53 protein-coding genes, 2 tRNA genes and 2 pseudogenes (1 of these 57 running past the window's edge) are annotated in these 57671 nt (G+C 54.7%); 32 read left to right on the forward strand and 25 right to left on the reverse strand.

Annotation, left to right across the window (positions count from 1 at the left end):
* Positions 1-318: pseudogene (locus L5220_RS00005) on the reverse strand (hypothetical protein); the annotation flags it as partial.
* Between the two features lie 149 nt (positions 319-467).
* On the opposite strand from L5220_RS00005, the gene tnpA reads away from it, so the two are divergent.
* Entirely contained in the window at positions 468-740 is a 273-nt protein-coding gene (gene tnpA, locus L5220_RS00010; protein ID WP_499571433.1) for an IS200/IS605 family transposase, read from the forward strand.
* Between the two features lie 324 nt (positions 741-1064).
* Complete coding sequence (locus L5220_RS00015) at positions 1065-2252, forward strand: hypothetical protein (RefSeq protein ID WP_499570841.1); 1188 nt, start codon at positions 1065-1067, stop codon at positions 2250-2252.
* On the opposite strand, the gene L5220_RS00020 is transcribed toward L5220_RS00015, so the two are convergent.
* The 3 genes from L5220_RS00020 to glgP all read right to left on the reverse strand — a co-directional run bounded on the left by L5220_RS00020 (position 2249) and on the right by glgP (position 6084).
* Positions 2249-2815 (reverse strand): hypothetical protein, encoded by a 567-nt coding sequence (locus tag L5220_RS00020; protein ID WP_099798414.1) that lies wholly within the window; start codon positions 2813-2815, stop codon positions 2249-2251. The genes L5220_RS00015 and L5220_RS00020 overlap by 4 nt on opposite strands.
* 12 nt (positions 2816-2827) lie before the next feature.
* Positions 2828-3427: a DJ-1/PfpI family protein gene (locus L5220_RS00025; RefSeq protein WP_099798413.1), complete on the reverse strand. Its 600-nt coding sequence runs from the start codon at positions 3425-3427 to the stop codon at positions 2828-2830.
* Positions 3428-3495: 68 nt separating this feature from the next.
* Positions 3496-6084 (reverse strand): alpha-glucan family phosphorylase, encoded by a 2589-nt coding sequence (glgP, locus tag L5220_RS00030; protein WP_499570843.1) that lies wholly within the window; start codon positions 6082-6084, stop codon positions 3496-3498.
* Between the two features lie 191 nt (positions 6085-6275).
* On the opposite strand from glgP, the gene L5220_RS00035 reads away from it, so the two are divergent.
* Positions 6276-6473: a ssl0294 family protein gene (locus tag L5220_RS00035; RefSeq protein ID WP_099798411.1), complete on the forward strand. Its 198-nt coding sequence runs from the start codon at positions 6276-6278 to the stop codon at positions 6471-6473.
* A gap of 14 nt (positions 6474-6487) precedes the next feature.
* Positions 6488-7132: an exopolysaccharide biosynthesis protein gene (locus L5220_RS00040; RefSeq protein ID WP_499570845.1), complete on the forward strand. Its 645-nt coding sequence runs from the start codon at positions 6488-6490 to the stop codon at positions 7130-7132.
* On the opposite strand, the gene L5220_RS00045 is transcribed toward L5220_RS00040, so the two are convergent.
* Both L5220_RS00045 and pruA read right to left on the reverse strand, forming a co-directional pair.
* Complete coding sequence (locus tag L5220_RS00045) at positions 7116-8279, reverse strand: class I SAM-dependent methyltransferase (RefSeq protein ID WP_499570847.1); 1164 nt, start codon at positions 8277-8279, stop codon at positions 7116-7118. The genes L5220_RS00040 and L5220_RS00045 overlap by 17 nt on opposite strands.
* Complete coding sequence (gene pruA / locus L5220_RS00050) at positions 8279-11341, reverse strand: L-glutamate gamma-semialdehyde dehydrogenase (protein ID WP_499570849.1); 3063 nt, start codon at positions 11339-11341, stop codon at positions 8279-8281. The genes L5220_RS00045 and pruA overlap by 1 nt, the downstream gene beginning before the upstream one ends.
* Between pruA and cobJ the strand changes: the two genes are divergently transcribed.
* Complete coding sequence (gene cobJ, locus L5220_RS00055; protein WP_499570851.1) at positions 11326-13206, forward strand: precorrin-3B C(17)-methyltransferase; 1881 nt, start codon at positions 11326-11328, stop codon at positions 13204-13206. The two genes, pruA and cobJ, sit on opposite strands and share 16 nt — an antisense overlap.
* Here cobJ and L5220_RS00060 read toward each other — a convergent pair.
* The 5 genes and pseudogenes from L5220_RS00060 to L5220_RS00080 all read right to left on the reverse strand — a co-directional run bounded on the left by L5220_RS00060 (position 13132) and on the right by L5220_RS00080 (position 16345).
* On the reverse strand, positions 13132-13494 hold the full coding sequence (locus L5220_RS00060) for a phage holin family protein (RefSeq protein WP_448524890.1): 363 nt from the start codon (positions 13492-13494) through the stop codon (positions 13132-13134). The genes cobJ and L5220_RS00060 overlap by 75 nt on opposite strands.
* Before the next feature lie 48 nt (positions 13495-13542).
* Complete coding sequence (locus L5220_RS00065) at positions 13543-13755, reverse strand: hypothetical protein (RefSeq protein WP_099798406.1); 213 nt, start codon at positions 13753-13755, stop codon at positions 13543-13545.
* Between the two features lie 83 nt (positions 13756-13838).
* Complete coding sequence (locus tag L5220_RS00070) at positions 13839-16010, reverse strand: CHASE2 domain-containing protein (RefSeq protein WP_499570853.1); 2172 nt, start codon at positions 16008-16010, stop codon at positions 13839-13841.
* Positions 16011-16033: 23 nt separating this feature from the next.
* Positions 16034-16198 (reverse strand): annotated as a pseudogene (locus L5220_RS00075) (hypothetical protein); the annotation flags it as partial.
* Between the two features lie 74 nt (positions 16199-16272).
* A tRNA-Phe gene (locus tag L5220_RS00080) sits at positions 16273-16345 on the reverse strand.
* A 337-nt stretch (positions 16346-16682) separates the two neighbouring features.
* Between L5220_RS00080 and L5220_RS00085 the strand changes: the two genes are divergently transcribed.
* On the forward strand, positions 16683-17852 hold the full coding sequence (locus L5220_RS00085; RefSeq protein ID WP_499570855.1) for an adenylate/guanylate cyclase domain-containing protein: 1170 nt from the start codon (positions 16683-16685) through the stop codon (positions 17850-17852).
* Between the two features lie 30 nt (positions 17853-17882).
* Here the strand turns inward: L5220_RS00085 and L5220_RS00090 are convergent, their stop codons facing one another.
* The gene (locus L5220_RS00090; RefSeq protein ID WP_448526848.1) at positions 17883-18701 is read right to left on the reverse strand and encodes a M48 family metallopeptidase; all 819 of its coding nucleotides are present in this window, start codon (positions 18699-18701) and stop codon (positions 17883-17885) included.
* An 85-nt stretch (positions 18702-18786) separates the two neighbouring features.
* Between L5220_RS00090 and L5220_RS00095 the strand changes: the two genes are divergently transcribed.
* From L5220_RS00095 to L5220_RS00110, 4 genes are all read left to right on the forward strand, one after another.
* Positions 18787-19146 carry a hypothetical protein gene (locus L5220_RS00095; protein ID WP_099798403.1) on the forward strand — a complete coding sequence of 120 codons (360 nt, stop codon included), beginning with the start codon at positions 18787-18789 and terminating at the stop codon, positions 19144-19146.
* A gap of 118 nt (positions 19147-19264) precedes the next feature.
* Positions 19265-20131, forward strand: a complete 867-nt coding sequence (locus tag L5220_RS00100) for a branched-chain amino acid ABC transporter permease (RefSeq protein ID WP_499570857.1) — start codon at positions 19265-19267, stop codon at positions 20129-20131.
* Between the two features lie 66 nt (positions 20132-20197).
* Positions 20198-20662: a D-glycero-beta-D-manno-heptose 1-phosphate adenylyltransferase gene (gene rfaE2, locus L5220_RS00105; protein WP_227517563.1), complete on the forward strand. Its 465-nt coding sequence runs from the start codon at positions 20198-20200 to the stop codon at positions 20660-20662.
* Positions 20656-21369: a GUN4 N-terminal ARM-like repeat domain-containing protein gene (locus tag L5220_RS00110; protein WP_499570859.1), complete on the forward strand. Its 714-nt coding sequence runs from the start codon at positions 20656-20658 to the stop codon at positions 21367-21369. Before rfaE2 ends, L5220_RS00110 begins: the two co-directional genes overlap by 7 nt.
* A 51-nt stretch (positions 21370-21420) precedes the next feature.
* Here the strand turns inward: L5220_RS00110 and L5220_RS00115 are convergent, their stop codons facing one another.
* The gene (locus L5220_RS00115) at positions 21421-22278 is read right to left on the reverse strand and encodes a hypothetical protein (protein ID WP_499570861.1); all 858 of its coding nucleotides are present in this window, start codon (positions 22276-22278) and stop codon (positions 21421-21423) included.
* A gap of 47 nt (positions 22279-22325) precedes the next feature.
* Here L5220_RS00115 and L5220_RS00120 point away from each other — a divergent pair, with 47 nt between their 5' ends.
* Together L5220_RS00120 and L5220_RS00125 are read left to right on the forward strand one after the other, a co-directional pair.
* Positions 22326-23363, forward strand: coding sequence for a YheT family hydrolase (locus tag L5220_RS00120; protein ID WP_499570862.1), 1038 nt, complete (start codon positions 22326-22328; stop codon positions 23361-23363).
* Positions 23364-23590: 227 nt separating this feature from the next.
* Positions 23591-23917 (forward strand): zinc ribbon domain-containing protein, encoded by a 327-nt coding sequence (locus tag L5220_RS00125; protein WP_499571435.1) that lies wholly within the window; start codon positions 23591-23593, stop codon positions 23915-23917.
* A gap of 103 nt (positions 23918-24020) precedes the next feature.
* Here the strand turns inward: L5220_RS00125 and pyrF are convergent, their stop codons facing one another.
* The 3 genes from pyrF to L5220_RS00140 form a co-directional block, all read right to left on the reverse strand.
* Complete coding sequence (pyrF, locus tag L5220_RS00130; protein WP_448515149.1) at positions 24021-24755, reverse strand: orotidine-5'-phosphate decarboxylase; 735 nt, start codon at positions 24753-24755, stop codon at positions 24021-24023.
* A 15-nt stretch (positions 24756-24770) separates the two neighbouring features.
* Positions 24771-25352 carry a DUF3611 family protein gene (locus L5220_RS00135; RefSeq protein WP_099798933.1) on the reverse strand — a complete coding sequence of 194 codons (582 nt, stop codon included), beginning with the start codon at positions 25350-25352 and terminating at the stop codon, positions 24771-24773.
* Between the two features lie 69 nt (positions 25353-25421).
* Positions 25422-26234 (reverse strand): sulfurtransferase, encoded by an 813-nt coding sequence (locus L5220_RS00140; RefSeq protein WP_499570864.1) that lies wholly within the window; start codon positions 26232-26234, stop codon positions 25422-25424.
* Positions 26235-26341: 107 nt separating this feature from the next.
* Between L5220_RS00140 and L5220_RS00145 the strand changes: the two genes are divergently transcribed.
* The 4 genes from L5220_RS00145 to larE all read left to right on the forward strand — a co-directional run bounded on the left by L5220_RS00145 (position 26342) and on the right by larE (position 29778).
* Positions 26342-26413 (forward strand) — tRNA-Thr (locus L5220_RS00145).
* 15 nt (positions 26414-26428) lie between these two features.
* The gene (locus L5220_RS00150) at positions 26429-26881 is read left to right on the forward strand and encodes a RuvC family protein (protein ID WP_448515151.1); all 453 of its coding nucleotides are present in this window, start codon (positions 26429-26431) and stop codon (positions 26879-26881) included.
* 26 nt (positions 26882-26907) lie between these two features.
* Positions 26908-28935, forward strand: a complete 2028-nt coding sequence (locus tag L5220_RS00155) for a ribonuclease catalytic domain-containing protein (RefSeq protein ID WP_499570867.1) — start codon at positions 26908-26910, stop codon at positions 28933-28935.
* A 24-nt stretch (positions 28936-28959) separates the two neighbouring features.
* Positions 28960-29778, forward strand: a complete 819-nt coding sequence (larE, locus tag L5220_RS00160) for an ATP-dependent sacrificial sulfur transferase LarE (protein WP_448515153.1) — start codon at positions 28960-28962, stop codon at positions 29776-29778.
* Here the strand turns inward: larE and L5220_RS00165 are convergent.
* Positions 29744-31267, reverse strand: coding sequence for an ATP-dependent DNA helicase (locus tag L5220_RS00165; protein ID WP_499570869.1), 1524 nt, complete (start codon positions 31265-31267; stop codon positions 29744-29746). The genes larE and L5220_RS00165 overlap by 35 nt on opposite strands.
* A gap of 41 nt (positions 31268-31308) precedes the next feature.
* Positions 31309-32790, reverse strand: a complete 1482-nt coding sequence (locus L5220_RS00170) for a UDP-N-acetylmuramoyl-L-alanyl-D-glutamate--2,6-diaminopimelate ligase (RefSeq protein ID WP_499570871.1) — start codon at positions 32788-32790, stop codon at positions 31309-31311.
* 243 nt (positions 32791-33033) lie between these two features.
* On the opposite strand from L5220_RS00170, the gene L5220_RS00175 reads away from it, so the two are divergent.
* The 13 genes from L5220_RS00175 (at position 33034) to L5220_RS00235 (ending at position 47760) form a co-directional block, all read left to right on the forward strand.
* Positions 33034-34158 carry a class I SAM-dependent methyltransferase gene (locus L5220_RS00175; protein ID WP_499570873.1) on the forward strand — a complete coding sequence of 375 codons (1125 nt, stop codon included), beginning with the start codon at positions 33034-33036 and terminating at the stop codon, positions 34156-34158.
* A gap of 64 nt (positions 34159-34222) precedes the next feature.
* The gene (locus L5220_RS00180) at positions 34223-35719 is read left to right on the forward strand and encodes a leucyl aminopeptidase (RefSeq protein WP_499570874.1); all 1497 of its coding nucleotides are present in this window, start codon (positions 34223-34225) and stop codon (positions 35717-35719) included.
* A 6-nt stretch (positions 35720-35725) separates the two neighbouring features.
* Positions 35726-36451: an RsmE family RNA methyltransferase gene (locus tag L5220_RS00185; RefSeq protein ID WP_099798391.1), complete on the forward strand. Its 726-nt coding sequence runs from the start codon at positions 35726-35728 to the stop codon at positions 36449-36451.
* Positions 36452-36580: 129 nt separating this feature from the next.
* Entirely contained in the window at positions 36581-36985 is a 405-nt protein-coding gene (gene rpsL / locus L5220_RS00190) for a 30S ribosomal protein S12 (RefSeq protein WP_099798390.1), read from the forward strand.
* Between the two features lie 78 nt (positions 36986-37063).
* On the forward strand, positions 37064-37534 hold the full coding sequence (rpsG, locus tag L5220_RS00195) for a 30S ribosomal protein S7 (protein ID WP_099798389.1): 471 nt from the start codon (positions 37064-37066) through the stop codon (positions 37532-37534).
* Between the two features lie 85 nt (positions 37535-37619).
* Positions 37620-39695: an elongation factor G gene (fusA, locus tag L5220_RS00200; protein ID WP_448525451.1), complete on the forward strand. Its 2076-nt coding sequence runs from the start codon at positions 37620-37622 to the stop codon at positions 39693-39695.
* A 17-nt stretch (positions 39696-39712) separates the two neighbouring features.
* Positions 39713-40942, forward strand: a complete 1230-nt coding sequence (tuf, locus tag L5220_RS00205) for an elongation factor Tu (protein ID WP_099798387.1) — start codon at positions 39713-39715, stop codon at positions 40940-40942.
* An 86-nt stretch (positions 40943-41028) separates the two neighbouring features.
* Complete coding sequence (gene rpsJ / locus L5220_RS00210; RefSeq protein ID WP_099798386.1) at positions 41029-41346, forward strand: 30S ribosomal protein S10; 318 nt, start codon at positions 41029-41031, stop codon at positions 41344-41346.
* Between the two features lie 43 nt (positions 41347-41389).
* The gene (locus L5220_RS00215) at positions 41390-43165 is read left to right on the forward strand and encodes a M61 family metallopeptidase (RefSeq protein ID WP_499570877.1); all 1776 of its coding nucleotides are present in this window, start codon (positions 41390-41392) and stop codon (positions 43163-43165) included.
* An 11-nt stretch (positions 43166-43176) separates the two neighbouring features.
* Entirely contained in the window at positions 43177-45039 is a 1863-nt protein-coding gene (gene uvrC, locus L5220_RS00220; protein WP_499570879.1) for an excinuclease ABC subunit UvrC, read from the forward strand.
* A gap of 79 nt (positions 45040-45118) precedes the next feature.
* Positions 45119-45790, forward strand: a complete 672-nt coding sequence (gene psb29 / locus L5220_RS00225; RefSeq protein ID WP_499570881.1) for a photosystem II biogenesis protein Psp29 — start codon at positions 45119-45121, stop codon at positions 45788-45790.
* Positions 45791-45793: 3 nt separating this feature from the next.
* Positions 45794-46549, forward strand: a complete 756-nt coding sequence (locus L5220_RS00230; protein WP_499570883.1) for an HAD-IA family hydrolase — start codon at positions 45794-45796, stop codon at positions 46547-46549.
* Positions 46550-46560: 11 nt separating this feature from the next.
* Positions 46561-47760 carry an NAD(P)/FAD-dependent oxidoreductase gene (locus tag L5220_RS00235; protein ID WP_448513791.1) on the forward strand — a complete coding sequence of 400 codons (1200 nt, stop codon included), beginning with the start codon at positions 46561-46563 and terminating at the stop codon, positions 47758-47760.
* Here the strand turns inward: L5220_RS00235 and L5220_RS00240 are convergent.
* Together L5220_RS00240 and cax are read right to left on the reverse strand one after the other, a co-directional pair.
* Positions 47731-47991: a calcium:cation antiporter family protein gene (locus tag L5220_RS00240; RefSeq protein WP_499571437.1), complete on the reverse strand. Its 261-nt coding sequence runs from the start codon at positions 47989-47991 to the stop codon at positions 47731-47733. The two genes, L5220_RS00235 and L5220_RS00240, sit on opposite strands and share 30 nt — an antisense overlap.
* A 46-nt stretch (positions 47992-48037) precedes the next feature.
* Positions 48038-48802, reverse strand: a complete 765-nt coding sequence (cax, locus tag L5220_RS00245) for a calcium/proton exchanger (RefSeq protein ID WP_499570885.1) — start codon at positions 48800-48802, stop codon at positions 48038-48040.
* A gap of 7 nt (positions 48803-48809) precedes the next feature.
* Between cax and folB the strand changes: the two genes are divergently transcribed.
* From folB to gcvT, 3 genes are read left to right on the forward strand one after another with little or no spacing between them, the layout of a single operon-like run.
* Positions 48810-49196 carry a dihydroneopterin aldolase gene (folB, locus tag L5220_RS00250; RefSeq protein WP_499570887.1) on the forward strand — a complete coding sequence of 129 codons (387 nt, stop codon included), beginning with the start codon at positions 48810-48812 and terminating at the stop codon, positions 49194-49196.
* Positions 49193-51250 carry a thioredoxin domain-containing protein gene (locus L5220_RS00255; RefSeq protein ID WP_499570889.1) on the forward strand — a complete coding sequence of 686 codons (2058 nt, stop codon included), beginning with the start codon at positions 49193-49195 and terminating at the stop codon, positions 51248-51250. Before folB ends, L5220_RS00255 begins: the two co-directional genes overlap by 4 nt.
* 20 nt (positions 51251-51270) lie before the next feature.
* Positions 51271-52353 (forward strand): glycine cleavage system aminomethyltransferase GcvT, encoded by a 1083-nt coding sequence (gene gcvT, locus L5220_RS00260; RefSeq protein ID WP_499570891.1) that lies wholly within the window; start codon positions 51271-51273, stop codon positions 52351-52353.
* On the opposite strand, the gene L5220_RS00265 is transcribed toward gcvT, so the two are convergent.
* The 5 genes from L5220_RS00265 to L5220_RS00285 all read right to left on the reverse strand — a co-directional run.
* Positions 52350-53897 carry a YcjF family protein gene (locus tag L5220_RS00265; protein ID WP_499570893.1) on the reverse strand — a complete coding sequence of 516 codons (1548 nt, stop codon included), beginning with the start codon at positions 53895-53897 and terminating at the stop codon, positions 52350-52352. The two genes, gcvT and L5220_RS00265, sit on opposite strands and share 4 nt — an antisense overlap.
* 10 nt (positions 53898-53907) lie before the next feature.
* Positions 53908-54297, reverse strand: a complete 390-nt coding sequence (locus L5220_RS00270; protein WP_099798378.1) for a hypothetical protein — start codon at positions 54295-54297, stop codon at positions 53908-53910.
* Positions 54298-54500: 203 nt separating this feature from the next.
* Positions 54501-56252, reverse strand: coding sequence for a ribonuclease J (locus L5220_RS00275; protein WP_448515464.1), 1752 nt, complete (start codon positions 56250-56252; stop codon positions 54501-54503).
* 75 nt (positions 56253-56327) lie between these two features.
* On the reverse strand, positions 56328-57215 hold the full coding sequence (gene dapA / locus L5220_RS00280; protein WP_448526821.1) for a 4-hydroxy-tetrahydrodipicolinate synthase: 888 nt from the start codon (positions 57213-57215) through the stop codon (positions 56328-56330).
* Positions 57215-57671, reverse strand: partial view of a hypothetical protein gene (locus L5220_RS00285; protein WP_499497612.1) — the 3' portion only. Its footprint extends 20 nt past the window's final position; the window shows 457 of its 477 coding nt (coding positions 21-477); the start codon falls outside the window, past its right edge; it ends in the stop codon at positions 57215-57217. The genes dapA and L5220_RS00285 overlap by 1 nt, the downstream gene beginning before the upstream one ends.

The following is a 57671-nucleotide window of genomic DNA, read 5'->3' on the forward strand; positions in this document are numbered from 1 at the left end:
GCTATTCCGATCTTGCCCCAGTTTGAACAGTTTTGAGAGTGATTTGAAGCTTTTGAACGCCTCATTCACAGATTTCAACACTTGCTGTGCAGCCTGAGAATGTAACAGCTTCCCGTTTTCACTCTCCTTCAGTTTTGCGTAGAGGTTGACATACTTCAGAACCTTGAACGGGTTCCGTCCTTGCTCAAAGAAGTATTGCCGAGACTCATACACGCCTTGGTTGTAGAGATTGTTGGCAAGACGCGCTAACTCAGTAAGCAACTGAGCAAGCTGCTTGTCAGGTTGAAAACTATCTTTTTGGACGGCTAAAAACATCATTGGGTTAAGATGGTATGCAGTTATTATAGATGCCGATTTACGGGAATAGCAACCGTATGAGAGAAGATGGTACACAGCTAAAATCGACTCGTCATTGCACGTATCAGTCAGGACATCACTTTGTCTGAATTCCGTTCAAGCGCCGCAAAATATTTACCAACGAAGCAATCATTGAAGCAACCAAAAGGTATGTGACTGAAGCGATTGAAAACAAAAACAACGATATGGGACTAATCGCCATTGAGGTAGACCGAACCTTGATGGATCATGTTCATGTGTTTGTGTCGTTTCCTCCTAGAATGTTAGCTTCTCAGGCGGTGACCATCATGAAAGGGTACAGTTCAAGACGGCTCAGAATGGAATTTCCACATCTCAAAAACCTGCATGAAAAATCCCAACTCTGGGCACACAGTTATTATTAGGGTACTACCGGGAACGTTTCAGCCCAGACAGTGAAACGGTATATCGAAGAATGTCAAGGCTGACTCTCCCTACTGCCGTAGGCGCGGGAACCGTTCTGTATCCCCATCGTGAACGAGCGAGGTTTTATCCGGTTCCCGAACCCTCCGGTTTCTATAAGCTCCTTAGTGTACTGTAGCCTAGCCATAGTTGCATGATGGTACTCAGCTCCCGGTACTTCAGATATTCACAGATATTGTTGTCTCCCCGTTGTCTACGGGTGCTAATCACTACTGCGGCAAATCTCAGTTAGGCTAGGAGTAGCCGGAAACATTCCCCAGTGGTTTATGAGTGAAACTCGTTTGCTGGAGGTGGCGCGCCAAGGTGATCCCCGTGCCATTAGCACTTTGTTAAACGCTGTGCTCTTACCTAAGCGGGTCAAGGCAGATGTCACCCGTCAAGGCTGCACACTAGCCGTTACGCTACATTCCGAGAAAATGCTCAATCAGGGTGCTGCGGTAACCTTGATCCGCACAGCCTTGGAAAAGCTGCACTTGCCGGATACTGATCAGGTGGTGATTGAGTCTAGGGTGCTGGGCGCACCGCTGTGGGATGCTGAGGTTATCCTGCGATCGCCAGCAGTGGCAACTGCCCAAAGCTCAGAACTACCATCCCAGACAATTGAGTTACCCGCTGCTAGCTCGTCTCCCCTGCCCCCTGTTGCCGATCCTTGGCAAAGTACACCGGACACACCCCCGCCCGCTACATCTGAAGCTGCTGATGGATCAGCTTTAGAGATGGCACCATCTCCTCAAGACACTCCTGAGCCGGACGCGCCGACACTGATGGACTTGATTGCCGCCTTTGTTGAGTCCACAGCCCCAGATGAGCCGATCGCCCCCGTTAACGAACCTGAACCCCTACCCGAGCAAGCATCTAATGCTACCACAGCCCCCCTTGAACAGACCGCGACGATTGCTGGCGATCATGCTCTTATCGCTGAAGTCGCTGAACCAGAGAGTGTAGATACCGTTGCCGTAGCGCCTGAAGTCACCGAGCCACAGGCGTCTGCCAGCGCCTATCCGCCCCTTGGGGATCCATGGTTGGAGGCTGACCCCAATCCCCTCCCTGAAGCTGCCAGCTCACCCGCGATCGCCCCTGAGACGCCCCCAGAACCAGATACCGGAGCGTCTGCAACCAATGACACTGCAAACTATACCATCCCCACCATTGAAAAGGTGCCTCGGGATGGTCAATCAAAAGTGGCAGGAATTGCTGGGATGGTCATGGGTTTGGGATTTTGTGCCACTGGTTTGGGCACAGTGATTGGCTTACCCATGGTTGTGGGGGGGATGTGGATGCTAGGCGATGAAGACGTATGGCGTGGCGAGTGTCCCCATTGTCAGCAAGCCTTGAAGGTGCCTGTGGGTAAGCTGTGGCGATTTAGTTGTCCCAATTGCCAAGGTCTCATTGAAATTAAGCATGGCCGCTTCTATGCCCGCGAGACTCCTACCCATCCCACGCATGAAAGCTAGGAATAGGAACTTTGCCCCCGTTGACGGCGAGCATCAAGGGCTTGGGCAATGAGGTCAAGGAGACCGGGGGCTTCTTCCTGAATTGTGAGCAGCAGTCGCTCCCCCATGGCTAAGTCTGTGTCAGACTCAGGGCTGGTTTCACTGTCTTGGACGATCTGCCGTAGGCGGGGCACGGTTGTATCCACAATTTCCACAAGGGCACCAAAGCAGCGGAAAAATTGCCGCTCTGTTAGGGTGCTGTCCTCAAGGGGAAATTCAATGATGGCACGAACTTCCCCATCACTGGGATCGTACTCCCACTGCAACATTTTTGTTTGCCACGAAATGCAGAGTAAGGTTTGCAAAATCGCGTCTTTGAAGCGGTGGTATTTAATTCCGGGTAATAAGTTAGGCGCATAGAGCTTAAAAAACTCGCCCTCTTCATCAAGTTCAATGATCACAATGAACCGCTCGAGATGATCGCCATTCACGCCAGTAATAATTTGATGATTTTTAGCATTTAGCTTGAAATTTAACTGGTGCCGACTTAGGTACTCGGCAAGTTGGCTGAGGGCGATCGCCATCGCTCTATGTACCTAAACCCTAGTCAAGGCACGGTGGTTAATCGTTGTGCCCAAGAGCGCTAGGAAGGCTGCCAGCCATTGAGGGTGGGCAGGCCATGCTGGAGCCGTCACTAAATTGCCATCCACCACCACCGCATCCACGGCAACTTCGGTATAGGTGCCCCCTGCCTTGGTAACCTCAGGGCCGCAGGCAGGATAGGCGGTACAGGTTTTGCCCTCAAGCACCCCAGCGGTGGCCAACAGTTGCAGCCCATGGCAAATAGCGGCAATGGGTTTTTGCGTGTGGCCAAAATGCTGAGTGATCTCAATCACCCGTGAATTGAGCCGCAGATATTCCGGGGCACGCCCCCCCGGAACCACTAACGCATCGTAGGTACTGGGGTCAACATCTGCAAACGTGGCATTGAGGGTAAAATTATGCCCCCGCTTTTCACTATAGGTTTGATCCCCTTCAAAATCGTGAACAGCTGTCCGGACGCTGTCCCCCGCAACTTTATTGGGACAGACAGCATGAACGGTATGGCCAACCATCTGTAGTGCTTGGAAAGGCACCATCACCTCATAGTCTTCGACATAATCACCCACAAGCATGAGAATCCGTTTGCCATCCATAGGAGCACTCCATTATGAATCTAGTTTGATCTTGGCATACTGCTAGAACACTTGCACTCGCGCGAGGCTCAAGCCCAGAGCACCAGACCCATCTCGTAGGGGTGACTGAGGTAGGCATGGCGAGGCAGTAATTGCAGTGCAATCCCCTGATAGCCACTACTCTCATAGCTCACTTGCGCTGTATAGATGCTACGACCGTCACTGGTGGTTCTCACCAAGGTCATCAAGGTTGGGCACGCCTCCTCCAGTAGCCCCGCTTCATTGACCCGTCCTTGAAAGAGCGTTACTTGCACATCCCTTGGTTCCAGCGCGCCAAGGGCAATCGCAGCTTTGACCTCAAGCACTTCGCCGACGGTGAGGGTGTGCTCCCGCGAGGTTTCTACCCCAAGAATTTGAATGGTGTACCAGTGCTCAAGCACTCGCTCCTTCCATTGCGCCAGTTCCTTAGCAGCCCCATAGTTGTTTTCCCGCAAGACAAAATGGCGATCGCTAGCTGCAAAGTATCCCCGATGGGCGTAGTCGCGCACCATCCGTGCCGTATTAAATTGCGGTGTATTTAATGAGAGGGCAGCCTTCATTTTTTGTACCCAGCGGCGGGGAATATCGTTTTCGTCGCGTTCGTAAAACAGGGGAATGACATCCCGCTCAAGGCGCTCGTAGAGGGCATTGGCTTCTACCTGATCTTGATAGTGGCGATCGCCATAGTTTTCGCCGTGACCAATCGCCCATCCCGTCTGCACGTAATCGGCTTCATCCCACCAGCCATCCAAAATACTGAGGTTCGGCAAGCCATTCATCGCCGCCTTCATCCCACTGGTACCCGATGCCTCTTGAGGCCGCAGGGGGGTATTCAGCCACACATCACACCCAGCCACCATCATCTTGGCAACGTGCATATCGTAGTCTGGGACAAAGGCAATGTGGTGGTGCATCCCTTCTTGGCGGGTAAAGTGAATAATTTCTTGGATGAGTTCTTTGCCGGGGTTATCGTTGGGATGTGCTTTGCCGGCAATAACAAACTGAACAATCGGGCGGTGTTGCTTGCCACTACTTTTGATAGGCACTGACCCCAGTAAAATGCGCCGTAACCGCTCTATATCCCGCAGAAACAGGGTCGCCCGCTTGTAGGTCGCAAAGCGACGGGCAAAGCCAATGGTCAAAGCCGTGGGATCCAGTGCCTCTGCTGCTTGCGCTAGCTCTGCTGCTGTGGCACTGCGAGACTGAAGCATCCGTTGCAGGCGCGATCGCACAAACATCACCAGTTGATAGCGGCAAATTTCATGAATCCGCCACAGTTCTTCATCGGGAATGCTATCCACCCGCTGCCAAAGGGCATCGGTGATGGCAGCTTCAGACCACTGTGGCCCGAGGTAAATATCGAGGAGGTACTGCAACGGTTCAGACACCCAACTGCGGGCATGAACCCCATTGGTAATGGAGGTAATTGGTACTTCTGTGGGGGGTAAATTGGGCCATAGCCCTTGAAACATTTGCCGCGATACCTCGCCGTGCAAGGCACTCACCCCATTGACAAAGCTGGCGGTATGAATGGCCAAATTCGCCATACTAAATGGCTCCTGAAACGCGCCCGGATTCATGCGCCCAAGGGACAGAAACTCTTGCTGAGAGAGGTTAAAGGCTTCGATGTAGTGCCCAACGTAGTAGGTAATTTTATCGGCGGGAAACAGGTCAATGCCGGCGGGCACAGGGGTATGGGTCGTAAACACCTGACTCGCCTGCACCACCTGTAGTGCTTCATCGTAACTCAGGTGCGCTTCACTCATGAGTTGGCGAATGCGTTCAAGGGAGAGAAACGCCGAGTGCCCTTCATTCATGTGATAGACAGTGGGTCGCAGGTCTAAGGCCTGCAATAGCTTCACCCCCCCAATCCCCAGTAACATTTCTTGGTGAATTCGCAGATCCACATCGCCGCCGTAGAGGTAGTCGGTAATGTCTTGGTCGTAGGCACTATTAACGGGAATATTCGTATCCAGCAAATAGAGGGGCACTCGCCCTACCTGAAGCCTCCAGACTCGGGCGTGGACATCCCGATTGGGGTAGGGCACAACAATACGGATTTCAGCCCCGCTGGGATGGGTAACGAGGGTTAAAGGCAGGTTGTAAAAGTCGTTGATGGGGTAACGCTCTTGTTGCCACCCCTCTGCACTCAGGTACTGCGAAAAATACCCTTTTTGGTACAGTAGCCCCACCCCCACAAGGGGTAAGCCTAAGTCACTGGCAGACTTGAGGTGATCTCCCGCCAGCACCCCCAAGCCACCGGAGTAGATGGGCAGGCATTCACTCAGGCCAAATTCAAGGGAAAAATAGGCAATACACTCTTTGGTTGTTGTGCCGCGCACCCGTTGATACCACGTTTGTTCAGGATGGCAGTACTCCTGAAATTGCGCCAAGGCGCGTTCCATTTGGGCTAAAAACCCGTTATCTGCCGCTGCTTCTAGTAAGCGGTCTTGGCGAATCTGGCCTAGTAACCGCACCGGATTATGGTTGGTCTGCTCCCATAGCTGAGGGTCGAGGCGACGAAACAGGGCGATCGCCTCGGTATTCCACGTCCAGTAGAGGTTATAGGCTAGGCTGCGCAGTTGTTCCAGCCGTTCGGGTAAGCAGGGGCTGACATTAAACGTGCGGATGGGCTTCATGGCCATTGCTAAATCAGTTGACCTTTGACCTTATTGTCCGAACTGCTGGGGGTGCGCCTTGGGTTCCTTAACAAATTTCGCGGAATTGCCATAAGCAAAGAACCGCTAACGTTTTGTGGTTCTCTAGGCTAAAATCAGGTTACATTCTGTGAAGAATTTGGCAAATCGTGCCCTAAGGTTGATCTAAGTCTATGTTTTTAACTGAGTTAACCCCCCTTGTCAAAGAATTAAGCCAGAGACCCGTTGCCTTTATGGGTGGCTTTGTTTCGGGGTTGTTGGGGCTAAGTCTTGATCAGCAGCCGGTGAGTGACTGGCTCAAGCAGTACGGCGACTATCAGCCCCCCAGCCCGCCCCCACCGCCGGACTTCAAAAATATCCGCATCGATTAGGTGCGTTATCCTTTATGGCCAGACTCTCTGCGGATTTAGAGCAAGCCTTTTTAATGGGTGCTGATCCACCTGTCACCGGTGCTGTTCTCACCCAGCAGCAGGTAACCCTTGCCGATATTTTGCAGCTCGCGGGAGAGCGCACCTTTGGTTTTTTACTGGTGGTGTTATCGTTACCGTCGGCATTGCCCATTCCTGCTCCCGGTTATTCCACCCCTTTTGGTATTGTCCTGCTCATCTTGGGGGTGCAGCTCATGCTGGGGGCGTCCTTCCCATGGCTGCCACCAACGCTGTTAGCGCGAGCAATGCCCCGTACCCATGTCCAAAACATCCTTCGCCGTGCGCTGCCGTGGTTGCGGCGAATTGAGTTGATCTCGCGACCGCGCCTGCGCCTCATCTGCACAAGCCGTGGCGGTCGGCTGCTCTTGGGGGCTGCTGTTTCCCTGATGGCCATCTCGATGATTTTACCGATTCCAGGCACCAACACGTTGCCAGCGATGGGTATCTTCATTACTGGGTTTGGTTTACTGGATGACGATGGCCTGATTAGCTTGGCAGGGCTGGTGGTGTGCCTGATGGGTCTGGCGGTAACAACCTCTATTCTGGTGGCACTGATGTGGGGCGGCAGCAGCTTATTGGATCTCCTTAAAGGGACAATCTAGAGCCTACGGCATCCAGTTCCGGCAACCGCAGGCTGGCCTGCTTACTCTGCAATACCACGTAAAAGCCCCCTAACCCCAACGGATCAATGAGATGGTGCAAGGATTGATGGCGGCTGAGCGCTTGACGGAGGTTACCGTTGGTGTGCTGCTGTGCCATGAGACGGTTCCCCAGCCCCAATGCCATTAAAAACAGGCTTTGGCGGGTTATGTACAGGGGGTGCAGGCCAAACTGCTCACCATAGCGCTCTAGCGCGGTGATATCCACATGGGCGGTGATGTCCTGCGTGCCGACAAAGCGGTAGGGGTTATCGTGGTAACGGTGCTGGTAGTAACACTGCAAGGTACCCTCACAGCGGGCGGGATGGTAGTACTGGTGGGCAGGATAGCCGTAGTCAATGGTGAGGACAAACCCTCGCTGAAGGCACTGGCTCACCTGCTTCAGCCATGGAATGATCTGCAGATTGACCTCGGTTCGATAACCGTCGCTATAGTGCTGCTGCTGCGGGTCAATCCCCACGGTGGCGAAGTACTGGTGAATCTGGTCATCCTTGAGGGGGTGCAGCACATCCTGAAACTGCCCCTGGGTGTTTAGGGTGACATACAGTTCCTGCCACTGAGTTCCTTGCCATTGCAGGCGGTGGACGGGGAAGGCATCCACCAGTTCGTTGCTGAATATACAGCCGATGAAGGGAGCTGGCACGGTATCAGGGCTGAGCCAGCGGAGGCGATCGCCCCAGGGCTGCAACCATTGCCGTTGCCGCTGTTGCAGGGTTGGTGACTGCTCCTGAATGGCGTAGTCAAGGGCAGCAAAAAAATCAGGATGCATCTGTTGGCTGTAGGTCAAAACAGCGGCGGCAAACTGCCCGTCCCCTGCGCCCATTTCTAGGAGAGTAAAAGGGGTAGGCTGCCCCAAGGCCTGCCACATGAGCACAAAGGCGTCGGTCAGTAGTTCGCCAAAGTCAACGGTGATCGTGCTAGCTGTAGTAAAGTCGCCGCGCCGACCAATGGTGATCTGGGGGCGGTTATAGTAGCCCCACTGGGGGTCGTACAGTGCCAAGGCCATAAACTCGGCAAAGGGGATGGCACCGACTGCGTCAATGCGTGCGGCGATTCGCTCTAGCAGTTGTGGACAGCCGCGATCGCTCATCAATCATCCACTCCGGCAATGGGGGCAAACCCTTGGCGTTGGACGTTCTCTGTGATCACCCGTGGCTCGAGAAACTGCAACAGGTAATCACGTCCACCGGCTTTTGAGCCGATGCCCGACAGCTTAAAGCCGCCAAAGGGATGGCGATCGACAATTGCGCCGGTGATACCGCGATTGATGTAGAGGTTTCCCACCGCAAACTGGTCTTTTGCCGCTTGGATGTGGGAGGGGGTGCGCGAATACAGCCCCCCTGTCAGGGCATAGGCGGTCGTGTTGGCAATCTCTAGGGCTTGCTCAAAGGTTTCGGCACGCAGTACCGCTAAAACGGGGCCAAAAATTTCCTCCTGGGCGATCGTGGCGGTAGGGGGAACGTTGGTAAAGATCGTGGGAGGCACAAAATACCCCTCCTCTGGTACGGTGCCACTGAAGGCAAGGTCTGCCTCCTGTTGACCTTTGGCAATATACTCCTGAATGCGATCGCGAGCCGCAGCAGTAATGACTGGCCCCACACGGGTACTAGGCCAATGGGCTGACCCCACATTCAAGGATTTGGTGGCTTCAATCAGGCGTTGCACAAAGGGCTGGTAAATGGCTTCAAGGACAATCACCCGCGAGCAGGCGGAGCATTTCTGGCCGCTATAGCCAAAGGCGGAGTGCACGACCCCCGCTACGGCTTGATCTAGGTCAGCACTTTCGTCAACAATAATGGCGTTTTTGCCCCCCATTTCGGCAATGACGCGCTTAATATGGGTTTGCCCCCGCTGCAACCGCGCCGCCTCCGCAATAATGCGGCAGCCCACCTCCTGAGACCCCGTAAAGGCAATCAGATGCACGTCAGGGTGCTGAGTGAGGTAGGGGCCAACAACAGCACCGCGACCGGGTAAAAACTGAAACACGCCCGCAGGGAATCCAGCAGCAATAAGGATCTCCGCTAATTTAGCCGCAACAACGGCTGCGGGATCTGCGGGTTTGAGGATCGTACAGTTGCCTGTCACCAGCGCGGCCACTGTCATCCCAGTGGGGATGGCTAAGGGAAAATTCCACGGTGAAATCACTACGGCAATCCCCCGCCCTTGATAGTGGTAATGATTGGTTTCTCCCGGAAAGTTACGATCGTAGCCACCGCTGAGGCGCTCCATCTCATCGGCATAGTAGCGACAAAAATCCACGGCTTCCGAGACTTCGGCATCGCCTTCTGCGACGACTTTACCCACTTCGTAGCACATCCAAGCCACCAACTCATGGCGTTGGGCTTCCAGTAAGTCTGCTGCGCGCCGTAAGATGGCGGCTCGCTCGCTCACGGGTGTGTGCTGCCACTGCTTTTGAGCCGCTTTGGCGGCACGGATGGCGTGTTCAGCATCTTCAATGGTGGCTACGCCCACACGACCAACAATTTCCTGCGGGTGGGAGGGATTGCGGGAGTCGCTGTACTCTAGGGTATTCACCCGCTCACCCCCAATGATGGGGGAATAGGTTTGGCCAAGTTGGCGGTGGACATTGTCTAGGGCTGCTTCAATGCGATGGCGCAAGGCAGCTACGGCATAGTCAGTATTAGCAGCATTGACAAAGGTTGAGGTCTTGCCGGTGTGCACATAGACGTTGGTGGCGCTGAAGTCGGCGGTGGGAAGCGGGGGTGCTAATAGATCCTCGATCTCGGTGGTTGCCAACTGCTGCCGCAGGAAGGAGCTGTTGGCGGTGTTTTCTAGCAGGCGGCGGATTAGGTAGGCCATGCCAGGAATGAGATCGCCGTAGGGACAATACACCCGCACGGTTTGTCCGGCCTCCACCAAGGCTCTGGCGAGTTTATCGGCCATCCCGTAGAGGACTTGGCACTCCATGGCACTGGCGGGTAGGTGATGGTGCTGGGCAATGGCGATCGCCCGCGCTTGGGAGCGCACATTGTGACTGGCCACGGCAGTTCGCACCACGGTGTAGTGGCTGAGCAAGTACTCTAGCACGCGCTCGTAGTTGGCATCGGTATCAACCTTGTGCTGATAGACGGGTAGCGGCCACTGGTGTTGTACCGCCTTAATCAGTTCCTGATCCCAGTAGGCTCCCTTGACCAGCCGCACAGTGACGGGGGTGCCGCGCTGTTGTGCCCAGCGAACGAGGTCTTGAGCATCGTTGTAACTATCCCGCAGGTAGGCTTGTAGCGTGATCCCCACATCGGCGCGATCGCGAAACTCTGGCTCCAGCAAAATATCTTTGAGAATGGCCAAGGTAATGTCTTTGTAGGCATACTGCTCCATGTCAAAATGAACCCCCACCCCCAATTCCTTGGCGCGGTGGAGCAGTCGGCGGATAGGTTCCCCCACCTTGGCGCGGCAGCCTTGGACATCTAGGGGATCAAACTGGGAGTAAAAGGCGGTCAGCTTCACGGAGACCTGTACCGGATTGGTGCCTTCCTTGCTCCCTAACGGACTCAACTGGGTCATTAGGTCTAGGTAGCGATCGCAGTAGGCGGCGGCCTCCGATTCGGTAATCACGGCTTCCCCCAGAATATCCATGGTGACGGCCATTCCCTGTTTGCGGAGGCGGCCAATGGTCTTGAGAACCTGTTCCGTGTTTTCACCGGCAATGTACTTGTGGGCAAGGGCTTGCACGGCGGTGGTGAAGGTTGTGGCTGCCGCTTGGGCGGGCAGGGAGTCCGGTTGAGCAAAGTTCAACAGTTTTTTCAGCCCTTCTGGCAGTTCGACACTGGGATCACTGAGGTATTCTTGTAAATGCCGCGCCACCTCGGCTTTGCTCTTGAGGCTAGGGAGGCAGTCAATAAGGCGAAAGAGTTGTACCCGCAATCCGGGATGCTCCATGGCCCAGCCTAGGAGCTTGTCTTCGATGCGCATCTGATCGCGCAGTTGGCTAAAAAAGTTGCGGGACTCGTGGCTGGCGCTGAGGAGTTGGCGAGCGATCGCGCTCGTGGATGCTTCGTAAATACTCAAGGGTGCAATACCGTCGTAGTAGTGAGGAAAGGTACTTCTATTTTCCCATGGAGATAGGGGTGGCAAACGACTTCCAAACACTTGCTGTGAATCAATAGGGGCTAGGGGTGAATCAGTTTTCAAGCGTTGCGCCACTTGCAGCGATCGCCACAACCGCCCAAGGGGTTGCTCAGCTAGAGCGCCTGCGGCATGCGGGTGTTGCCTTAGACCTGTGGCTACCCGTCCACCTGCCGATTGAGGTTGCTACAGCCCAGCGGTATCAGGGATCGCTGGCAAGCCATCTGGCAGCAGTGTGGTCACAGTATCGCGGCTGGGTTTTTGCCTTGGCCTGTGGGGCGGTGGTGCGCTTGATTGCGCCCCTGTTAACAGATAAGTACACGGATCCTGCGGTCTGGGTGCTTTCAGAAAATGGCCAGTGGCTCATTAGTTTAGTGGGTGGCCATGCTGCCGCGGGCGATCGCCTCTGTCAGATGCTAGCGGCTCAAATAGGTGCCACCCCCATCCTGACGGGGGCAAGCCACTGCCAACACTACTTTGCGGTGGACTGTTGGGGGCAAGCCTTCGGCTGGCAGCGAGGCTCGGGAGATTGGCATGGGGTTGCTGCTCGCCAAGCCCGGCAGGAGGTTCTCAGGGTGTTCCAAACCTGCGGTAGTGACCTGTGGCGCACCGGAGTGCCCCCCCAGCAACCCATCGAGTGGCTGAGTGCCCCACCCACCGATGAGGGGGTTTGGATCACCGAAAAGGCAGTATGTCCCACCGCTGGCGTGGTCTGGCATCCACGGGTACTGTGGCTAGGAATTGGCTGTGAGCGCGGTACACCTGAAAGCGTCATTGCAGCAGCCATTGAACATACCCTCAGTGAAGCGGGGTTAGCCTTAGGGGCGATCGCCGGCATCGCCAGTATCGATCGCAAAGCGGACGAAGTGGGCTTGTGCGCCCTCGCCCAACGCCAAAATTGGCCGACCCGCTGGTTTAGGGCAGAGCAATTAGAGCAGGTGGCGGTTCCGACTCCCTCCGCCATTGTGGCCGCCGAGATGGGCACCCCTAGTGTGGCGGAGGCAGCAGCGCTGTTGGCAAGTCAGGGGGGGGCGTTAATTGTCCCGAAGCACATCTATCGCCAGCCCTCCCAAAGGGGGGCAGTGACCGTGGCGGTAGCGCAGAGCCAACGGGAATATATTCCCCGTAGGGGGGCGATCGCCCTAATTGGTACCGGCCCCGGAGCACTCGAGCAACTCACCACCGCAGCACGCGCAGCACTTTTAGCCGCAGAGGTGTGGATTGGCTATGAGTTGTACTTGCAACTACTGGCACCATTGCGGCAACCCGGCCAGATGGTACTGCCTTACCCGATTACCCAAGAGCGCGATCGCGCCCAACACGCCATTGAACTTGCGGCATGGGGGTTGCGCGTGGCCGTGGTCTCATCGGGAGACTGCGGCATTTATGGCATGGCGGGCTTGGTGCTGGAGTTAATGGCCGATGCAAATATCGCCGATATTGCTGTGGAGGTGTTGCCGGGGGTGAGTGCGGTGAATGCGGCAGCGGCACGGCTAGGCGCTCCCCTAATGCACGATTTTTGTACCATTAGCCTCAGCGATCGCCTCACCCCATGGCCAGTGATTGAACAACGCCTAGAAGCCGCAGCCAACGCTGACTTTGTAACCGCTCTGTATAATCCTCGCTCTCGCGATCGCCAAGAGCAACTGATCATCGCTCAGCAAATTTTTCAGCGTTATCGCTCCCCCAACACCCCAGTGGCCATTGTCCGTGGGGCTTACCGTGCCGATGAACAGATTACCCTAACCACCCTAGGCACATTCCAACCCGAGCAGGTGGATATGTTCAGCCTAGTCTTAATTGGCAATGCCAGCACTCGTCGTTACCACGACTGGCTCATTACCCCCCGAGGGTACCTAGAGAACTCCCAATTGGCTCAACAGCCCAAAGCAGAGGCCATTGACAATACTCAGGGCAATCGATCCCAATAGAGCGCTCCAAAATCCGTTGCGCAGGGTAAAGCCATCCACAAAGGCAGCGGCAAGGGCAAAAATAGCGGCATTAATAATCAGGGCAAACAAACCAAGGGACAAAAAGATAAACGGGAAGGAGAGGAACTTCAGCACGGCCCCCAATGTGGCATTGAGAACCCCAAAAACAATGGCAGACCACAGCGCGGTACTAAACTTATCAATTTCTACGCCTAGGAACGAGAGGCGCGAGACAATAAATAAACTAATACTGGTTACAACCCACGTAATAATCAGACCCCAGATCATAACTCCTCCAATTCGCTTATTTTGTTTTAATCCATGCCGCTGGCTGCCCTAAATGACAACAAACAAAAATGGCATGAGAGGAATACCAAACGTACTGCTAAACCAATAGCTCAGCAAACTTAGGGCAATTGTCAGCAGCAGCGATAAACACAAAGAGACAAGCAAGTGGGAGGCCAACTGCTGTAAATTTTGCCAAAACGGATCAAGGGTAATATCTAGGGAATGTCCATTAGGCGTAACAAGCACTGGCGACTGATACATCAAACTTACCTCCCATTACAGTTGCCTCTATTTTAAGTCCTAGGGCGATCGCCCCCCACCGCAATTTTGGGACAGCGGGTCTGCTACACTGCCATAGCACTACTGAGCCGTTGTACCTCCTGTAGTGCGTCCTTCGCAGACTCATAGCGATCGCTGAAGTTAAATTTCACCATTTTGTTGAGTATCGCCGCAAACGCATCGCTCACCGTCACACAGGACTGCCAATCCACCTCACCTGTTCGGGGATCTCGAGGTAGATCTCGGGGTTTAATGCCGGTCAGCGCTTGCAACACAATCATCCCCACGGCATAAATATCACTGCTGAGGGTGGGTTGTCCTGAGAGTTGCTCTGGGGGTGCGTAGCCCATCGTACCAATGACGACGGTGCTTCCTTGGGTTTTCTGAATTTCTTGAGGCTGCATTTGCTTCACTGCGCCAAAGTCAATTAGCACCAAACGGCCATCGGCAGCACGACGAATTATATTGTCGGGTTTAATATCGCGGTGAATCACATAATGGCTATGGACAAAACTCAACACCTCTAGCATTTCTCGCAGCAGTTTAAGCGCCTCAGCTTCGCTGTGCTTTTGTTTGACTTCCTCACTGAGGGAGCGACCCTCAATAAATTCTTGGACGAGATAAAATTCTTGATTTTCTTCGACGTAGGCCAACAGCAAAGGAATTTGGTCATGGCGACCCAACTTTTCGAGGATTTCCGCTTCCGTATTAAATAATCGCCGTGCCACCTGCATAAAACGTTCATCATTGCGGCCAGGGCGCAGGTGCTTGACAACGCAAATGGGGTTGCCGGGACGCTGGGTATCCTGAGCCAAATAGGTACGGCCAAACCCACCAGCCCCCAAGACTTTTTGGATTTTGTAGCGTCCTCCTAAGAGTGAGCGGGGCTTGCCCGTAATTTCCGTGGGTTGTTGCAGGGCTTGATTCAGGGCAGCCGTGTTTTCCGCCATCAAGGAGCGCATCAGCGCCAGCGCCTTTTCCTGCTCTTTAACTTTTTCCTGAAACGATTTTTGCTCCTGCTGGGCGTGATACCCTACGTAGCCCACCATCCCCACACTGCTGAGCATCAGGGCAATGAGTGGCGGCACCACCGGAATCCAGCCATTACCAACAACAAAAATCGCAAAACTCCCCCCCACCAAAGCGAGACCACCGCCTGCCACCGCCGCTGCTAGCCACAGCGGTTGACGCAACCACCACCCCAACACACTGCCAACCCCCGCCCACAGAATAATCCAACCCAACACAAGGGGCAAAGGCCAGTACCAGATGGGTGCGTCGTCATCCAGAGCCGCGCTGAGAAACTGACTCACCATCTGCGCATGAACCACGACCCCGGGCATTTGCTGGGTGACGGCATCGCTGCCGCTGTAGGGGGTCAGGAATATATCCTTGATACTGGGGGCAGACACCCCAATTAAAACAACGCGATCCCGAATCAAGTCATCGCTCACCCGGCCGGTCAGCACATCCATTAATGAGACGGTGCGACTGACATTACTGCCGGAGCGATACTTTAGCAGGGTTTGCATACCCCGATCATCCACCCCAACATACCCCCCCGCATCCCGGGTGAGGGGTGCAAAGTGGATATTGTTCAGGGTGAGGCCGTCATTGTTTAGATCAATTTTTTGATCCGGTTCTTGCTCGATGTAGCGCAGTGCCAGCATCAGGGCAAAGGAGAAGGGGGTTGTACACCGCTGGGCATTTTCATTATTGATGACAAACAGGTTGCGCCGGATCACGCCATCATTGTCGAGGGGAATATCGGCAAACCCTACCCGCTCAGGCACCTGATCTGTGGGAATACTGGGGGGTGGGGGAACTTCTGGTTGATCGGCGGTTTCGCCAGCGGATTTGCAGACGGGGATAATGCGTGGGTTGAGGCTGAGAATCTTGCGAATTTGGTCGTGACCGGGTGGTTGGGGAATATCCCGAAAAATATCCAAGCCAATAGCTCGCGGGCTAGCGGCATTCAGGCGGGTTAATAGATCGGTAATGGTGGCATCCGGTAGCGGCCATGTTTTTTGGGCTTGGATATCCTGCTCTGTGATTAGCACCGTGAGAATGCGCGGATCCGGATCTGGGGCTGGGCGCGATCGCACGTAGAGATCGTAGAAATTCAGTTCTGTTTGTTGCAGCAGTCCCAACTGTCGCACCCCAATCACAAGGGCAGCAACACCGAATGTTGTGACAAGGGCTGGCAGGGGCAGCCACTTGGGCCATGAACGGGTCACACCAACTATCCCAACGCGATGGATTAGACTGATTCTAGCGAAGTGCTGGTGGCGGCGGTGTCTGTGGTTGCAGCAACGTAACAATTGCAGCCCTGTTGTTTGGCTGCGTAAAGATGGCGATCGGCAAGGTTGACCAAGGTGTCTGGCTTGGTCGTCGTGCTGGGAATTAACGTGGCGAGGCCTAAGCTGGCAGTGACAGTGGCTTAGATGGCCGATCGCTGGTGGGGAATAGCCAAGGTTTGCATCAACGCTTGAGGTCAGATGCCAGGAGCCAGAATTGAACTGGCGACACGAGGATTTTCAGTCCTCTGCTCTACCAACTGAGCTATCCCGGCTGAAAAGTGCTTTATGATTCTAGCAACCATGACTAGGCTATGACAAGCCTGAATAGTAATAATTTTCCGAAAAGAACTAGCTAAGGTGCTCTTGCTAAAATTGACATCCTCCTTTTGCTCAAAGGATGGTCTGAATTTGATACGCATAGATGCAGTCTATTGAGTACCCCAAACCCCTTTGCTAGACTGGGGGTGTAATCGCCCTCCTAAACGTGGGTTGAATGTGTGTTGTCGGCTCACGGGCACGCTTTCTCTTCTTTTATTGTTTTGATCGCTCGGCTTTCAGCCCCTTACTGAGCCACCGTCTTGATTTTTCTTGGTTTCCTCCTAGTGCCCCATGGATGCTGACCTTGCGTTTAACTTACCGGATCAGAAACTTCTGGAGACCTTGACCCCCCAGCAACTGGTGGCCATTATTTTTCGACAACAGCAGATCATTGCCCATCTCCGTCACGCGGTATCTCAACTGCCCCACGGGCCAGAGCTGATCCATCCTGAAATACCCCCCCCCACAGAACCCCACTTGGCTCTGGTGACGGATGAAACAATGTGCTATTTTCCGTTGACTGGTGGGACGTGCTGGACGATTGGCCGTAGTGAAGAGAATGCCATTGTTCTTGCCGATCGCTGGATGTCGCGTACCCACGCCATGATTCAACGGATGGGGCAGGGGGAGTTTTATTTAATTGACCTAGGCAGCCGTAACGGCACATTTGTCAATGGCCGCCGGGTGAGTATTCCAATGCCGCTGCATAATGGCGATCGCATCACCTTTGGCCAAACAGAACTGGATTTTTTTAATGAGCCGCTGCCGCCGCTGTTTAGCAATAGTGCCACCCTGAACTTACCGCAGCCAGAAGGCTCGGCTACCGCACTATTGCACGTCCGGCGACTGTTGACCGTGTTGGTGGTCGATATTCGCGATTTTACCCAATTAACGCGGCAGCTCAATGAAGAACTGCTCTCAGAAGTCATTGGCACATGGTTTCACCGAGCAGGGGAAATCATTCGTCAGTACGGTAGTTGGGTCGATAAATACATTGGTGATGCGGTGATGGCTGTTTGGATTCATGAAAGTGAGGAAATTGGCTATCGCGAAATTTGCTATACCCTGTCTGCCCTTGAAGACCTGCGATCAATGACAGGGGAGTTGCATCAGCAGTATCCCCTACCTGCCTCCCTACGGATAGGGGCGGGGCTGAATACAGGCTATGCCATGGTGGGCAATACTGGCAGTGGCGATCGCCCCGACTACACCGCCTTAGGCGATACCGTAAACGCTGCCTTTCGGCTTGAGAGTGCCACCAAAACCATCCAAGCCGATATTGCCATGGGAGCCACCACCTACCATTACCTCGTGGGAGGATGCCCTGCGGCTGTACCCTTCCGTCCCCAAGTTCTGAGCCTCAAAGGCTATGAAACACCAGTGCCTGCCTACATTGGCACCTTTGCTGATTTACACAGCTTCTTAGAAAAAGCTCTAAAAAGTAGTGACACTCTTCACTAGCGCGGACATCCTCAGCGTGAATAGCTGATGCTACTGGAAGGCTTGCCGTAATTGATAATATTGTTGACTCTCTGCCCAGTCCAAGATTTCGCGGGCGCGTAACACCGGTAAGGGGTGCGTGAGTTGGCTGGCTTGTAACTCCTTGAACAGGGTGTGCCAGCCTTGATCGGCGCTATCGTACTGCTGCGCTTGGGCAATAAAGGCATCCAAGTTGAGGCGATCGCTCCACTGGGGAGAGCCGCCACACAATTTCATCAGCACAGAGGCCACAACACGCGCATCTTGAGTGACCAGCAAAGCCGCGCGATCGCAGCTGAGTTCTGCACAGCGCAGCCATTGAAACAGTTGGCTTTGGAGTCCCTGCGCCAAGAGTAGTCCCCAGGGTGAGAGTTGACTAGTCGCTAAAAGTAAAAGGTTGGCAATGGTTAGGTAAACTCCATGCTCACACTTTAAGTGCCCCAGTTCGTGGGCGAGCACAGCTTGTAGCTCTGCTGGTGTCAAGAGTTCGACTAACGCAGTATGGAGCACCACAAACGGTTGTTTGCCGCGCATGGCAAAGGTGTAGGCATTGGGGATGCTGTGCTGCTTTAGGTATAGATGCGGCGGGTCAATATCTAAACAGCGGCAGGCCTCGGTGTGCAATGCATAGAGGTCTGGAAGCTGCTGCTCGCTGATGCGGAGGCTGCTACCAATGTTTTCGAGGTAAAATGCTTGCTCGGCAAGGGAGCCAAGGATCGTGCGCACCAGCACATCTAGGCCCGGAAGGTGCTTGAGGGCAGCGGTGGCTTGGCGATCGCGAGGGTGGCGAAACTGATCGGCGGTTAGCCCCCGGTAAGCTGCAACAGGCATAAAATGGTAACGTTAGCTATGGTTTGCCCTAGGCTTCTATTGTAAACTGAGTAGCGGTTTCTTCATAAAAGGTAACACCTCAGCTATGGGACTTTTTGACGGTCTATTTCGCGGTGGCAAAAAGGCACCCGCCGACCCCAAGCCCACCAAGGAATTTTTCTTGGATCCCGATGAAGCAAAGACCTACGGCAACATTGAGTACATGCGTACAGCCAAGCCAGTCAAAAAAACCTTTCCCGCAACGGGGGGCAGCACCGAAGAGGTGGAAGTTGTTGAATTGGTATCATCCTTAGAAAAGGTGGACGTAGCTGCCCAGAACAAGGGCACCCCAGAGCCGAGCGTTACCGATGTATCTGCTCCGGCAGCAGAGGAACAAGAACGCCGTCGCACTGATCCTAGCCTTGATCTGTTCCGCGCCATGGCGAAGGATTTACGTCGCGGCTAACGCTACATTCAAATCATCCTGTTCTAGGTGGGGGAAGGCAGCGGCTTGACCCCCCTTTTTTGACTCGTTTTGCGCCTCTATAGCCTATATAGAATGTAGTGCACCTACAACACATTTCATGGATATTCAACTCATTCAACTACTGGTTAATGGTTTGGCGGGGGGGAGTATTATTGCCCTCGCAGCGGTGGGACTCACCCTCACCTTTGGGATTTTACGGCTGCCGAACTTTGCCCACGGCGATTTTATGACAGCAGGTGCCTACCTAACCTTGGTTGCCAATTTTATGGGGTTAGACATTTGGCTATCGATGCTGGTTGGTGCGTTGGGCACAGCAGGGCTGATGCTGATGAGTGAAAAACTGCTCTGGTCGCCGATGCGCGATCGCCGCACCACTTCAACCACGCTGATCATTATGTCCATTGGTCTGTCGTTTTTCCTGCGCAATGCAGTGATCCTCATCTGGGGGAGCGAAAACCAAACCTATCGCTTACCCGTGATGCCTGCTCTTGATATTTTTGGCATCAAAATTATTTACTCGAAAATTATTGTTATGATCTTGGCGGTTGTGGCCATGGCTGGGGKGCATTTTTTACTGCAGCGCACGAAAGTCGGGAAGGCTATGCGGGCAGTGGCGGATGATCTCGACTTAGCCCGGGTCTCTGGGATTGATGTGGAGTGGGTGGTGCTGTGCACATGGCTGTTGGCAGGAACGCTGACGGGGGTTGCCGGGGGGCTGTACGGCTTAATTACGGCGGTACGTCCGACGATGGGCTGGTTTTTGATTTTGCCCCTGTTTGCCAGCGTGATTTTGGGGGGGATTGGCAACCCCTACGGGGCGATCGCCGGTGCCCTGATCATTGGGGTGGCGCAGGAGATGAGTACCCTCGTTATTCCGGCAGAGTATAAATTAGCAGTGGCGATGGTGATGATGATGGCTGTCCTATTAGTGCGCCCCCAAGGACTCTTTCGCGGCACGCTCTGATAGGCTAGGGGTGACCCTCTAGGGAGATGAGTTCTGATTACTGGCCTTTACAATCTTGCAGATCTGGTGCGGGAGATTGAGGCAGCGCCGGAGGACTGGCGACCCCTCGTTTTTACCAATGGCTGTTTTGATTTACTCCATGCCGGTCATGTCCGTTACCTCAAGGCAGCGCGAGCACTGGGACGGCGGTTAGTGGTTGGCCTCAACAGCGATCGCTCGGTGGCTGCCTTAAAACCAAACCGACCAATTATTGCCGAACAACAGCGGGCAGAGGTACTGGCTGGTTTACGATCAGTAGATGCAGTGGTCGTGTTTGGCGATCGCACCGCCATTCCTCTGATTGAAGTGCTCCAGCCGGAGATCTACGTCAAGGGGGGAGACTATGAACTGGAGACCCTACCGGAAGCTGAAACGGTGCTCCGCTATGGCGGCCGCATTGAGTTAATCATGGTGGAAGTACCCAGTTCAACAACGGCGATTGTACAGCGCATTCTACAGTTGCAAGGGGAGGACTCAAGGGGGGCATGGTAGCCACGAATACAGCCTTAGCCAATTTACGCACACAGTTGTACAGCGGCAACGAGAAGCAACAGCTCGCCGCTTTGAACACTTTAAGTACCGTTGGTGTTGAGGGCTACCCATTGCTGCAAGAATTTTTACAAGCCAGCACAACCCTAGACCCCGTCCCTCCGCTTTGGATTCGTGGTCAAACCTATCGCCTGCTGGTGCAGGCAGAGGATGCAGGTGTCAAAGCGTTTTTAAGTCAGCACTATCCTGCGGGAGTGCTGCCCCTCCTGTCAGAGCGGCAGATAGATTATCGTCCGCTAGCCGAGCGACTGGTGCACCTAGAGTTTGAAGCCGCCGATCGCCTCACTAGCCAAACCCTATGCGTACTCGCGGGGGCAGCAGCACAAAAGCGTGGTTGGCTGTACTTTACAGAAGTAGAGCAACTGCCCGTCACCGACTTGCAAACTATTGATCAGTTATGGCTGACCTTTTCCTTGGGGCGGTTTGGCTATTCCGTGCAGCGGCAACTCTGGCTGGGCTGTGGTCAAAACTGGGATCGGCTTTGGGAAAAAATTGGCTGGCGTAATGGCAAAAAGTGGCCGCGCTACCCCAGCGAATTTATCTGGGACTTGAGTGCCCCCCGCGGACACTTACCCCTGACGAATCAACTGCGAGGGGTACAGCTTATTAATGCTCTCCTGAATCACCCCGCATGGCAGTACTCCCCTTGAGGTTTGGGGGGGAGCTTGGTGGCCTGCGTTTTACCCCCTAGCAGGAGGATGTCACAGGCTTTGACCAACGGCTAAGGAGCGAACCTCTCCCTGTCGCCGAAACACCGCCCGCTGATTTTGAATTTGTACCAATTGCCAACCGTCGTTCCCAACGCTATCGCCCACACTCAGGCGCAGGGTTTCGCCATTGGTTTGAATCAGAGCCACGGAGCGCTCCCCAAGCTCGAGAACGCCAACCAAGGTATGCTGAGGAGCCGGTGGAGCGATCGGGGCAGTGGCAACTGTATCAGTCGGCATCGGTGATGGCGCAGTTACGGTGGGGAGTTGGGGCACCGAGACTGCCGGAGCATTAGGGGGCTGATAAATAGGGACGTAAATACGTTCAACTGTCGGTGACGGGGCAGATGGGGGAACCGTTGCGGACGCAATGGTTGTAGCGGGTGTTGGGGAGGGCTGCTGACTCAAAAGCTGAAGAGAGGTTTGCAGATATTCCGCAAAGGCAATATCGGCAGCCGGTGTTGTGGCCACCTCAGGTGCAACCACTGCCGTAGGTTGGCGAGCGCCACTAATCCATAACCCCACGCTAAGGACAAAGGAGGCAATGCCAACCCCCATTAAAAAGCGATCGCGCCATGAAAAGTCGGTATTCAGGTGTAGCTTATGGGAACGCTCTGGAGCGAGAACCGCTGTTGAGTGGGGGGCTGCCAACGGTTCATAGGGGACTAAAACCGTCGTTGCAGAGGCGTCATGCGGGTCTAAAACCGCCGCAAACTCGATGGGTGTCTCTGCCTCAACCTCAGCAAACACTTCATCAATTAGACGATTCGCCTGAACATCTGTTAAGCAGGTTTCTACGGCATAGCGATCTGCCTCGTTGCTACGCCAAGAGGGATCATCGCTCTGCGTCATAGCCTATGCCTCACAATGATGACCAAGTGTAATACGGAAACTACGCCTTGCCTAACCTATCTATGCAATCCAATGCCTACTGGCCACCCCTAGGGTTGCGATCGCCCATTGCCCACACCATTTTTACCGCCTATGGTCAGCGCTATGGCTGTCCCTATCGCTGGCACCCCCAGCAGGAGCATCTCTTTGCAGGAGCGCAAGGGGTGCCCCTTTACGGCCAAGGGTGTCGGGTTCCCCACGCCCGAGGCACCCTTATTGCCACCTACGGTATTACCGGAGATCTGACGAATCAGTGGTATTTGCATACCCTTGCCCACTGGGGGCAGCAACGGCAGTTCGATGTGGTTCTGTTTGACTGGCGCGCCCATGGTCGCAGCGGCCACCTCTCGCCCACCCTCACCAGCGATGGTCTATACGAAGGCAAGGATTTATGCTTGATTGCCCAGCAGTGTAATGAACTGGGATACACCGCTCCCTACTGGTTGGTCGGCTATTCCCTTGGGGGGCAATTGGCCTTGTGGGGCGCGTGGTTCGCCCAAGGCACGAACAATGATCTCATTGCTGGGGCAGCGGTGATGTGTCCTAACTTAGACTCGAACCGCTCCTTAGCTCACCTTGGCCAGACGTTTTGGGGGCGGCAATTTGAACGCGCCATTAGTCGTGAACTCCAACGCTTGGCTCAGCAACTCCACGCCGCGCATCCCACCAGCATTGATTTGGCAGCAATTGCAGGCATCAACACCATTGCGGGTTTTGATCGGACACTGGTGATTGAACGCCTTGGCTTTCCATCGGTTGAGGCCTACTACCATGCCAGCAGCCCGCTCCATTTTTTGCCGCAGTTGCGCTTGCCGACTTGGATACTTTACGCTGCCGATGATCCACTGTTTGATCCTGCCTTGGTGCCAGAACTGGTGGCGATCGCCGATCGTAACCCTGCTCTTGAAGTGGTTCTGTGTGAGTATGGTGGGCATGTGGGGTTTGTGAGTGCCCCGACATGTCAAAGGCTCTGGGGGGATCCCGACTACTGTTGGGGAATTCATCGCCTGCTGGATTGGTTAGCAGCCAAAACCATGCAGGTCTAGGTTTGTCATTAGAGGTCTGGTTGGCGGAAGCAGTTCAATGGTGAACAGTTCAAGGAATTGCTACGGGATGAATGAATTCCCAAGCTCTGATCCGGCGCCGTGTTAGTCATGGATCATCTGAGGGCACACAGAGTGTCTGGCATGCAGGCAATGCAATGTTAGCAGCTGTTAGCAGCGGCGAGGGCAACCTTGTTTGTCTGCCTCCCTATTCACCCGAGTTTAACGACATGTCGCAAGAAGTCCCCGATGCTACCGCAGGTGAATCGTGGATCGAAGTCAATCGTTTCTTTCCTTCTTCAAAAACCTGCCATGTTTGCCTGAATCAAGTGAGTAGCCTATCGCTTGAGGTTCGCAATTGGAGGTGTGAGGTTTGCACTACAGAGCATGACCGAGACGTGAACGCTGCGATCAACATCAGAAATGAAGCCTTGCGGATGTCGGAGTTAGGAACTCGCTCTACTGCCTTTGGGAGGGAACGTAAGTCATCTGGTAAAACGTCGGTTTTGTTAGATGCTGTCCCCGTTGAACAAGGAAGCCGCTTATCTATTGCGTAGCAATGATGAGCGGTAGTTCACGCCTAGTATCTACTCCATTTATACTGCATTGAGCCATATAATGGTGGCTAAAGCCACTATCGATTTATCTCGATAGCTAAAGCTAGGGGTTTGCGTCTCGTTTTTCGGTCAGGCAACGCTGGCAAATGTCCGCAAAGGCTTGGGCAGGATCTGGAGCCGTGAGAATCGGGCGACCTATCACCAAGTAGGAGGCGCCAGCAGCAAAGGCTGCCTCTGGCGTTAGCGATCGCGCCTGATCAGCGGTTGCCGTTCCCGTTGGCCGAATCCCCGGACACACCCGTAAAAAGGATTCCCCCCACAGGGTTTTAATCTGAGCAGCTTCCTGGGCAGAGCAGACAATTCCCCCTAGGCCTGCTTCGTAGGCAAGGCTGGCCATACGCTTGACGTAGGTGGGCACCTCTAGGTCACACTGCAATTGGGTTCGCAAGGTAACTGCATCAATGCTGGTGAGGAGGGTAACCCCAAGGAGTTGGGTGGGGGTATGCGCCAGCGCCGCCTGAGCCGCCTGTAACCCCGCCAGCCCCGTAGCGGTGTGAATAGTTAGGAAGTCAACCCCAAAGGGGGCGATCGCCCGGGCTGCCGCAGCAACGGTATTGGGAATGTCGTGGAGTTTGAGATCTAGGAAAATACGTTTTTCCTCGGCTTTGAGCACCTCAAGAATGGCTGGGCCAGTAGCACAAAAGAGCTCCAGCCCAACTTTCCAGAATTGCACTTGAGGTAGCGCCTTCAGGGTGGCGATCGCCTCGGAGAGGGTGGGCACATCCAGAGCAACAATAATTTTTGCAGCAACAGCAGTAGGGGACTCAAACACAGACATTTAGAGAAAACAGGTTTAGAGAGGACGGCGCACACAACGTAAGAGCCACAGAGCCACAATAATACCCGTCAGTTGCGCCGCAATGGTATTCACCTTGGCCTGAATAATGAAAATTTCCAAGGGTTCAATGAGCACATTCGTTGCATAGACCGCAGCCCCTTGGGGAATCGACAACACCTTCAGCAGCAACATCCCCACATTCCATTCAGCCGCTGCCACCGTAAAGATCATCCCCGCCACATTCACCCACAACCCAATATTTAAGCTGCGAATAACGTGCTCCTTGGTGGGTCGGTTTTCTGGGCGATCTAAGCGGCGCCCCAGTTGCGGATAGCGATAGCAGCAGTAAATACTCACCCCCAAAAAGACTAAGCCAATAATGGCCAGTACCAAGCCTAAGGTGGGACTGCCCTGGGATCGATTGAGGTTGAAACTGCGGCTAAAGATGACAATAATCACAATCAGCAGTGAGACAAACCCCAAGACCACCTGAGTCCAAAAGCCAATCCAGCCAAACCGCTGCAGTTCTTGGCCAAGGCGGTGCAGTGGTTGCGTTGTACTGCGATGAGAGGGGGCGTTACCGGGGAGGCGTTCCATGGGATCTTGTGAGGAATGGCTCAGGCTTGATCATAGCGAATTATCGATGCGGGTCTTTTTATCAGTAGGCTATAGGTAGGCGCACCAGTCACTCCAACTGCCAGCGTAGAGCTTGGTTTGATGGAGACCGGCGATCGCCATCCCCAGAATATCTACACAGGCCGTGACTCCGGATCCGCAATAGACAATAATTTCCGGTGTGTTTGCCAAGGGTTGCCAGTGCCGTTGTAACTCAGCCGTTGGTTTGAGCAACCCATTGGCGTGGGTCATCTCCAACCACGGGTAATTGAGTGCCCCTGGAATATGCCCAGCCACCGGATCAATGGGTTCATGCTCACCCCGGTAGCGGTGCGGCTCCCGTGCATCGACAATGGCGGTTTGTGGCTGTCCTTGAGCCGCAATAACCCCTTGGCGATCCACCACCCATTCTGCTCTGGGGACAGCAACGATGTGCCCCTGACGCACTTCCGGGATCACCGTTGTGGTGGGATAACCTGCGGCAGCGTAATGGCTGTAGCCCCCATCTAACACAGCGACGCGATCGTGCCCCAGCCACCGCAATAACCACCAACACCGAGCCGCATAGGCCAACCGCGAATCATCGTAGGCCACCACCAGGGTTTGTTCCCTCACCCCCATCGACTGTAGGGTTGCGGCTAATCGTTCGGGGTCTGGCAAGGGATGCCGCCCCCCGTACTGCTGCCGCGGACTGGATAAATCCTGCTCCAAGTCTAAGTAGTAGGCACCGAGAATATGGCCCGCGCGGTACTGCTGTTGCCCTCGCTCCGGTGCCATCAAATCAAAGCGACAGTCAATCACTACGACGTTAGGGTCGTCTAGGTGGTTAGCCAGCCAAGCGGCAGTTACGGTATAGGCGCTCATCGACAAACAACAAAGGGTTACTGGCGATCGTACCTTGGAACAGCCAAGCAAAAATTGGGGTTCAAAGTGTTGCCTGCATCGGTTATGATGAAATCTTGATGATTTTTGCCCGTGTAGCTCAGTGGTAGAGCACACCCTTGGTAAGGGTGAGGTCACGAGTTCAATCCTCGTCACGGGCTTGCTGTAGGGAGGGAGTGAGTCAGTCTCAGTTGCTAAGACAGGAGCCAACACCGACCTATGTGGGGTTTGACCCTGGGCGCGACAAATGCGGCCTCGCCCTAGCAACACCGACGGAAATCTGGGCGCATGAGGTGGTTGCCAGCGATCGCGCCCTTGCCCTTGTGCAGCACTGGCAGCGTACCTACGGCATTCGCCAAGTCATTATGGGAAACCAAACCACATCCCAGCATTGGCTGCAAACCTTGCAGGCACACCTGCCAGCCGATGTTGGCATTCACCAAGTGGATGAACGCAACAGTACCCTAGTTGCGCGCGATCGCTATTGGCAGTTATTTCCGCCCCGGGGCGTGCAGAAATTCATTCCTCAGGGGCTGCGGCTCCCTCCCCGTCCCATTGATGACATTGTGGCCATCGTCCTCTTAGAACGTCACTGTGGCCATCAACTGTGCCTCAAGTCCTATAATTAACGGGTTATCGTTGCGGCGCAGCATCTGTGGAGAAAGGCACCCTCATTGAGTTTCGGGTACAGAATCAGCGGCGGTTAGCGACCATCGATCGCCCTGAAGGTAAAAAGCTGTGGATTGCTATGGATCAACACCTGCAATCCCATACCCTACATCCTCGCCACATTACCTTTACCGTTCCCCATGAACGGTTTCGTCCCCAAGATATTCCTGCATTTTGGCAGCAGGTGCAGTCCCTCCTTGATCCTGAGAGCCTTGAAGTCGCATGGGAAATTATCCGCGAAGAGCAGCGTACCATTACCCCGCAGGGGTTAGCGGAACTCTTGTTTGGCGAAACCACTGCCGCCACCTGCTACGCGGCCTATTATTTACTGAGTGAAGACCGTTTTTATTTCAAACTCAAAGGCGAGGTGTACGAGCCTCGCTCTGTGGCTCAAGTGGCAGAGCTAAAGCACCAACATGAGAAGGAAGCCCAACGCTTGGCAGAGGAGGCCACCTTCACGGAACATTTAGCCCAGGCCTTGGCGGGAGAGGCGGTGCAGTGGTCCGCAGGAGATCGCAAGCGCCTTGAACAATTAGAGCGTTATGCTATAGCCATTGAAACCAGTGCCCAGCATCAAGGTGCGGTGGAGTTACTCCGTCAACTAAAGCGACCCACTCAACCCCTTGGTGCCTTTCAACTACTGGTGGATTTGGGGCTGTGGTCAACGCACGAAAATCTTTTTCTGCGCCGTAGCCAGATTCAAGTTGAATTTTCTGCCAAGGTACTTGATGTGGCTCATAACTGCCTAAACTCACCACCAACGGATATAGATGCTGACCTACGCCGGGATCTGACGCATCTGAAGGTCTATACCATTGACGATGAAAGTACCCAAGAAATTGACGATGGTTTGAGTGTTGAAGTCGTGGGCGATCGCCAAAAGCTGTGGATTCATATTGCGGATCCAAGCCGCTGGGTGATGGCCGATGATGTGCTAGACCATGAAGCCCGCCGCCGCGCCACGACCGTGTATTTACCCACGGGCATCATTCCCATGTTTCCCTCGGAGTTGGCCACAGGCCCGATGAGCTTGGTGGAAGGGCGTCTCTGCTGTGCCTTGAGTTTTGGCATCCTCTTGGCCGAGAGCGGCGAAGTCCTCGAATACGAAATTTGCCCAAGCTGGATTCGCCCCACCTACCGCCTAAGCTACGATGATGTGGATATGATCTTAGAGCAGGCGGTGCCCGCCGAAGCCGATCTGCTGGCGATCGCCCACTGGGGCAACCGCCGTAGCCAATGGCGGCAACAGCGCGGCGCCATCCGTATTGATATTCCTGAGCCGAGTATTAAGGTCGCCGGTGAGGAGGTGGAGATCTCCCCGCTGCGGGACTCGCCAGCGCGACAACTGGTTGCGGAAATGATGATTTTAGCTGGCGAAGTAGCAGCGGATTACGGTTTGCGCGAAGGGATTCCCTTGCCCTTTCGCTGTCAATCTCCACCAGAGTTGCCCCCCGACGACGAATTACGCCAACTTCCCGCTGGCGTCGTGCGCGACTGTGCCATTCGTCGCTGTATGCCCCGCAGTGAAATGAGCACCCAGCCTAACCCCCACGCCAGTTTAGGCTTAGATGCCTACTGCCAAGTAACCTCCCCAATCCGTCGCTATACCGATTTGCTGGCGCACCGCCAAATTAAAGCCCATCTGCGCGGCGAAACACCCCCCCTTACCCCAGATCAACTGAACGAACTACTGCTGCGACTCGTTTCCTCCATTCAAGAGTCATCCTTAGTGGAGCGACAAACCAATCGCTACTGGTGCCTTGAGTACCTGCGCCGCCACCGCGATGAAGTGTGGCGGGGAATCTTACTGCGCTGGTTGCGACCAGAGGAGAACCTGGGTTTAGTGCTCTTAGAAGATTTGGGGGTAGAGTTGGCCATGCGTTTGCAGCGCCAAGCAAACTTGGGTGAATCGCTGCTAGTGCGCGCCAGTCGGGTTGATCCCCGCAGTGATCAAATTTGGCTGGAGGAAGTCTCAGAGGTTCCGTCTTCGCCGGCGGCGACGGTTACGCCATAATTCCTTTAGTGAAGGAGATTTGCTATGGGAGTTGAAAAACTTGCTGCCCTACGGCACCTAATTGGGGAACTGGAGCAAGCGCTGATTGCCTATTCCGGTGGTATTGACAGTACCCTTGTGGCAAAGGTGGCCAAGGATGTCTTAGGCGATCGCGCCGTGGCGGTTACCGCAGTGTCTCCCTCGCTCTTTCCTGCGGATCTAGAAGATGCCCGCATTCAAGCAGCGGCCATTGGCATTCGCCATGAACTCATTGAAACCCACGAACTTGAGAATCCCAACTATGCGACCAATCCGGTGAATCGCTGCTACTTTTGCAAAAGTGAGTTGCACGATCGCCTGCGAGGGCTTGCCCAAGAGTGGGGCTACGACTACATTGTGGATGGGGTGAATGCCGATGACCTCCAAGACTATCGTCCGGGCATTGCCGCTGCCAAGGAGCGGGGGGTGCGATCGCCCCTTGCGGAAGTGGGGATCAGTAAGCTAGAGGTGCGCGAAATTGCCAAATCCTTGGGGTTGCCGTGGTGGAATAAGCCTGCCCAACCCTGCCTCAGTTCGCGGTTTCCCTACGGGGAGGCAATTACCCTTGCAAAACTACAGCGAGTGGGGCAGGCCGAGTATTATCTGCGACAGCAGGGCTGGGAACCCTGTCGCGTGCGTAGCCATGGTGACACAGCGCGCATTGAAATCCCCCAAGCGCAAATCCCTGAATTTATTCACCAAACCGATTTAGAAAAACTGGTGCACTATTTTCAATCCTTGGGCTTTACCTACGTAACCCTTGATCTAGAAGGGTTTCGCAGTGGCAACCTCAATGGGGTGATAGCAGCAGGGCGCGATCGCTAACTCGGTTGTAGGGACTCAAACTCTGGAGAATATCGCGGCCATAGGTGCGTTCGGTCAGCCGCCGATCTAAAATAGCCACCCAAGGCTCATCTTGACGCAGGGGCGCAATGATCCGATCCAGCAGGGTCAGGCATTCCGGCAGTAAATAATGGCGAAACCAATCTTGCTGTTGTTGCTTATGCCAGTCAATGCAAGCGCTGACTAGCGCCTTTTCTGGTGAAGGCAACGGCAAGGTAGTCAGCACTAATAGGGTGGGGCAGGGAAACTGCGGCGCAGCCTGCAACCAAAACGTGGGGCTGCTAACCAGAATGGGGTGGGGCTGATCACTCAGGGTATCTAACTGAACGCGCGAGCCATAGAGCGCCGCCAACTGGGTAGCTAACTGCTCCCGCAGCGGCACATCGGGCACGATCACCACCACCGACTGATGCCCAACGCGGCCAATCAGATCGTAGAGCCGTCTGAGGGTGGCTGCTGCAAAGGCTGGCGTATTGGGCAAGGGTAAATCTTCGGCAATGTAGAGGGTGATGGCTTCGCTATGGCGATCGCTACTGAACTTAACGGTGGTTTGCGGTGGAATCGCTAACTGGTGTTGCAAATAGGCTAAGGGTGGCTCAGCATCGGGGCCGCTGCCAATGAGCACAAAGGGCGCAGAAAGCCAAACGGGTTGCCAATAGGGGCGTAGGTTGAGGGGGTGGCTATGGAGGCTAAAGTAGCCAGCAGTGGGATGGCGACGGCTCCACAGCACCGTATCTGGCTGGCCTAAATAGGCCTGTAGCTGCTGCCAACAGGGGGGCAACGTCGCCGAGCAATGATCCAAGAGGGTTTGCAGAAGCTGCCGCTCCAGAGGTGCCAGTAAATAATCGCCGTAGGGGTTGCTGGGGCGTTGGAAAAGCTGGTGTGCCAACTGGGCATAGGTATGGCGAATCTGCTCTAGGGCAGCAGGAGCCGCTAATTTCAGATGCTCCCAATCCGCTGCCCCAATCTCGCAGGTCAAGTACTGTTGGCTGAGTCTGGGTAGTTCTTCAACACCATCAATGAGGGTGACAACCGCCTCAGGCAGTAACTGGGAAGCCGTGCCAAGCTGTGCTGCCACCCACTCCTCGAGGCTCATCACCAGCACCCCGGTGAAGCCGACTGGCCAGCGATCGCCGCGCTGTACCGATTTCGTCACCGCTAGGAAGGAAAGTAACTCTGGAATTTCTTGGTGCAGGAGGGTCGCCAATCGTTGCTCGGGCACGACGACGAGAACGGGTTCGGGATAGAGCAGGGCAGGCAGTAAATAGCTCAGGCCATAACAATGCTGCCAAGCTGCCCGTGCAGTGACCTGAAGCACACACCCCCGCCGTAGCCGCAAGGCACGCGCCACTAATCGCGCCAAGGTGAGATGGTGCGGCCACAGGCGATCGCCCAGATGGGCGCGCCGTAGGCGATCGCCACTGTGGCGTAAAAACGCCCGTAACTGGCGGTGAACCTCGGCCTCAATCACAGTCTGCTCACTGAGCCACAACAATCCCTCATTGTGGCATGTTAGCCGCGCTCCCGTCGCTGTTGCAGTGCTGCTCGCGCTTCTTCGCGATCGTCAAAGTGCACTTTTTCCGTCCCTAAAATTTGATAGTCTTCGTGACCTTTACCGGCAATCACCACCCCATCCCCTGGCTTGGCGTCTAGAATAGCAGAGATGATAGCGGTACGGCGATCGGCTTCAACCATCATCGGGGTTTGGGGCGGAATTCCTGCGATAATATCATCCAAAATCCGGTGTGGGTCTTCGGTGCGCGGGTTGTCGGAGGTCACCACCACCTGATCCGCTAAGCGAGCAGCAATCGCGCCCATTTGTGGTCGTTTGGTGCGATCGCGATCGCCCCCACAGCCAAACACACAAATAAGGCGACCGGGAATAAAAGGACGCGCTGCCCGCAATAAGTTATCGAGGCTATCCGGCGTATGGGCATAGTCCACCAACACCGTAATATCTTGGTCAGGGGCAATACGCACCTGCTCCATGCGACCGGGTACACCGCCAAAATCTTGCAGCGCCTTTAGCATTGACTCTAAGGGCAGTCCCACCGCTGCCCCCATGGCGATCGCCCCCAGGACATTGGCCACATTAAACTGCCCTACTAACGGCGAGTTTAGCGTTCCCGTGCCGATGGGGGTGTGCAGCGTTCCGGTGACACCATTCACCCGATAGGTGAGATCCAGGGCGGTAAAGTCAGCACCCTCCCCAAGGCCATAGGTCCAGACCTGCTCTGGAGCTAATTGCTGCGCCAGCCGCTGCCCAAAGGGATCATCTCGATTAATGATGGCTTTCCCCTTCAGGTACTCTGGCGTAAATAGCTTGGCCTTGGCCGCAAAATAATCCTCTAAATCGCGGTGATAGTCCAGATGATCTTGGGTCAAATTCGTAAACACCGCCGCCTCAAACTGACACCCCCAGACCCGATCCTGCGCCAGCGCATGGGAGCTTACCTCCATCACCCCAAAACGACACCCCGCTGCTACTGCCGCCGCCAACTGCTCTTGCAGCGTCACCGCAAAGGGGGTGGTGTGGCTGGCCACTTCATAATGCCCCGGCCAGCGACTGTAGAGGGTACCCAAGAGTGCCGTGGGATACCCCACCGTGCTCAACAGATGTTCAATCAAATGGGTTGTGGTGGTTTTACCATTGGTGCCCGTTACCCCCAGCAGGCTCAGACGTTGGGCAGGCGTGTTGTAAAATGCCGCAGCCAAGGCACCACAGGCACGCTCAACATTCTCCACCACAATGACACAGGCACTGCCGTCATTGGCCTTTGCTTGGGGAGACACCACCGCAGCGATCGCCCCTGCCGCTAAGGCACTAGGCCAAAAATTGCCGCCATCAACGCGGGTACCGGGCATACCAATGAATAACGTCCCATCTTGGCAGTCCCAAGAGTTAGTGCTGAGGTGCTGCACCTCTTGCTCCAGCGCAGGATGCTCAATTGTCGTAGCAATCTGGGCAGCATTAAGAAGTTCCCGTAGCTTCATCGATGCATGTCCTCAAATTTACGGGGGGTTTCCCCCTATTGCGAGCGATTCTAAACCATCATGCCCTGATTACAGGCAATTTCACGAACATCATCACTGCGCAGCGGCGGATTCCAGATACCCTGTCAAGTGATGGGTAACGTTAGCTGAAGCACTATCCGCTGCATGGGTGGCCAAGGAGTCGCTTGAAAAATAAGCGGTATAGTAAGAAACAGCAAGAATTATGAAGTTTAGTGAAGTGTCATGCACGTTGCGCCCTTTGCCTCTGATCTGCCGCTGATCAACGAAGCCTTGCGGTCGAGCTACCAAGCTGTCCAGTGGGGAAAGAATATCCTAGCGATCGCCCACAAAACCCTGAGTGCACGCCTGTTTAACAGCCTTTTTCCCACAGAAGAGCGCACACAGCCCCTCAGCCCCGAATTGCAGACTTGGTTAAAGGAGCGCTACGAAGCCCTGCTCAATAGTGACTGGCAGGATGCCGCCGCTGGATTTTATCCGGCAAGCCTTTTATTTGATGGGCTTTGGCAGGAATTTTGGCAGTTTTATCCGGTTCTGTGGCTGGATTTACCCCAAATGTGGCAGCGGGCGCGATCGCGGCGGTTTCAGGATTTTGCAGACACGATTTCCCTAGATGCCTATCCGCAGTACTACCGCCAAAACTTCCACTACCAAACCGATGGCTATCTCAGCGAAACCTCGGCCAATCTGTACGATCTACAGGTCGAAATCCTCTTTGGCGGCACAGCGGACGCGATGCGGCGGCGGGTTATTGCCCCCATTGCTCGGCACCTGCAGATCCTTCCCCCCACCCCACCAGTGCGGGTTCTAGATGTTGCCTGCGGCACAGGACGCACCCTCAAACAATTGCGCTACGGATTTCCAGAGGCAGCCCTGTTTGGCATTGATTTGTCCCCCACCTACCTGCGCAAAGCCAACAGCTTACTGGCCGAGCAAGTGGGAGACCTCCCTCAACTCATTCAAGGTAGCGCCGAGGCATTGCCCTACATTGACAACTACTTCAATGCCATTACCTGCGTGTTCCTCTTCCATGAACTGCCAGCTCCCGTGCGACAACAGGTGATTGACGAATGCGCACGGGTGCTCCAGCCCGGCGGCATATTTGTCATCTGCGATTCAATTCAGGCCATTGATTCACCAGCGCAGCGGCCTATGATGGAGAACTTTGCCAACCTATTCCATGAACCCTTTTACCGCAACTATATTGAAGATGATCTCAACCATCGTCTAGAAAAAGCTGGTCTGGTGGTGCAGGAGGTGCAGCACCACTTCATGAGCAAGTACTGGATTGCAGTTAAACCCCAAGAGCGTGCCGATTCATCGCTAGCGGGAGCCATCCCCCCGCTCTAGACGGCAGGGTATGCCGTGAGGCAAGATAAATTGAGCCATTCAACGTAAAAGACCTAAAAACGTAATGCAACTGCAAACGGTTTCTACACCTATCCCCGACTGGTCCGGTGATTTGTTGGCGATCGCCCTTTTTCAAAGCGAAGGTACCCTGACCCTCACCGATCCCTACATCCAGCTTGACCAACGCCTCAATGGTCTGCTGCAGGAGATGATTAACGACGGTGAGTTTGAGGGCAAAGCCGGTACATCGTTGCTCATCCGGTTGCTACCGAACGTTCCCATTAAAAAGCTGTTTCTGATTGGGTTGGGCAGTCGCGATGAATTTACGCTGGATACCCTGCGCCGCACCGCCGCCACCATTGCCCGAACCGCCCGTCGCGAACGGGCAAAAACCCTAGCCATTACTGCCCCTGCCGAGAGCATGGATTGGGGGGAAATGAGCCAAGCCTTAGCCGAGGGAGTGCTCCTAGCCCTGCACAGTGATCTGCGCTTTAAGTCTGATCCAGAAGCACGCAAACTCCTGCCCTACCCAGACAGCGTTAGCCTTTTAGGGCTAGGGGAGCAGACGGCAGCCATCGCCCGTGCCCAACAGATCTGCGATGGCGTCATTCTGGCGCGGGAACTGGTGAATGCCCCAGCCAACGAGGTTACTCCAGTCACTTTGGCGGAAACAGCTCAAACCATTGCCGATCGCCATGGCCTCACCGCCAAAATTCTCGAGCGGGACGACTGTGCTGCCTTGGGGATGGGTGCTTTTTTAGGGGTTGCCCAAGCCTCAGAGATGCCACCCAAGTTCATCCACCTCACCTACACTGGCGCCGAGCCAATTCAGAAAAAAATTGCCCTCATCGGTAAAGGGCTAACCTTTGATTCCGGTGGCCTCAATCTCAAAACCCAAGGCGGCATTGAAACCATGAAGATGGACATGGGGGGAGCCGCCGCAGTGCTGGGGGCAGCGCAAGTCATTGGCCAATTGAAACCCGCAGGTATTGAGGTTCACTTTATTGTTGCTGCCACCGAAAACATGATTAGTGGCCGGGCGATGCATCCGGGGGATATTCTGACGGCATCTAACGGCAAGACCATTGAAGTGAATAATACCGACGCTGAAGGCCGCCTCACCCTTGCCGATGCCCTAGTGTATGCCGAAAAGCTAGGAGTGGATGCCATTGTGGATTTGGCGACCTTGACGGGGGCTTGCATTGTTGCCCTTGGGGACACGATTGCCGGACTCTGGAGTAACGATGCTGACTTAGCCAAAGCCCTGCAACAGGCCAGCGATCGCAGCGGCGAAAAGCTGTGGCAAATGCCCTTAGAAAGCAAGTATTTTGAAGGGATGAAATCCCAAGTGGCCGACATGAAAAACACAGGCCCACGCGCCGCTGGCTCCATTACAGCCGCCCTGTTTTTACAGCAATTTGTCAACAACACCCCTTGGGCACACTTGGATATTGCTGGGCCAGTTTGGACTGAAAAAGAAGATGGCTACAATAACCCCTGTGGCACTGGCTATCCTGTGCGCACCTTAGTAGAGTGGTTAACTAGCTACGCCACTCCTTAGCCTCCCATGCGATCGCCCCAACGCTTGGTGGTTGACCCAAGCCAAATTCAGGAGCAGGTTGTTACCCTAACCCCTGCCCAAGCCCACTACCTCCACCATGTGCTGCGCCTAAAACCCACTGATCCCCTGTGGATTCTGGATGGCCACGGTCACCGCTGGCAGGCGCAATTGGGGGGCGATCGCACCACGGTTCAGTTACTAGACGCCCACTGCGGCCACAGTGAACTAGCCACGGAGATTATCCTCTGCCTAGCTCTATTGAAAACGGCAACCTTTGAACAGGTGCTCCAGCAGGCCACCGAACTAGGGGTCAGGCAAATTATCCCCATCCGCACAGCGCGATCGCTCCTCCAGCCCAGTGCCAATAAATATCAACGCTGGCGGCGCATCCTCCAAGAAGCTGCCGAACAATCCGAGCGCCTCTACGTACCCACAATTACCGATCCGTTAACGGTGCCCGCCATGGTTGAGGTTGCCCCCCAGGGCTATATTGGCAGCCTGCGCGCTACCACCCTATTCGCCGACTACCTAGCAGGGATGAACTTTAACGCCCCAATTGCCGTGGCGATCGGGCCTGAAGGCGGTTGGACAACCCCAGAACTGGATTTAGTCCTCAGTGCTGGTTGGCAAGAATTCTCCTTAGGACGGCGCACTCTCCGAGCCGTAACCGCGGCGATCGCCACCCTCAGCCTGCTGAGCCACTACAGCGAACAGCACCACCCCACAATGTAAGCCAGCCCTCCATCACCTACCCCGCCCCATAGGCAGATAGGACGTTCCGCCCCCTCAGTGAACGTGGCATTGACAACGTCACTTTAACCTCGATACACTAGAAGTTCGGTGAAATTAACGTAAGCAGCAATGCCCACCATCCAGCAACTTATCCGCCAAGAGCGGGAACTGTTGAAAAAGAAAACAAAATCACCAGCCCTCAAAAGCTGTCCGCAGCGGCGCGGTGTCTGTACCCGGGTCTATACCACCACGCCCAAAAAGCCCAACTCGGCACTGCGCAAAGTCGCACGGGTACGCCTTACTTCTGGCTTTGAAGTTACCGCCTATATCCCCGGTATTGGCCATAACCTACAAGAGCACTCCGTTGTTATGATTCGTGGTGGCCGGGTCAAAGACCTGCCCGGTGTTCGCTACCATATTATTCGCGGTACCCTCGACACTGCTGGGGTCAAAGATCGCAAGCAAGGTCGCTCCAAATACGGTGCCAAGCGCCCAAAACCCGGTGAAGCCACTGCCACCGGCAAGAAGAAATAGTTCTATCCTCCTAGTTTTAACTCAGTCCACCCTAGATTGGCCCCATTCATCATCCACTAGAGCAAACGCAAAACTCCTATGTCTCGTCGCACTCGCGCTCAAAAACGCCCCACCTCCCCTGATCCGGTGTACAACAACATTTTGGTGAACATGCTGATCCAGCGGATCATGCTGAACGGCAAAAAATCCCTAGCCAGCCGTATCGTCTATAGCGCGATGAAAACAGTAGAAGAGCGAACCGGAGAAGATGCCCTGCAACTTTTTGAGCGCGCCATCAAAAATGCCACCCCCCTTGTAGAAGTCAAAGCCCGGCGGGTTGGCGGCGCTACCTATCAAGTTCCTATGGAAGTACGCCCCGATCGCGGCATTGCCCTAGCATTGCGCTGGTTAGTGCAGTTTTCCCGCAAGCGAGCAGGTCGTTCCATGGCTGCCAAACTAGCCAACGAACTGATGGATGCAGCGAATGAAACCGGTAGCACCATCCGTAAACGGGAAGAAACCCACAAAATGGCCGAAGCGAATAAAGCGTTTGCCCACTATCGCTATTAAACGCCGCAAAATGCAACAACCCGTCAAAGAGTTGGATACAATTAGTTAAGAATTCTAACGCAATGCAACAAATAAGGAGGTAGCTGTGGCACGGACGACCCCGCTGGAGCGAGTGCGAAATATTGGGATTGCCGCTCACATTGATGCGGGTAAAACAACCACAACCGAGCGGATTCTATACTATTCCGGTGTGGTGCACAAAATTGGCGAAGTGCACGAGGGAAACACCGTGACCGACTGGATGGAACAAGAGCGGGAGCGGGGAATCACCATTACGGCAGCAGCCATCAGTACCTCTTGGAAAGATCACCAGATCAATATTATTGACACCCCTGGTCACGTGGACTTCACCATTGAAGTAGAGCGCTCCATGCGGGTGCTCGATGGGGTGATTGCCGTCTTTTGCTCTGTGGGCGGGGTGCAACCTCAGTCAGAAACCGTGTGGCGGCAAGCCGATCGCTACAACGTGCCGCGGATTGTTTTTGTCAACAAGATGGATCGGACTGGCGCAAACTTTTACAAAGTTTATAGCCAAATCCTTGATCGTCTGCGGGCAAACGCCGTTCCCATTCAACTGCCCATTGGCGCTGAAGATCAGTTTTTGGGGATTGTTGACCTCGTGCGGATGCGTGCCAAGATCTACAAAGATGACTTGGGCAAAGAAATTGAAGATACCGACATTCCTGAGGACATGGCAGAGCAGGTCGAAGAATTTCGTACCAAGCTAGTCGAAGCCGTGGCCGAAACCGACGATGTGTTGATGGAAAAATACCTCGAAGGGGAAGACCTCACAGAAGAGGAAATTCGCACTGCTTTGCGCAAAGGCACCATTAGTGGTGCTATTGTACCGATGCTCTGTGGCTCCGCCTTCAAGAATAAAGGCGTGCAACTGTTACTAGATGCGGTAGTGGATTATTTGCCTGCTCCCATCGATGTCCCCGCCATCAAAGGCCACTTGCCCGATGGTACCGAAGTAGAGCGAGCAGCGGATGATGATCAGCCCCTTGCGGCCTTGGCCTTTAAGATCATGGCGGATCCCTACGGCCGGCTAACCTTTGTGCGGGTCTATTCAGGGGTGCTCAAAAAAGGGAGCTACGTTCTCAACGCCACCAAAGGCAAGAAAGAGCGCATCTCTCGCTTGATTATCTTAAAAGCCGATGAGCGCATTGAAGTTGATGAGCTGCGCGCAGGGGATCTCGGTGCGGCCTTGGGCTTAAAAGATACCTTCACCGGTGACACCCTCTGTGACGAAAGCGCCCCTGTGATCCTAGAATCTCTATATGTGCCAGAACCCGTCATCTCTGTCGCTGTAGAGCCGAAAACCAAGCAGGACATGGAAAAACTCTCTAAAGCCTTGCAGTCCCTTGCGGAAGAAGATCCCACGTTCCGCGTGAGTGTGGATCCCGAAACCAACCAAACTGTGATTGCGGGGATGGGTGAGTTGCACCTTGAAATCCTTGTGGATCGGATGCAGCGGGAGTTCAAAGTGGAGGCAAACATCGGTCAGCCTCAGGTTGCCTATCGGGAAACCATCCGCAAGCCAACTCGCAGTGAAGGCAAGTTCATTCGTCAAAGTGGCGGTAAAGGTCAGTACGGCCATGTGGTGATTGAAGTTGAACCAGCGGAGCCTGGCACAGGCTTTGAGTTCGTCTCGAAAATTGTTGGTGGTGTAGTTCCCAAAGAGTACATCGCACCGGCGGAACAAGGGATGAAAGAGGCCTGTGAATCTGGCATCCTTGCGGGGTATCCCGTCATTGACCTCAAAGTCACCTTAGTCGATGGTTCCTATCACGACGTTGACTCGTCGGAAATGGCCTTCAAAATTGCTGGTTCCATGGCCATTAAAGAAGCGGTGATGAAAGCAAATCCGGTTCTGTTGGAGCCTATGATGAAGGTCGAGGTCGAGGTTCCAGAAGAATTCCTTGGGACAGTGATGGGGGATTTGATCTCCCGTCGTGGTCAAATTGAGGGGCAAACGGTGGACGGTGGCATTGCCAAGGTGACCGCCAAAGTCCCTCTCGAACGGATGTTTGGTTATGCCACTGATATCCGCTCGAATACCCAAGGTCGGGGAATTTTCTCGATGGAATTCAGCCATTACGAGGAAGTCCCCCGTAATGTGGCTGAGGCGATCATTGCCAAAAATAAAGGGAACGCATAGTCTATACGAGGAACAACATGGCACGCGCTAAATTTGAACGCACAAAACCCCACGTTAACATCGGTACCATTGGTCACGTTGACCATGGTAAAACCACGCTAACAGCAGCGATTACGATGACCTTGGCAGCACTGGGTCAGGCTGCTGCCCGCAAATACGATGAAATTGATGCGGCTCCGGAAGAGAAAGCTCGCGGGATTACCATCAATACCGCTCACGTTGAGTATGAAACCGAAAAACGCCACTATGCCCACGTGGACTGTCCTGGTCATGCCGACTACGTGAAAAACATGATCACGGGTGCGGCGCAGATGGATGGTGCCATTCTGGTGGTGGCAGCAACCGATGGGGCTATGCCTCAGACCAAGGAGCATATTCTGCTGGCACGGCAGGTGGGGGTTCCCAGCATCGTTGTCTTCCTGAACAAGGTGGATATGGTGGATGACGAAGAGCTGTTGGAACTGGTGGAATTGGAATTGCGGGAACTCCTGAGTGAGTACGAATTCCCTGGGGATGATATTCCGATTATTCGTGGTTCGGGGTTGAAGGCGCTTGAAGCAATGACCGCCAATCCGAAAACCACCCGGGGCGAAAATGAGTGGGTCGATAAAATTTACGAACTCATGGATGCTGTGGATGAATTTATTCCAACGCCACAGCGGGATGTGGATAAGCCCTTCCTGATGGCGGTTGAAGACGTGTTCTCGATTACGGGTCGCGGTACGGTGGCAACGGGTCGGATTGAGCGCGGTAAGATCAAAATCAATGAAACCGTTGAACTGGTTGGGCTGCGAGAAACTCGCTCCACCACAGTGACCGGTATTGAAATGTTCAAGAAGAGCTTGGACGAAGGGATCGCTGGGGACAACGCGGGTCTGCTGCTGCGGGGCCTGAAAAAGGAAGATGTGGAGCGGGGAATGGTGTTGGCCAAGCCCGGTTCTATTACGCCCCATACCCAGTTTGAAGGGGAAGTCTATATCCTTACCGATAAAGAGGGTGGGCGCAAAACTCCGTTCTTCGCTGGCTATCGCCCTCAGTTTTATGTGCGCACCACCGATGTGACCGGTACAATTACCTCCTTTACTGCTGATGATGGCAGTGAAGCAGAAATGGTGATGCCGGGCGATCGCATCAAGATGACCGTGGAACTGATTCAGCCCATTGCCATTGAGCAGGGGATGCGCTTTGCCATCCGTGAAGGGGGGCGTACCATCGGCGCCGGTGTTGTCTCGAAAATCCTGAAATAGCTGATGAAGAAGGCCGTTAGCTTCTGAAGTTTAGCGGCCTCTTTTGTGTCTTGTTCACTGAACCTTGAAAAATAACGGTCGTTTCTATGGCAACTCTACAACAGCAAAAAATTCGCATTCGTCTGAAGGCGTTTGATCATCGTTTACTCGATACGTCTTGCGAGCGCATTGTGGATACGGCTAAAAGAACAGGAGCTTCCCCAGTCGGCCCGATTCCGCTGCCGACGCGCCGCAAAGTTTACTGTGTGCTGCGATCGCCTCACGTTGACAAAGATTCCCGCGAACATTTTGAAACCCGCACCCATCGGCGCATCCTCGATATTTATCAGCCCTCCCCCAAAACCATCGATGCTCTGATGAAATTAGACTTACCTGCGGGTGTTGACATTGAGGTCAAACTCTAAGCAATGATAGGTGGGGCTTCTCAAGGTCGCTTAAACTAGGGGTATGACTCAGACGACGATTGACTCCTCCCTATCCCGAGGGTCGGTTCAGCCTCCGGCAGTTGCCTATTTCATTGATTGCCAGCAGGGGCATACCCATCTTTTACAGGTGACCTTACGGCTGACGGCACCGCAGAGTGATGTCTTAGCACTACACTTACCCGTTTGGACCCCCGGTTCTTACCTAGTACGGGAATACGCCCGCCATCTTGAGAGTTTTGCTGTTACCACTATCGATGGTGCGCCGCGGGAATGGTGGAAGTGCCGCAAAAATCAGTGGCAGGTGGCATGCTCTCCGGGGGAGGCGATCCAAGTGCGCTATGCCATCTATGCCCACGAGCTATCGGTACGCACCAATCATCTTGATCGCAGCCATGCCTACTTTAATCCTGCGGCGGTGTGCCTCTACGCTCCAGAGTATCGAGATCGTCCCCTGACGGTAACGGTGACAGCCCCGCCACATTGGCGGCTAACAACTCCCCTTGATCCTTGGGGAGAGGATCCTTTCACGGTTTGGGCGGCAAACTACGATCAGCTTGTCGATAGCCCCTTTGAAGTGGGGACGCACTCTGTTTATTATTTTGAGGTGGCAGGCAAACCCCACGAATTAGCGGTCTGGGGAGAGGGTAATTTTGAGCCAACGCGGGCGATCGCCGACCTTCAGCGCATTATCAGTACCGAAGCAGCGCTTTTGGGGGGGCTGCCCTACGATCGCTACGTGTTTATTTTGCACCTAACCCACAAGGGCTATGGCGGTCTAGAGCACGCGAACAGTTGCTCATTGTTGTTTGATCGCTTTGGGTTCCAGCAACCAGATCAGTATCGTCGTTTCCTTTGCTTGGTTGCCCACGAGTTTTTACACCTGTGGAATGTCAAGCGCATTCGTCCCCAAGCCCTAGCAGAGTTTGACTACGATAATGAGAACTACACCACCAGCCTCTGGTTTGTCGAAGGGGTAACCAGCTATCTAGATCAGCTGATTCCGCTGTGGGCGGGGGTGTTTGATGCCAGTCATTACCTGAAGCTCCTTGGGCAAAGTATTAACCGCTATCTCCAGACCCCCGGTCGCCACGTGCAGTCGTTGACAGCGGCTAGCTTTGATGCGTGGATTAAGCTCTATCGCCCCGACGAAAATAGCCTCAACTCCCAGATGTCTTACTACCTTAAGGGAGAACTTGTTGCCTTACTGTTGGATTTGCGCATTCGCCTCAACTTTAACCATCAGCGCTCCCTTGTGGATGTACTGCGGCGATTGTGGCAGCAGTTCTGTGACACCCAAGCCGGTTATACCCCCGACGAGCTATGGCAGACCATTGAAACGGTAGCGGATGAAAACTTAGAGAGCTGGCGGCAGGCGTTCCTCGACGGTACCGATGACCTGCCCCTAGGGGATTGGCTCAGCCAAGTGGGGTTGGAGTTGGTGGCACAAGACGCCCTCCCCTACACCGGTTTACAGTTTAAGCAAGACAGGGGAGCACTGCACATCAAAGCTGTGCTGCGCCACTCCCCAGCGGAAGCCTTAGGGTTAGTGCCCGGAGACGAAATGATTGCCCTCAATGGTTGGCGGGTACAGGGGGAGGAGTGGTCAGACTACCTCCGCGAGTGTCAGGTAGGGCAAGCCGTTGAGGTAACGTGGTGTCATGATCAACGATTGCACTCGGGCACCCTTGTGCTAGAACCGCCCCAGCCCCACTACCAGCTGCGGTGCAGTGCCCAGGCAACGCCAGAGCAGCGTGCCCACCTCGAGGCATGGCTGGGAACAACGGCTCAGAATCTCTAAGGGGAGCGGCGATGCTTGATCCGTTGATCAAAGATCGCGATCGCCTCGATCAGGTACTGCGGCAGATTCCCCTAGAGCCGGGGGTTTATTTGCTCAAGGACAACACCGATCAAATTATTTACATTGGCAAGTCCAAACGGTTGCGATCGCGGGTGCGCTCTTACTTCCGTCAACCGGCGCAGCTTGGGTCGCGCTTAGAACTCATGGTCTATCAGGTGGCAGATATTGAGTATATCGTCACCGACACAGAAGCCGAAGCCCTTGCCCTAGAAGCTAATTTAATTAAGCAACACCAGCCCCACTTTAACGTGTTGCTCAAGGACGATAAAAAATATCCCTACGTTTGCATTACTTGGTCAGACCCCTATCCCCGCATTTTTATTACCCGTAAGCGGCACGTAGGTGCCCCCGGCGATCGCTACTATGGTCCCTACGTAGATAGCCAACGGCTGCGCCAAACCCTCGCCTTAGTCAAACGGTTGTTTCCGCTACGGCAGCGCCCGCGTCCCTTGTTTAAGGATCGCCCCTGTCTCAACTATGATATGGGGCGGTGTCCGGGGGTCTGCCAAGGACTCATTTCCCCCCAAGAGTATCGGCAAACCCTCCACAAGGTGGCGATGATTTTTCAAGGCCGCACCGGCGAACTGGTGGCACACCTGCAAGAGCAGATGCACCAAGCGGCTGAGGTCATGAACTTTGAACTGGCGGCGCGGCTGCGGGATCAAATTCGCGGTCTGGAGTCGTTGGGGGTGGATCAAAAGGTTGCCTTGCCAGATGATACGGTGTCTCGCGATGCCATTGCCCTAGCCCACGACGATCGCCATGCCGCCATTCAACTGTTTCAAATTCGCGGCGGGCGGTTGGTGGGGCGTTTAGGCTTTTTGGCCGACGCCCAGAGCGGCTCTGCTGCGGCGATTCTACAACGGGTGCTAGAAGAGCACTATGCCCACGTCGAAGCGGTGGAGATCCCCAGTGAAATTCTGTTGCAGTATCCCCTAGGGGAGCCAGACCCCTTACAGGCCTACCTCAGCCAAAAAAAAGGGCGGCGAGTGACCCTCACGGTTCCCCAGCGCCAAGGCAAAGCTGAACTGATTGAGATGGTGCAGCGCAATGCCCAACTTGAGCTACAGCGGATTCAACAGGCTGGCGATCGCACCCAAGCGGCTCTTGCCGATGTGGCCGCTCTCCTCAATCTAGCGACCTTGCCCCATCGCATTGAAGGCTATGACATTTCCCATATTCAAGGGGCGGATGCCGTGGCATCGCGGGTCGTCTTTATCGATGGCTTGCCCGCTAAGCAACACTATCGTCACTACACCATTCGCCATCCTGAGGTCACCCTTGGCCACTCCGACGATTTTGCCAGCCTCGCAGAAGTGTTGCAACGCCGCTTTGCCCCCTATACTCAGACCGATGCACCCCCACCTGACCCTGAGGATTGGCCGGATGTGATTCTCATTGATGGTGGTAAAGGCCAGCTTGCGGCGGTCATTAACGTCCTTGAACCGCTGGGAATTCTCGAGGATTTAACGGTCATTAGCTTGGCAAAACAGCGGGAGGAGATTTTTTGCCCCGGGGCCCGCCACCCCCTTGCCGCAGACCCCGAGCAGCCGGGGGTGCAACTGCTGCGCCGCGTGCGGGATGAGGCGCACCGCTTTGCCCTAAACTTTCATCGCCAAAAACGCGCCCAGCGCCAGCGGCGATCGCACCTCGATCAGATTCCCGGTTTGGGGCATCAACGGCAAAAAGAGTTGTTAGCTACCTTTCGCTCTATTGACTATATTCGCATGGCCACCCCAGAACAATTGGCTCAGGTGCATGGGGTTGGTCCACGGTTAGCCGAAAAAATTCACCGCTACTTTCATCCCTCGTGAGCTGTGGCGGCTGTTGACCCTGCTGCTACCGCTAAGGGATAATGGTAAAGATTCATAACATTTTTGTGACCCCAAGCTTGTGCAAACTCCCCGAACGGTTTCTGATACTAAACGCGCGTTTTACGCAGCGCACACTCGCCCCATTCACTCCATCTATCGCCGATTCATTGAGGAATTACTGGTGGAGCTTCACCTGCTGCGGGTCAATGTTGAGTTTCGCTATTCCCCGCTGTTTGCCCTAGGGGTTGTTTCAGCCTACGAGCAATTTATGGAGGGCTACCGCCCCGAGGGCGATCGCGCCAATATTTTTGAAGCACTGTGCCGCGCCGAGGAGCTAGATTCCCAACAACTCCAAGCGGATGCCGCCAGTTGGCAACAGTATCAGGGGTGGGCCCTACAGCAGATCATTGAGCAACTCCAGAGCGAACAGGTGGGTGCTCCCCTGAGTTCCCTCAAAGAAGACGGCAAATATAGCCGCTTGTTGGCGATCGGCCTCTATGGGTTCCTACAGCAGTTGGCCGGAGACCTCACCAGCAACCTCAACGACACCTTAGACCAACTGGCTCCCGTCATCAGCCTCCCTATCGAAAAAGTGAAAAGAGACCTTGAACTCTATCGCAGTAACTTAGAAAAGATGAGTCAAGCCCGTAGCTTAATGCAGGAGCTAGTTGAGCAAGAACGCAAGCGACGCGCCAGTGTTGAGCCAGCACCCACGGATAGGATTGACACCAGCTCCGATGCACCCGCTTAAGCCGTGATCGCCTTACCTACCCCCACCTTAATTGCCCTAGATGCCGTCGGCACTCTCTTTGGCCTAAAGGAATCCGTCGGTGCCGTATATGCCCGCTTTGCTGCCAAGGGGGGCGTAAACGTCAGTGCCGCTGCCCTCGATCAAGCATTCTTTAGCGCCTTTCAGGCGGCTCCTCCCTGTGCCTTTGCGCACGTAGCAGCAGCGGATCGTCCAAGGGCTGAGTTTGCGTGGTGGCAAGCCGTGGCCGCCGATACCTTTGCCCGCGCTGGTGTGCTAGACCAGTTTGAGGATTTCCGTGGCTTTTTTGCACCGGTGTTTAGCTACTACGCCACTGCGGCGCCGTGGCACCTGTACCCTGAGGTGTCCACCGTTCTGGAATTATGGCATCAGCAGGGCATTCCCCTTGTTATCATCTCCAACTTTGATAGCCGCCTGTACGGTCTGCTAAAGCAGTTAGGACTCGCTCCCTTTTTCAGCGCCGTTGTTATCTCCAGTGAGGTGGGGGCTGCTAAGCCGGATCCGGCTATCTTTGAGCGGGCGATCGCCCCCTACGGCATTCCCCCGCAGCAGGCATGGCACATTGGCGACAGTTGGCAGGATGATGTCTTGGGTGCCCAAGCTGCACAATTACAGCCCATCTGGCTGCGTCGCGCTACCCGTCTGTTGCCGGATAGCGGGATCGAGCACCCAAACAGCGTTGTGCAAATTACCGACCTCAGGGAATTGAACGCTATACTGGGCTGTAGCGCTACATCTTGATCGGAACACCCGTGACTCAACAAATTTGTATTCTCGGCGGTGGGTTTGGTGGCCTTTACACGGCTCTTCGTCTCAGTCAATTACCGTGGGACACGCCACCGCGCCTAACCCTTGTGGATCAGCACGATCGCTTTGTCTTTACCCCCCTGCTCTACGAATTGCTGACGGGGGAGCTACAGGCTTGGGAAATTGCGCCTCCCTTTGTGGAAGTGCTCAAGGATACCCCCGTTATTTTTCATCAAGCCACGGTCACCGCAATTGATCTAAGTGCGAAAACCGTGCAGTGCAACGACACCCAAGTCATCCCTTATACCGCCTTAGTGCTGGCACTGGGGGGCGACACGCCGCATAATACCGTTCCTGGGGTCAGGGACTATGCCCTCACCTTTCGTACCTTAGCCGATGCCTATCGGTTGGAAGAACAACTGCGCCTGCGGGAGCAATCTAGCACTGACAAAATCCGCGTTGTGGTGGTTGGCGCGGGCCCCAGTGGTGTGGAACTGGCCTGCAAGCTAGCGGAACGCCTTGGCAGTCGGGGGCGCATTCGCTTAGTGGATCGCAACACCGACATTCTTAAAGCCTCGCCCGAGTTTAATCGTAAAGCTGCCTTGGCGGCGCTGGAAGACCGCGGCGTTTGGATTGATTTGGAAACCACCCCTGTAGCGGTTCACCCCAGTGCCATTGCCCTTCAGTACAAAGACCGGGTGGATGAGCTGCCCGTGGATATTGTGCTGTGGACCGTGGGCACGGCTGTCTCTCCCCTGATTGCCAACCTAGAGTTACCCAAAACCGCCAGTGGCCGCCTAGAGGTGACCCCCACCCTACAAGTGGTGGATCATCCAGAGATATTTGCCCTTGGGGATGCCGCCGATGCCATTGATGAGCAGGGGCAGGTGCTTCCCCATACAGCCCAAGCAGCCTTTCAGCAGGCCGACTATGCCGCTTGGAATCTCTGGGCGAGCTTGAGCGATCGCCCCCTGTTACCCTTGCGCTACTCCCACTTGGGCGAAATGCTAACCCTAGGCACCGATCGCGCCGCCCTCTCAGGGCTGGGCCTCACCTTGGATGGCCCCCTTGCCTACCTAGCGCGCCGTCTTACCTATCTCTACCGGATGCCCACCCTCGAGCACCAACTCAAAGTCGGTCTTAACTGGGTGACACGTCCCCTCATCGAGATCGTCTCAGGGGTGGATAAAGAAGGCTACCGCTAACACTAAGTAAGTCATCAGTAGCAGCACCCCCTCCAGCCAGTTAGTGGCACCATCATTGCTAATGGAGTTGGTGATCATTACTGCGGCAACCACCGCCACCAGTTCAAAGAAGTTAAAACTCAAGTTCATCTGCGGCTGACCCAAGAGCCACCCAACCAACACCAGCACGGGTGCCACAAACAAACTGATCTGTAAGCTGGAGCCAATGGCGACTGCCACGGCCCCTTCCATGCGGTTATTGAGAGAAAACTTAACGCAGGTAATGAACTCCACCACGCTACTGAAAAATGAGAAACACCCCCGTAAAAAGCTGGGTTAGCCCCACTTCTGTAATTGCTTCCTGAAGGCTGTCCACCAACACATCAGACACAAAAACCAAGAGAATGGTACCTCCTAACAGAATGCCAATCTGAAGCTTGAGATTGACTGCCGCTTCAGGTTCATGGGTCTCAACACCGGCCACCTCATTGAGTAAGTACAGGTGACGGTGGGTTTTCATAGAAAACAGCAGCATTAACCCGTAGAACACCAGCAAAAGAATGGCCGCCGCATAGGAGAAGTGATCGACCCGTTGCAGCGACACCCCCGGGGCAGCGGCTTGAATGGCAGTGGGGGTCATCAGCACAATCAGCGCCAAGGTGAGAGAGGAGGCATTAATGCGGGCAACCGCCACCGAAAACTGCTGCTCACGAAACCGCAGTCCGCCAGCGAGGATGGCCAGCCCCAAGCCAAGGAGTAAGTTGGCAATAATCGAACCGCTTAAGCTGGCCTTAACCACCTCTGCCAAGCCCTGCCGCAGTGCCACGATCGCAATAATCATTTCCGTGACATTGCCAAAGGTGGCGTTGAGCAGGCCACCGAGGGTTGGGCCAATCACCTCTGAGATAGCTTCCGTAGCGTTGGCAATCCAGGCCGCGAGGGGCACAATGGCTAAGCCACTGATGATAAAGCTCACCATAGGCGGCAGTTTGAAGATAAAGTTTAAGAGGGCAATAGGGACGAAGATCAGTAACCCGAGGAGAATTTTTTGCTGCATTGTCATGGATAGAATGCCCTCAACGAAAAAACATCAGGATTGCTTACACCTCTCAGGAATTCGCTGCTATGGTTATACTGGTGCATTACCAGAAGAACAAATTCTCGGGCAGTGGTTTGAAATTGATATTAGGCTCTGGTTTGATATGACACAACCGGCCGAAACGGATTGTCTGGCGGATACCCTTGACTACCGTCCTCTGCTCGCGGCTATTACCGAGCTGATGCAGCAGCAGCGATTTCATCTGATCGAGACCTTGGCCACCGCCATTGTTGACCTTTGCTTGAGGCCCGATCACGTGCAGCGAGCGGCCATCCGGGTGACCAAACTAGCCCCCCCTGTGCCTAACTTTACCGGACAGATTAGTGTAGAACTGGAGCGCGATCGCCAAGCCCCATGACAAATCGCCTTGCCCAATGCCAAAGCCTTTACCTGCGCAAGCACGCCGAGAACCCGATTGACTGGTGGCCCTGGGGGGAAGCGGCTCTGGCCAAAGCGGCCGCCGAAGATCGGGTGATTTTTCTGTCTATCGGCTACTCCAGTTGCCACTGGTGCACCGTCATGGAGGGAGAAGCATTCTCGGATTTAGAGATTGCGGCCTATCTCAATCAGTACTTTCTGCCGATTAAGGTGGATCGCGAAGAGCGCCCAGATATTGACAGCCTGTATATGCACGCCCTGCAATTGATGACGGGGCAGGGGGGATGGCCCCTGAATATTTTTTTAACACCGCAGGATTGCCGCCCTTTTTATGGGGGTACCTATTTCCCGCTGCAACCTCGCTACGGGCGACCTGGTTTTTTGCAAGTGCTGCACGCGGTACGGCGGTTTTACGATGAACAGAAAGAGAAGCTAGCGGCGCAGCAGGCAACGCTGTGGCAATACCTAGCACCGACCACCGACCTCTCACCAGAGCTAGAGCTGAATCGTGATCTGTTGTGCTCCGGCATCCACCAAACTATGCCAATTCTTGAGGAGCGCCCCCACGGCACCTGTTTTCCCATGATTCCCTATGCCCAAGCGCTGTTACAGGGAGTGGCGGTGAGTTCTGAGGCAGCGAGGCTGGAGGGGCTGTGCCGCCAACGGGGCACCTCGCTCCTTTTGGGGGGAATTTACGACCATGTGGGGGGCGGCTGGCATCGCTACACGGTTGATCCCCAATGGACGGTGCCGCACTTTGAAAAGATGCTCTACGACAATGGCCAGATCATCACGTACCTAGCTCGTCTCTGGCAGCAGGGCGATCGCCACCCCCACATCCCCTATGCCATTGCCCAAACGGTGCAGTGGCTTGACCGCGAAATGACGGCACCCCAAGGCTACTTCTATGCGGCGCAGGATGCCGATAGTTTCCGCTCAGCAGTGGATTCAGAACCGGAGGAAGGGGCATTTTACTGCTGGGACTACGGCGAACTGACAGCGCACTTATCCCCTGAGGAATTGAGCCAACTGCAAAGGGACTTTGAGATCACGCCTGAAGGAAATTTTGAGGGCAAGATTGTCTTGAAGGCTCGCCATCGCAGGGAGGATCCGGCGGCGATCGCCCCCGTCCTCGATACGCTGTTTGCCCTTCGCTATGGGGCGGCTACCCCTAAAGATCGGTCTATGCCTGTGGCCACGGATAACCGCACCGCTAAGGGGCAGCCATGGCTAGGGCGCATTCCCCCTGTCACCGATACCAAGATGATCCTCGCTTGGAATAGCCTGATGATTACCGGCTTGGCCACGGCGGCCTTGGTCTGGCAGCATCAGGGGTACTGGCAGCGAGCCGTACGCGCCGCCCAGTGGCTCCACCAGCATCAGTTACAGGGCAATCAACTCTATCGCTTGAACTATGGTGGCGCGGTGGCAGAAATAGCGCAAGCGGAAGACTATGCCTATTGGATTCAGGCACTGCTTACTTTGCACCAAGCCAGTCTGGTTTTGGGGGACGCCGCGACCCCGTGGTTAGAGCTTGCCTGTGACTATCAGGATCGATTTGATCAGCACCTAGGGGCGGCGGATGGGGGGTACTACAATGCCCCTGAGCGACCCGATTTAATTCTGCGGCAGCGCGAGGGAATTGATCAGGCCACCCCTTCAGCCAATGGGGTGGCGATCGCCAACTTGGTGCAGCTTTTTCTGCTGACCGACAACCCGGCCTATTTAACCAAAGCGGAGACGAGCCTACGCTACTTTGGCGCGTTACTCAAGGACTCTCCCCAAAGTTGTCCCAGCCTGCTTGCAGCCTTGCAGTGGTATCTGTACCCTGTCAGTCTTCAGATCCGTGCCGAAACAATGGATCAGGTGTCTGGCTACTGGCTACCCACGGCTGTGCTAAAACTGCGGGAACGGCTGAGCGAGGGCGAGCCGCAGCCCCTTGCCTTGGTTTGCGAAGGCCTGCGCTGTCGAGAACCGGCCTTTACCCTAGAGCAACTCCATACTCACCTAGCTACCCTCTATCTACACCATTGAATGCTAGTTCCAAGGTTTGCATGACTGACACGTTACGCCGCACACCGCTATTTTCCCAACACCAAGCCCTGAACGCCCGCTTTACCCCTTTTGGCGAGTGGGAGATGCCCCTACAGTACAGCAGCATTTTGCAAGAGCACCATGCCGTGCGTCAGCGAGTGGGGATGTTCGACATTTCCCACATGGGTAAGTTTCTTTTACACGGGGCTGGGGTGCACGCGGCTCTGCAAACCCTCGTGCCCACGGATCTGAGCCGCCTCCGTGCCGGCCAGGCCAAATATACGGTGCTGCTCAATGAGGCGGGGGGGATTGTCGATGATGTGATTCTCTACATTGAGGAGGCAGCGGTACGCTGTATTGTTAATGCGGCAACAGCGGCCAAGGATATGGCGTGGTTGCGCCGCTATTTACCGCCTGAGTGTGAAATCGTTGATGAATCGGCCACTAAGGTGCTACTAGCCGTCCAAGGGCCAGCAGCAACAGCCACCCTTGATCCCCTCTGTGCAGACTCCCTAGCCCCCCTTAAACCCTATCGCCACCGGGCGGTGAAGATATTGGGTCAGCCCGCTTGGGTGGCACGGACAGGGTACACCGGTGAAGATGGCGTTGAAATTCTGGTGGACAGCGACACGGGTGAGCGCCTTTGGCAAGCCCTTTTAGAGGCGGGAGTGACTCCCTGTGGCTTAGGCGCGCGGGATACCCTGCGCCTAGAGGCGGCGATGCTGCTCTATGGTCAGGATATGGACGAGGAGACCACCCCCCTAGAAGCGGGGTTAGAGTGGCTCATTGATTGGCAAAAACGTACCTTTGTGGGGCGCGAGGCGCTATCACGGCAAAAGCAGGAGGGAATTGAACGCCAATTGGTGGGGCTAGAACTGCAAGGAAAGGGGATTGCCCGCCACGATTACCCTATCTACTGGCAAGCACAGGCGGTTGGTAAGGTCACCAGTGGCACCCTCTCGCCTACACTGGGCAATGCGATCGCCCTAGGGTATGTCTTTCCTGAGTTTGCTAATGTGGGGCGTGAACTGACAGTGCAGGTGCGCGATCGCCACGTCCCTGCGGTTGTGGTGCCACGCCCCTTTTACCGTCGCCCTCGCTAATCCTCGGCCATGGGGTCTTCTTGGGGGAGCTTGAAGGACTCTGGAATGACTTGCCCAAGCTGAGCGGGTAAGCGGGCGATCGCCTGCTGAATAAACGACTGGATAAATTCATCCCGCCGATTCAACTGAAACTGTTCCTGCACCACCTCACTAATGCCGCCATCGCCCCAGTCTTGATTGTGGCGGAAGTATTCAATAAAGCTTTTACCCGCAATGCGCGTCAGGTAAGCTGCCGTAATACTCTGCACCGCTTTGCCAATCACCATTCCGCCCACGCTGAGCTGGAGTGCTGTGGCAATTAAATCCATCGCTCCTTTGACAATGCCAAGGCTCGCCAAGGTCTTGCCCAAGGAAAGGGCTAGCTCGCGGGCGCGATCGCGATTGAGGTCGCACCCATAAACTGTGCCAATTTCCATTACCATTTGCGCATTGACCGCTGCCGCCGCTAGTAAATCAACCACAGGAATTGGGGTCACACAAACCACGCCAGCGCCAATCCACTGATAGCGCTCCACCACCTTATCTGCCTGTCGTCGCCGCTGCTGATCAATAATTTTGCGGGCTTGCTCCCCGAGGCGCTGTGATTGCAAGAGGATATTATCGGCCACTAGATCATCCCCTTCCTCCCGTAGAACCGCGGTGATGCGGCGAATGAGGGGCAAAATGTGTGGTTCTGGCTCCAGCCACTCCCCTGTGGGTAAGCGCACAGGCTGCGGATGGGCGGCAATCCCCACCACATCTTCCGGGGGAATGAGGCCCCTGACCCGCTGCCGTAAATGTTTCAGCAGCGCCAGTTGATCAGCTTCTGAGCGCAAGTCCATTTTGTTGAGCACCAGTAGCGATCGCTTGCCCATTTCCACCAAATTCACCAGCGGGGTATATTCCGACTGCCGCAGATCATCGTCTAGCACAAATAGCAGCAGATCAGCCTCGGCGGCCAGTTGCCGCGCCATCTGTTCGCGGTAGGTGCCAGCCACCCCCGCTTCTAGAATTCCGGGAGTGTCGGTAATCACAATCTCTTGATCCGTATAGGGCAGCCAAAACTGGTAGGTTTGCCCCACCTCAGTGGTGCCCATGGTGGGGGCAACCTCGCCAACCATCTCCCCAATCAGGGCATTGACCAAGGAGGTTTTGCCCGCAGACCCAGTGCCAAAAACTACCAGCCGCAATTCTTGGCGATGAAACTCGTCCTCTAGCTCACGAGCGCGGTCTAGCAAGGCTTGCCGTGCCACTTCGTCTTCAATTTGGCTAAGTTGTTGCCGTAGTGCTTTCAGGTTTTCGGCGGCGGCATCTGTTTTGGCCGCTGGCACCTGAAAGGTGGGCGATCGCCGTCCTTTGCGATTCAGCAAGTACAGATAACGAAAGAAAACGTAGAGCAGCCCCCCCAGCAGGCCAATCAGCAGTAACAGTAAAATATTGGCTAAGAACGGTGTCGTAAACGCTACCTGAATGTAGAGCCAATGCAACGCTGTCACAAGCCAGAGCATTAGCCCCAGAATGACACCCAGACCAAGGATGAGCCAAAACCAGCGTGCAGGGGTCATCGCAGCAGACTTAGGGCAAGTACTTCGTCAGCCGACTCAGCAGCGGCACCTCAAGGGAACGCCCCCGCCATAGCCGCACCATCAGCCAAACATTCAGCAGAAAGTACCCCGACCCCCACACACTATTGGCCAAGAGCACCACCCCGTGGGGGATCGAAGATAGTTCCGTCGCTGCCGCTGCCCCATTCAGCAGACCATACCCCAGCACCCAGACCACGGCCATCAGCACCGCTAAGCGACTGACTCGCCGGGCATGGCGATCGCCACTGCGCTGGCTCAACTGCCACAGAGCTGGAATCACGCCAAAAATGGGCAGCAGATAGACAAACAACCACAATCGCTGCAACGTGGGATTTGTAAACGCCTCGCGATCGACGGGTTCAAAGACAGGCGGCTCCATCAAAAACCTCCGAGGTACCCCACCTATGCTATGCCGTTAGGGATTCAGGGCAGGACGTATGAGCGCAACAACGGTGGTGCATCCTTCAATCCTTCAGCTTTTTGATCTTAGCGAATTGGGGAGTTGGGGATCTTAGGTGCTGCTCCCAGCCTAATGCAACACTCTATCCTTAATTGGATGGTATTTGGTTGCCATGCTGCTCATTAGGACACAAGGGAAGCCGTGCTGCGGCGGCGACGAATTCCGGTCGTCGCCGTGGGGCTGCTCTCAACCTCGATGGGCTGCAACAACAACAAGACAGTGGCATTGCCTTGCAACTCGCGGCGCACTAAACGCACCAGTTCGCGCTCTAGATGTGCTTTGATGCCGGCCCAATCCACGTCGCCGTTGCGAGCATACTCACTCCAGCGATCGCTTAGGGCAGTATCCACCGTCGCGTGTACCCATGCTTGCCATGCTGGGGGTTCAATGGGGGTGACCACACCACGCAAATGGACTTCTGGCGCTGCTTTCAGACTTCCATCACTGCCTACCGCAACGGCTACAGTAATAATCCCTTCTTCCGCTAACTGCTGACGCTCTTGCAGGACATGGGCTTTGACCAGCCCCCCCCGATCCATCAGCTCAATGCCTGCCGGTACCTTATCCACAACCCGTAGCGAGTCGCGGGTGAGTTCAACCACATCGCCATTATCAATAATCACCATATTTTCAGGGGGAATCCCCATGCTCTGAGCGGTTTGGGCATGCTTCACTAGCATCCGATGCTCACCGTGCACCGGCAAAAAGAACTTTGGCTTTGTCAAGGCCAGCATGAGCTTTTGATCTTCTTGGCAGGCATGCCCCGACACGTGAATTCCCTGCTCACGGCCATAGATTACCTTAGCCCCTTGCATCATCAGCCGGTCAATCATATTCACCACCGCAATGGTGTTTCCTGGAATTGGGTGCGCCGAGAGAATTACGGTATCGCCTTCGCGAATTTTAATTTTGTTGTGCTCCCCTTTGGAGATGCGGGTCAAAGCCGAGAGCGGCTCTCCTTGCGAGCCAGTGGTCAAGTACATCACTTGGTGATCGGGGTACTTGTGGATCATATGCAGGGGCACAAAGAGGTTATCGGGGCAGTGGATGTACCCCAACTGTCGCGCGTGGGCAATCACATTCAGCATAGAGCGCCCCAACACTGAAACAACCCGGCCATACTTTTGCGCCAGTTCTAAGGCCATGTTTAAGCGATGCACCGAGGAGGCAAAGGTGGTAAAGATAATCCGGCCCGCTGCTTGACTAAAGGCACGATCTAGATTGGGAAAGACCGATCGCTCCGAGGGGGTATGGCCGGGAACTTCGGAATTGGTAGAGTCACTAATGAGGCAGAGCACCCCTTTTTCACCATGTTCGGCTAGGCGCTGAATATCGAAACACTCACCATCGACGGGGGTAAAGTCAAACTTAAAATCCCCCGTATGGATAATGACACCGATGGGGGTGTGGATGGCCACCGAGAAACTATCGGCAATGGAGTGCGTATTGCGGATGTACTCCACTAAGAAGTTTTTGCCAAGGCGCACCATATCCCTAGGACGAACGGTGCGAATTTCCGTGCGATCGGCCACCCCTGCCTCTTCAAGCTTGCCCTGGAGCAGCGCCATTGCTAAGCGTGGCCCGTAGATGACAGGAATATCAAATTGCTTGAGGTGAAAGGCAATACCGCCAATGTGATCTTCGTGGCCGTGGGTAACAATCATTCCCTGAATTTTGTCGCGGTTTTGCCGCAGGTAGGTCATATCCGGCAGGACAATGTTCACCCCATGCATACCATCGGTGGGGAAGGCTAACCCAGCATCCAGCAGGATAATTTCATCGTTGTATTCAAACACGCAGGTGTTTTTGCCGATTTCGTGTAACCCTCCTAAGGGAATAATTTTCAGAGCGGCATTAGCAACGGATTGACTCATAAGTCTCCTTTAAGTTGAAGAATGAAATGACTAAGAAGCTTGATGGCGCAAACGTGTCGCTGGTGATCTAGGGACTCAGCGTTTGAGTAAGCCCAAAGAGAGCAGGACTGGTTTGATCTGGTTGATGACACCTTCGTTGGCGGCCACTAAGGGCAGTCGGGGGTCTCCCACGCTCCACCCCTGTAGAGCAAGCGCCGCTTTGATGGGAATGGGATTGGTCGTGACAAACAACGCCTTGAACAATGGCAGGAGTTGACAGTGTAGGGCGGTGGCGGTGGCAGTATTACCTTGAATATACGCTTGAATCATGTGCTGTAGTTGAATCCCCACGAGATGACTGGCCACACTGACTACACCATAACCACCAACGGCAAGTAAGGGCAAGGTGAGGGAATCATCACCGGAGTAAATGCGAAAGGTGTCGGGTAATTGTGACCGTAGGGCGCTGGCTTGATCTAGGTTGCCGCTGGCTTCTTTGATGGCCACAATGTTGGGCAGTTCCGCTAGGCGCACCACCGTTTCTGGTAGCAGGTTTTGCCCTGTTCGTCCAGGAATGTTATAGAGCATGAGGGGAAATTCGGGCACGGCGGTGGCGATCGCCCGGAAATGGGCATCCAGCCCCTCTTGGGGCGGCTTATTGTAGTAGGGAACGACGAGTAGAGCACCATCTAAGCCTAACTCTGCGGCTTTTGTGGTGGCGTGAATGGCCTCGCGAGTCGAGTTAGAGCCAGTTCCCGCAATGACCTTGGCCTTGCCTGCAACTGCTTGCTGGACGGTTTGAAAGAGTTGAAACTCTTCCTCCCATGTCAGGGTTGGCGACTCCCCCGTTGTACCACACACAACAAGACTATCAGAGCCGTTCGCCACAAGGTGCTCAGCAAGCGCTGCAGCAACATCGTAGGCGATCGCGCCATCGGCACGGAATGGTGTAATCATTGCCGTAATAACGCGCCCAAAATCCATCACTGTTGGTCTTCCTCTAGAACCTTGGCTAAATCCTGCCGTAACTGCTTGATAGTGCCAGAGCGACTATAGAGCCGCAGGCGATCGCTCAGGGATTCTACAACAATCGTGCCGTGGAGCCACGTGTGCCAAAACCGAGGGCGATAGATTTGCATATTCTCATTGGCGTCTGCAAGGGCATAGCCATGCTCCGTCAGCCATACCTGTAACTGCCGCGGTAGCTGTCGTGGGTTTGCAAGGGGTAACGCCAGCATCGTTGTATGGTTCCAGTAGGCCGCCACCACGCCAGCAACACTCCCCACTGCCAAGCCCCAACGGTAGGGAAAGGGCGACAATAGGCTCCAGTGAAAAACTTGGCTCGTGGTAAAAGCAGTAATGGCTGTGACCCAAGCGAAATAGTAAATAAATACCACCTTGACATCCAGACCCTCGATGGGTGGGGGATCAGCGTCAGGG

It is taken from the genome of Synechococcus sp. PCC 6716 (genome assembly GCF_022570815.1).
In the GTDB taxonomy this organism is placed as follows: Bacteria; Cyanobacteriota; Cyanobacteriia; order Thermosynechococcales; family Thermosynechococcaceae; genus Thermosynechococcus; species Thermosynechococcus lividus.

Bases quoted from the DNA above. Each gene is read 5' to 3' on its own strand.
- L5220_RS00255 (WP_499570889.1), top strand. From the start codon at position 49,193: ATGACAAATCGCCTTGCCCAATGCCAAAGCCTTTACCTGCGCAAGCAC.
- L5220_RS00025 (WP_099798413.1), bottom strand. From the start codon at position 3,427: ATGGATGGCAAACGGATTCTCATGCTTGTGGGTGATTATGTCGAAGAC.
- L5220_RS00180 (WP_499570874.1), top strand. From the start codon at position 34,223: ATGCAACTGCAAACGGTTTCTACACCTATCCCCGACTGGTCCGGTGAT.
- larE (WP_448515153.1), top strand. From the start codon at position 28,960: ATGGGAGTTGAAAAACTTGCTGCCCTACGGCACCTAATTGGGGAACTG.
- L5220_RS00175 (WP_499570873.1), top strand. From the start codon at position 33,034: ATGCACGTTGCGCCCTTTGCCTCTGATCTGCCGCTGATCAACGAAGCC.
- L5220_RS00065 (WP_099798406.1), bottom strand. From the start codon at position 13,755: ATGTATCAGTCGCCAGTGCTTGTTACGCCTAATGGACATTCCCTAGAT.
- L5220_RS00035 (WP_099798411.1), top strand. From the start codon at position 6,276: ATGTTTTTAACTGAGTTAACCCCCCTTGTCAAAGAATTAAGCCAGAGA.
- gcvT (WP_499570891.1), top strand. From the start codon at position 51,271: ATGACTGACACGTTACGCCGCACACCGCTATTTTCCCAACACCAAGCC.
- L5220_RS00110 (WP_499570859.1), top strand. From the start codon at position 20,656: ATGGTAGCCACGAATACAGCCTTAGCCAATTTACGCACACAGTTGTAC.
- L5220_RS00090 (WP_448526848.1), bottom strand. From the start codon at position 18,701: ATGCCTGTTGCAGCTTACCGGGGGCTAACCGCCGATCAGTTTCGCCAC.
- folB (WP_499570887.1), top strand. From the start codon at position 48,810: ATGCCCTCAACGAAAAAACATCAGGATTGCTTACACCTCTCAGGAATT.
- L5220_RS00185 (WP_099798391.1), top strand. From the start codon at position 35,726: ATGCGATCGCCCCAACGCTTGGTGGTTGACCCAAGCCAAATTCAGGAG.
- L5220_RS00215 (WP_499570877.1), top strand. From the start codon at position 41,390: ATGACTCAGACGACGATTGACTCCTCCCTATCCCGAGGGTCGGTTCAG.
- rpsJ (WP_099798386.1), top strand. From the start codon at position 41,029: ATGGCAACTCTACAACAGCAAAAAATTCGCATTCGTCTGAAGGCGTTT.
- L5220_RS00265 (WP_499570893.1), bottom strand. From the start codon at position 53,897: ATGACCCCTGCACGCTGGTTTTGGCTCATCCTTGGTCTGGGTGTCATT.
- L5220_RS00040 (WP_499570845.1), top strand. From the start codon at position 6,488: ATGGCCAGACTCTCTGCGGATTTAGAGCAAGCCTTTTTAATGGGTGCT.
- L5220_RS00095 (WP_099798403.1), top strand. From the start codon at position 18,787: ATGGGACTTTTTGACGGTCTATTTCGCGGTGGCAAAAAGGCACCCGCC.
- dapA (WP_448526821.1), bottom strand. From the start codon at position 57,215: ATGGATTTTGGGCGCGTTATTACGGCAATGATTACACCATTCCGTGCC.
- L5220_RS00240 (WP_499571437.1), bottom strand. From the start codon at position 47,991: ATGGAAGGGGCCGTGGCAGTCGCCATTGGCTCCAGCTTACAGATCAGT.
- L5220_RS00270 (WP_099798378.1), bottom strand. From the start codon at position 54,297: ATGGAGCCGCCTGTCTTTGAACCCGTCGATCGCGAGGCGTTTACAAAT.
- L5220_RS00140 (WP_499570864.1), bottom strand. From the start codon at position 26,234: ATGAGCGCCTATACCGTAACTGCCGCTTGGCTGGCTAACCACCTAGAC.
- L5220_RS00045 (WP_499570847.1), bottom strand. From the start codon at position 8,279: ATGAGCGATCGCGGCTGTCCACAACTGCTAGAGCGAATCGCCGCACGC.
- rpsG (WP_099798389.1), top strand. From the start codon at position 37,064: ATGTCTCGTCGCACTCGCGCTCAAAAACGCCCCACCTCCCCTGATCCG.
- L5220_RS00135 (WP_099798933.1), bottom strand. From the start codon at position 25,352: ATGGAACGCCTCCCCGGTAACGCCCCCTCTCATCGCAGTACAACGCAA.
- L5220_RS00085 (WP_499570855.1), top strand. From the start codon at position 16,683: ATGGATGCTGACCTTGCGTTTAACTTACCGGATCAGAAACTTCTGGAG.
- pyrF (WP_448515149.1), bottom strand. From the start codon at position 24,755: ATGTCTGTGTTTGAGTCCCCTACTGCTGTTGCTGCAAAAATTATTGTT.
- L5220_RS00060 (WP_448524890.1), bottom strand. From the start codon at position 13,494: ATGATCTGGGGTCTGATTATTACGTGGGTTGTAACCAGTATTAGTTTA.
- L5220_RS00015 (WP_499570841.1), top strand. From the start codon at position 1,065: ATGAGTGAAACTCGTTTGCTGGAGGTGGCGCGCCAAGGTGATCCCCGT.
- tuf (WP_099798387.1), top strand. From the start codon at position 39,713: ATGGCACGCGCTAAATTTGAACGCACAAAACCCCACGTTAACATCGGT.
- rpsL (WP_099798390.1), top strand. From the start codon at position 36,581: ATGCCCACCATCCAGCAACTTATCCGCCAAGAGCGGGAACTGTTGAAA.
- glgP (WP_499570843.1), bottom strand. From the start codon at position 6,084: ATGAAGCCCATCCGCACGTTTAATGTCAGCCCCTGCTTACCCGAACGG.
- L5220_RS00020 (WP_099798414.1), bottom strand. From the start codon at position 2,815: ATGGCGATCGCCCTCAGCCAACTTGCCGAGTACCTAAGTCGGCACCAG.
- uvrC (WP_499570879.1), top strand. From the start codon at position 43,177: ATGCTTGATCCGTTGATCAAAGATCGCGATCGCCTCGATCAGGTACTG.
- cax (WP_499570885.1), bottom strand. From the start codon at position 48,802: ATGACAATGCAGCAAAAAATTCTCCTCGGGTTACTGATCTTCGTCCCT.
- L5220_RS00115 (WP_499570861.1), bottom strand. From the start codon at position 22,278: ATGACGCAGAGCGATGATCCCTCTTGGCGTAGCAACGAGGCAGATCGC.
- L5220_RS00170 (WP_499570871.1), bottom strand. From the start codon at position 32,790: ATGAAGCTACGGGAACTTCTTAATGCTGCCCAGATTGCTACGACAATT.
- L5220_RS00125 (WP_499571435.1), top strand. From the start codon at position 23,591: ATGTCGCAAGAAGTCCCCGATGCTACCGCAGGTGAATCGTGGATCGAA.
- L5220_RS00275 (WP_448515464.1), bottom strand. From the start codon at position 56,252: ATGAGTCAATCCGTTGCTAATGCCGCTCTGAAAATTATTCCCTTAGGA.